The following is a 57,671-nucleotide window of genomic DNA, read 5'->3' on the forward strand; positions in this document are numbered from 1 at the left end:
TTCTTTGACCAATTGGTACCCTTGTACTTCAGCACTTTGGCTTAAAACAAAATCAAGTGAGTCATCCTCCAAAAGCTTCTCTGTTTCTGGAACTAAGTCATGGCAAATCAGCCGCGTATTATAAAGGCGATTAACAAGCGACAAAGCGTTAACGGCGCCATCGCAACCGCTACTGGTGAGATAAATTCCGTCAATTTCAGGATAGAGGTTACAGTATTCTAATGTCAATTTGAAAGCCTCGTCCCTTTTATCTTGGTTTTCCCTAATTTCCAAAATTTTAAAAGGATTTTTACACTGGGATATTCTTTGTGTAAAGCCTTCTAACCGATCTTGGTGGCAAGACAATTCACGAGAACTGGTAATAATACAGATGTTTCCACCGGCAGGTAATAATTTTTCCATCAACCCTGCAGCAATGCGTCCTCCTTTGACGTGATCTTGTCCAACGTAACGAAAGTCTTGTATGCCTTCTAATTTTGAATTCCAAGTTAAGATAGCAATGCCATTTTTCGCTAATTGGTTGGCTTTGAGGATTACTTGTTCGTCGTCAAGTGGAATGAAAGCGATTCCCTCTACGCCCAAAGTTTCCAATTCGCTTAGAATGCTTACGAGTTCGGCGGGTTCTAATGTGGTTAGCATCTTGACTATAATGGTGAAGCCGAATTGACTATACTCTTGTTCGGCTCTTCGTATACCGTGCAGAATTGTCTGGATAAATGGATTGTGATCGGGGGTTAATATGATTCCAATCTTCATTGGTTCCTTGCTTTGCACCAGTGCTTTGCCTAGAAGATTAGGTTGATAATTTAATTCCTCGATAATTGTTTCAATTCTATCACGAGTTTCCTTTTTTACACCGGGTCTATGGTTTATGACTTTATCTACGGTGGCACGAGAAACATTTGCTAACTGTGCAATTTCTTTAATTGTTACGGACATCGTGATTCTCCTTACTATCAAGTATTTTATATACGTATATGCTATCATAAATATCGAAATGTGTCTACTAATACGGCAAAAAAATATATACGAGCACATTGAATAAGCAATAAAAACTAACGATGAGTAAAAATGCACAAAAAAAGAAAGAAATTAGTGTGAATAATTACAGATTGCACAGTGAAATAGAGTGTGATAGTATATGAATTAAATTGAGCACGAGCACAATTTGTAAAAAGCGAGAAGGAGAAAGATTATGAAATTTGGTACGAGTTATTCTTACTGGGGAAATGTATGGAGTTGTAATTATTGTGAAGTAATAGAGAAAGTGGCAAAGATTGGCTTTGACATGTTAGAAGTTGGAGCTGATCATTTATATCATATGGATGATGATGAGTTAGAAAAGTTACGTAAATTAGCAATAGAATATGGTGTCGAGCTGGTTGCGAACAGTGGACCGGCAAAAGAATATGATTTGGCCAATAAAGATAAGAATATTCGGGAGAACGGTATTTCATTTTTTGAAAAAGTGATGGAACAGATGAAAAAGATAGATAGTCATAAATTGATTGGGGCAATTTATTCATTTTGGCCAAGTGATTTTATGGAAACGGATAAAGTTATTGCGTGGGAAAGAAGCATTGATTCCTTGAAAATACTTGCAAAGAAAGCAGAAGCCATGGATATACATATATCCCTGGAAGTTTTAAATCGCTATGAAACTTTTATACTAACAGATTGTAAAGAAGCGAAAAAGTACTGCGAGCAGGTGGGTAGCCCGAATATAGATATTCTATTGGATACCTTCCACATGAATATCGAAGAGGATAATATGGCAGAGGCAATTCGTGAGTGCGATGCTATGCTTGGTCATTTCCATGTAGGAGAAGGAAATAGAAAATTACCGGGCATGAACAATTCGATTGATTGGGATGCAGTTGCGCAAGCATTGAAGGACATTGCTTATAATAAAGGCGTGGTAATGGAGCCATTCATGATTTCGGGCGGTGAAGTTGGAAGAGATATAAAAGTATGGCGCGATTTAAGTGAAGGTGCATCTCAGGAACAACTTACTATGCACATAACCGAATCGTTACGGTTTCTAAAGAAAAAGTTTTTGTAAGGAGGTACAAAAGTGGCAGAAGTTTGGATTATGGGTGAAATGATTGTTGAGATTATGAGGGAGAAAGAAGATGTTTCGTTGGATGTTGAGGGAACATTTAGAGGACCTTACCCAAGCGGAGCACCAACAATTTTTATTGATACAGTAGCTAGATTGGGACATAGTGCCGGTATTATTGGCGGGGTTGGGAATGATGATTTTGGAAAAAACTTATTGGACAGAATGCAGAAGGATGGTGTGAATATTTCTCAAGTGATTAAAAGTGATGAAAAATCCACCGGGGTAGCATTTGTGACTTACTTTTCAGATGGATCGAGAAAATTTATTTTCCATATGGGAAATACTCCGGCAGTGGAAGCAAAAATGCCAGCGGAAGATATCTTTGATGGTATTAAATATTTTCATATTATGGGATGTTCGTTGATGGCAAGTAAAGCATTTGCAAAGGAGATTGTCAAAACAATGAAGTTGGCAATTCGCAGAGGTGCAAAAATATCTTTTGACCCCAATATACGAAAGGAGCTTTTACAAGATGATTCAGTGAATCAGGTGGTTGCAGAAGTCGTAAAACATACGAATATTTTCATGCCTGGAGTTGAGGAGTTACTTAGTATAACTGGCAAGAAGGATGTAAAAGAGGCGATTTTACAGTGTTTTGAAAATGAGAAGTTAGAAATACTGACTTTAAAAAATGGATCCCAAGGGTGTACGGTGTATACGCGTGGTGAAACGCTACAGGTGGGAGTATATCCGATTATCCAAAAAGATGCGACTGGGGCAGGAGATAGTTTTGATGGAGCCTTTATTAGTGGATTGTTAGAAGGAAAATCATTATTGGACACTACAAAAATGGCTGCTGCTGCTGGTGCCCTAAACGCAGCAGAATTTGGCCCGATGGAGGGGAAAATAAATCAAGAAACAATACAAAGAATCATAAATGAAAATGCCTGATAGAAAAGGTAGGGAGGTATTATGGAAAAGGATATCAAACTTGAACTGGTAGGAATATCAAAAAGTTTCCCCGGTGTAAAGGCATTGGATGGTGTAGATATTGTTCTGCGTAAAGGTTCAGTGCATGCAGTTGTTGGAGAAAATGGTGCTGGTAAATCAACTTTGATGAAAATAATTAATGGGTTGTACAAAAGAGATGCAGGTACGGTTCGTTTGGATGGAAAAGAGGTAATGTTTTCAGGACCGATGGAATCCTCGGAAGCAGGAATTGCAATGATATATCAAGAATTAAATTTTTTCCCGGAGCTTTCAATTGCAGAAAATATATTTATGAAAAGACAGCCAGGTAAAACCGGCATTGTAAACTGGAAGACAATGGTGGAAGAAACACAACGGATTCTTGATGCAAACGAGTTGTCTTATGATCCCAAAATGAAAATAAAAAATTTGCCGATTGCCAGTATTCAGATGCTTGAAATTGTAAAAGCAGTTGCTTTTAAAGCACAAGTCATTATTATGGATGAACCAACCTCGTCAATATCTGACAAAGAAGTGGCATTACTTTTTAAAACAATTGAACGATTGAAAAAGCAGGGAATTAGTTTTCTATATATCAGTCATAAAATGGAAGAGATATTTAAAATAGCAGATGATATCACGATTATTCGTGATGGTAAAACGATCATCTCGGGGGCAGTATCAGATTTTGATGAAGATTCTATTATTGCCCATATGGTTGGTCGATCTATCGACAACATTTATCCGAAAGAAAATATACCGATTGGAGAAGTTGCATTTGAAGCAAAACACTTATCAAGTAAGGGAATGTTTGAAAAAGTATCATTTGATGTTAAAAAGGGTGAAATAGTTGGACTGGCAGGCTTAGTAGGAGCAGGAAGAAGTGAGGTGTGCCGAGCAATATTTGGATTGGATTCGTTGGATTCAGGTGAGATTTTGTTGAATGGGAATGCCTATAAACCGAAAGATGTTACTCATGCTATAAAAAATAAGATTCTCATGATTACTGAAGATCGAAAAAAAGAAGGTATTGTAGGTGTTAGAAGTTGCCGTGAAAACATCACCCTTACAAGTCATCATATTCGTAAAGGGATATTAATGGATTTGAAAAAGGAAATTAAAGAGGCAACCGAAATGTCGAAGAAACTGAATGTAAGATTTGCAGGTATCGAAACTCCGATTGGGTCATTAAGCGGAGGGAATCAGCAGAAGATACTTTTGGCTAGATGGTTGATGCTGGAGAGTAACCTATTGATTTTGGATGAGCCAACAAGAGGAATTGATGTTGGAGCGAAATTAGAAATATATAATATAATAATTGATTTGGCAAAGAAGGGTTACTCAATATTGATGATTTCCTCAGAACTGCCGGAGTTACTGGGGATGTGTGACAGAATTTATGTAATGAGTCAAGGGCGTGTTACGGGCTGTTTGGAGCGTGAAGAGTTTGGTCAAGAAGAAATCATGCAGCTGGCAACTCGGTTGGTTAAATAGTGTTAAAGGAAGATTAGGAGGATAAAAACATGAAATTGAAAACGAAACCAAATCTGAGTAAATATTCGTTGATACTGATTTTAATCGGTATGATTGCAATTTGCTCGCTCTTGTCTGAGAATTTTCTGACCAGAGCAAATATTACCAATATTTTTAAGCAGGTTAGTATAGTAACAATATGTGCATTTGCACAAGGGATGATTATTATTTCGGGTGGAATTGATTTGTCAATTGGATTTTTGGCTGGGATGTCTGGAACTTTTGCCTGTATTATGTATGTTTCAACAGGGAATTTGCTAATTGCATTTCTGTTCGGTTTGTTATTAGGTGCAGCAGTGGGAGCAGTAAACGGGTTATTTGTGGCATATTTTGATTTACCACCATTTATTGTTACGCTGGCAATGCAGTCGGTATGTTTCGGAATAATTTGTTTATATACGGGTGGACAAAATGTTTACAAAATAGGAGGATTTAAAGTACTAGGTCAAAGCAGTGTGGCTGGAGTTATACCTATTACTGTTGTATTTATGCTGGTAATGCTTTTAATTACTCATTTCGTTTTAAAGTACACGAAATTTGGTCGCTATTTATATGCGATTGGTGGGAACCCAGAAGCATCAATCGCTGCGGGGATTCAGGTTTGCAAGGTGAAGTGGGCCGCGTTTATTGTATCCGGGTTATTTGCGGCCGTTGCGGGAATGGTTATGATGGGTCGCTTAAATGCAGGAATTCCAAGTGAAGGTGGTGGGTTTGAAACGGATGCAATTACGGCTACGGTCATTGGTGGAACTAGCTTTTCAGGAGGTGCAGGTACTGCATTTGGTACATTCCTGGGTTCAATTATTATTGGTGTGCTAAATAATATTATGAATCTGATGGGTGTGGATTCCTATCTACAGATGATTATAAAAGGATTCATTATTGTATTGGCGGTATTGGCAGATAGCTTGTCAAAGAAACAAAAGACGAGTGTCAAAATTATGGCATCAAGCTCTGATGCATAGGCAGAGAAAAATAAAGGAGGAAAATTTAATGAGAAAGAAAAGAGTTTTAAGCGTGCTAATGGTAATGGTGATGGCAATATCCATGCTTGTTGGATGTGGAAAATCAGCAGGAGGAAGTGAAGCAGGTGACAAGAAGGAGAGTAAGAAAGACGTTTTCAAAGTGGCATTTTTACCGACAGATATGTCTCTTACATTTGCATCGTGGTTAGCAAGTGAATTGCAAACTGCATTTGAAGGCTATGATGATATGGAATTGACAGTCATTGACTCAAAAAATCAATTGGAAACACAGCTTAGTTCTATGGAAACTTGTGTATCTCAAGGATATGACTACATTATCTTGCTTCCAATCGAGCCAGCGGCAGAAGATGACATTGTACAAGGATATGTTGAAGATGGAACTCCAGTTATGATGATTAATCTTGACGACTTTGGTGTTGAAGAAGCTTCTAGTGTAATTGCGAACCCTTACGATCTTGGAACTGTAGTTGCGACACATGCAATGACATTGCTTGAAGAAGATGCTAATGTGGTAGTTTTATTAGGACCATCAGGCAATACCGATTCTATAGAACGTCGTAAAGCATATGAAGATATCATGTTTCAAAAGTATCCTAATGTTACCATTTTAGATGAACAATTGGGGGATTGGGAGAAATCAAAAGGCATGGATTTGATGGAAAGCTGGATTCAGGTACATGGTGATAAAATTGATGCAGTTGTATCAATGAATGATGCAATGGCAATAGGTGCTTATGAGGCGGCAAAGGATGCTGGCCTAGCTGACAAAATGATGTTCTTTGGAGTAGATGGACTTGCTGATGCAGCAGTTTCGATAGAGGACGATGAGTTGACGGCAACTGCACTACAAGATGCTAAGGTAATGGCAGAAGAAGGCGCACGTGTATGTCATGAAGTATTAACAGGAAAAAACGAAAAGGGCTTTGAAAAAGTTCAGATTCCGGTTACACTAATTACAAAAGAAAATGTTGAGGAGTTCATTACGCGTTATAAAGAAAATGGAATGCTTACAGAGTAGATGTAGAAGAATGATGAACTGACAATTGGAGGAAATATTAATGAAACAAGCGATACTAACAGCACCAGAAACAATTGAATTTAGTGAAATCTCAAATCCAGATATTATGCCACATCAAATTCTGATAAAAGTTAAGAATATTGGGATATGTGGATCCGATATCCATGCATACTATGGGAAACACCCATTTATGTCATTTCCGATTCGACTAGGACATGAAATGGCTGGAGAAGTTATGGAGTTCGGGAGTCAGGTGACAGGATATGAAGTGGGTGATCTCGTGACAATTATGCCACAAGAATTTTGTCATGAATGTGAACCTTGCCAACAAGGAAGGTATAATATATGTAATACGTTAGATGTTATTGGTTGTCAGACACCAGGAGCTGCTTGTGAATATTTTTCAGTTGATGCTGCATTGGTGAAAAAAATCCCTCTAGGAATGTCCGCTGAGATGGCGGCGACAATTGAGCCAGCAGCAGTAGGTGTTCATGCAGTACGTCAGGGGACTTCTGTGAAAGGTAAAAATGTTGTGGTTATGGGAGCAGGAACAATAGGGAATGTGACTGCCCAGGCGGCAATGGCTGAGGGTGCAAAAAGTGTTTTGATTACAGATCTTTCAGAATATCGTTTGGAGCTAGCGAAAAAGTGTGGAATACCCTATGGTGCGAATACAGGGAAGAAGTCTATGAAAGAAGCCATTGCAGATTCCTTTGGTTCCGAAGGAGCAGATATATTTTTTGAATGTATCGGAATTGGATCCGCAGTAAACCAAGCAATTGAATGTTCCAAGAAGGGGCATGATATTATTATTGTTGGTGTTTATGGTACAACACCTGAAATCAATATGGCCTGGGTGCAGGATCGTGAATTTCGGTTGATTGGTTCCTTGATGTATGTGGAAAAAGACTTCCAAGATACAATTGATTATATGGCAGTGAAAAAAATCAATATGGAACCATTGATTTCTAAGGTGTTTTCTTTTGATGAATATGCAGAAGCATTTCACTATATTGAAGAGAACAAAGATACGAGCTTGAAGGTATTAATAGAAATGTAAGCAATACATAGCGTATTATTTATTATAGTTATCTGTGGGTGTACAGGTGACACAAAATTTGTCAACACTTTTTGTCCACTGATAGCTGAAACAAGCAACCGAAAGACTATGTTCATAGACAGCTGTGGTGCTGTGTTGGGTATTACAGATACTATACAGGTAAGAAATCTAGGGGGATTTAAAAAGAAGAGTTAGGGGGCATTGTCCAACAGTTACAGGTGGGATTGGTAAGGGAATGACGATGATTTTACATGTAACTGTTGGCAGTGCTGACACAAATTCTATTCTTATAGATATGAGGTAAGAGAAATCATTTCCAATAAGCCTTGAGCGGTTTCGCTTCCCTTATTTCCAGCTTTGGTACCGGCACGCTCAATTGCCTGCTCAATGGTTTCTGTCGTTAAGACACCGAACATAACGGGAATATCTGCTTCCAAGCAAATGTGGGAGATTCCCTTAGCAACTTCGTTTGAGACTAGCTCATAGTGGGTGGTAGAACCGCGAATAACGGCACCGAGGGTAAGAACACCATCATATTTCCCGCCATCCACAATTTTCTTTGTAACATAGGGAATCTCAAAGGCTCCCGGTACCCAGTAAACATCTATGTTTTCTTCTGGCACACCGTGACGGAGGAGATTATCCTTTGCTCCAGATAACAGACTTGAGGTGATAAAATCATTGAAGCGAGATATCACAATTCCTACTTTAATATTTTTTCCTTGAAATGTACCTTCAAATGTATTCATATGTTTTCCTTTCTTATAGAGACAAACGATGGTTGAATTTTTCTTGTTTTGTTTTCAAATAGTTGATGTTTTCTTTAAGGGGAGAAATCTGTAAAGGAATTTGCTCTACTACCTTAACACCAGATTTTTCAAGAGAGCTTACTTTTTCCGGATTATTCGTTAATAATCGAATGTTATAAATTCCCAGGGATTTTAATATTTCAGCAGAAAAGGTGTAATCCCGTTCATCTGGAGCAAATCCTAATGCAATGTTTGCATCATAGGTATCCATTCCTTTTTCCTGCAATTGATATGCCAACAATTTGTTCTTTAATCCAATGCCTCTTCCTTCCTGGCGGAGATACAGAATTGCACCCACTCCTTCTGCATGAATTAATTCCATGGATCGCTGTAACTGCGCGCCACAATCGCAGCGATGTGATTGGAAAATATCACCAGTTAAGCACTCTGAATGAATCCTTACCAGCAAGGGTTGTTGAGCATCCTGTATATTCCCCTTGGAAAGAAGCAAATGCTCCTTTTTGGCTGCATCCTCGAAGAGTGTCAGGTTAAAGTCACCGAACTCAGTTGGAAGCTGAACCTTTATGGCCTCATCCTTTAAGAGATAGGCTGTTAAATCCTCTACCGTAATAAGAGGCAGCTCCCACTTCTTTGCAAGTTTTTTTAATTCATCTAAGCGAGCCATTGTCCCGTCTTCCTTTAAAATCTCACAAATGTAGGCAGCTTCATATCCGTCGGAGAGCTTGGCTAAATCAACGGCTGCTTCCGTATGTCCCCGGCGTTCCAGAACCCCTCCTTCCTTTGCAATAAGAGGAAAGATATGTCCGGGACGCAGAAAGTCATCACAAGAGGTGTTGAAATTTGCCAGTTGTCGAATTGTTTCAGCACGGTCTCCGGCTGAAATGCCAGTGGATGTATTTTTATGATCAATACTAATGGTAAAAGCAGTCCGGTAAGGATCTGTATTATTCTCGATCATTTCCGTTAGATGAAAACGTGTTGCCAATGATTTTGAAATAGGAGCGCAGATTAAGCCTCGTCCAAATTTCGTCATGAAGTTAATGGTTTCGGGAGTTGCATATTCCGCAAGGCCGACCAAATCCCCTTCCGATTCCCGGTCTTCGTCGTCTGCGACGATAATAAGTCCCCCTTGCTGCAAGTGTTTGATTGCTTTATCTATTTTGTTCATGTGAAAGTCCTCCTTGTGCTTTGATGTATTTGCCGATGATATCGGTTTCGATATTTACGATTTCCCCAGGTGTTAGATCGTGAAGGGTTGTTTTTTGCTGAGAATGAGGAATCAAGCCGATTGAAAATGTCCCCGGAGTAACAGCTGTAACGGTTAAGCTAACCCCATTAATCCCAATGGAGCCTTGGGGTATAATTTCAGCCTGTAAGGCGGGAGGATAGTAAAAGGTTAATAGGGTTGCATTTTCATTTTTTGTTTTTTTAATGAGTTTTGAAGTGGTATCAATGTGACCGCTGACAAAGTGTCCTTCAAATCTTCCCTGGCTGGACATGGCTAACTCAAGATTTACCTTATCCCCAGACTTCAATTTTGAAAAGGAAGTTCGTTTAAAGGTCTCTGGCATAATATCAACGGTGAAGGTCGTCTCTTTTTTATCAATGGCGGTCAGGCAGGCTCCATTGATTGCCATGCTGTCTCCGATTTTGTAGTCCTGCAAAAATTCTTTCGAAGCCTCACAGGTTAGCTGAATGGTATGAGCACATACCTGAATTTTTTGGATCCTTCCAATTTCCTGAATTAATCCTGTAAACATAACGTATCCGTTCTCCTTCCGCTTATTCTAAAGTCTGTTCCTAACTGTTCAAAGGCAACGGAATGAAGGGGAGTGATGCCAGTTGCTTCACGGTGACTGGAAAATCCCGGTAAGCTGTTCCCCCCTATTATTTTTGGAGAAATATAAGTAACTATTTCATCCCAAAGGTTTTCTGCGAAAAAGGCATCGTGAATCCTACCGCCACCTTCAACATAAAGGGAATGAATGCTTCGTTCAGCCAATTCCGTTAGAACCCCATTGAGAGTAAGAGTTTCTTTTCGAATAACTGTTACGTGGGGCAGGTCTGGAATCACTTCCTCTGATTCTGTAAAAATCCACAGGGGTGCCAATTTGTTCTTGAAGAGATTCAGTTCTCTTGCTTTTAAAATCCGGCCTTGTCGATCTAAGACGATTCGAACGGGTGGGTAAAGAGAGCTTCCCAGAGATAGAAGAGTTGGGTTATCAGATAGAATCGTCTGACTTCCAACTAAAATCCCCTGATATTTACCTCGTTCTTTGTGGACTCTATCCCAAACTGCTTGTCCGGTAATAGAGGCAGGGCTGTTTCTGTTCATAGCAATTCGCCCATCTAAGGTGAGTGCCTGCTTTAACACGATATAGGGACGCTTGTTTCGATGGAGGAAGTTATAATATTCATTCAAGTGATAAACCTCCTCTTCATTTACACCCACAATTACCTGGATTCCATGGTCTTCTAAAAAGGCTTTTCCCTGTCCTTTTACCAAAGGGTTTGGGTCAAGCTGCCCGATGATAACCCTTTTAATTCCCTTCTCCACAATCAGGTGTGAGCAGGGGGGTTGTTTTCCAAAATGGTTGCAGGGCTCTAAGGTAACATAAAGGGTTGAATCAAATAACTCTTCGGGAGATTGGCAGTGATTGATTGCATTTCTTTCAGCGTGTTCGCATCCATATTTTAGGTGGGCACCTTTTGCGATGACACGGTTATCTTTCACAATTACTGCGCCAACCAAAGGATTGGTATAGGTATTTCCGATTCCTTTTTTGGCTTCTTCAATTGCTAAGTTCATATATTGTTTATGCATTGTTTCCTCCTTTCCAACTCCGAAGTATGTTTTTGGACAATAAAAAAACCTCGCAAAAACGAGGCATACGAAAATAAAACAAACAGAAATCCAATTTTGAAAAAAGCTTCAAATATCGAAAACTGCCGTTTTTTCTTCTCCCATCCAGACTTTAACTGTCGGTACCAGAATCCCACTGGTTCAGCCGCAATATGCGGGTCACGGACTTTAGACATTCACAATGCCTATCACCGTCGGTCGGGAATTACACCCTGCCCCGAAGAATTATATTCAATTCATGACTTATTCTAAACGCAATTCTTACTTTAGTCAACTAAAATATGAAAAAGTCTATTGACAAATATAAAAAATAGGTTTATCTTAATAAACATATTTAGGAGACAATGGAGTTTCGAAAACTTCCCTGTCTCCTTTTTTTTATGCAAAGAGATGAGACAACAACACATTGTTGAAGAGAGAAGGAGGGAATTATGCTAAATGTTATGAATGACGTAATAACCAAAATCAATTCAGTTGTATGGGGATGGCCAATGATTATTTTACTATTGGGAACACATCTTTTTATGACCATTCGTTTGAGGTTTATTCAAAGAAAGACCATCACAAAAGGCATTAAGTTATCGGTTACGGCAGATCCAAATGCAGAAGGGGAGGTATCCCAGTTTGGAGCGCTGACAACTGCACTGGCAGCAACAATTGGTACCGGGAATATTATCGGTGTTGGTACAGCGATAGCAATGGGTGGACCAGGAGCCGTGCTATGGTGCTGGTTAACCGGGGTATTTGGAATTGCAACGAAATATGCGGAAGCGTTGATTGCGGTTAAATACCGGGTAAAAACAAGGGATGGACGTATGCAAGGTGGTGCGATGTACGCACTTGAGCGTGGGCTGAATATGAAATGGCTTGGTATGCTATTTGCAATCTTCGGCGGTTTGGCTTCTTTTGGGATTGGCTGTGCAACACAGGTAAATGCCATTGCCACCGTGCTTAACGAGAATCTAAGTATACCGGGATGGACAGTTGGTATCGTGATTGCTGTTTTGACGGCAGTGGTAATCTTTGGTGGAATTAAGTCAATTGCAAAGGTCTGTGAAAAACTTGTCCCCTTTATGGCACTTTTTTATGTATTGGGATGCATCATTATTCTGATTATGAATTATGATTTTATTGGACCGGCAATTGCGACAATCTGTAAGCTGGCATTTACACCTGGTGCTGCAGCTGGTGGTCTTGTTGGGGGAGGATTAATGGCAGCAATGCGTTATGGAGTTGCCCGTGGACTCTTCTCTAATGAGTCTGGAATGGGTTCAGCACCGATTGCTGCGGCGGCAGCACAGACGAGAAACCCGGTGCGTCAGGCATTAGTATCTTCAACAGGTACATTTTGGGATACAGTAGTTGTTTGTTTGATGACAGGTCTTGTACTGGTATCAACAATTATGAAAAACCCAGCAATTAATGCGAATGAAGTTTCCAATGGTGGAGTTTTAACCTCTATGGCATTTAGCCAGATTCCTTACTTAGGGCCGATTATTTTAACACTGGGAATTATTTCTTTTGCGTATTCAACCATCCTTGGCTGGGCATACTATGGTGAAAGATGTGTGGAATATTTTGCAGGCAGCAGAGTACTGTTAGGCTATCGTATTCTTTACATATTGGTAGCAGCGATTGCACCAGTTGTTGCATTGGATTTAATATGGCTGATTGCGGATACGCTGAATGCGTTTATGGCAATTCCAAACCTGGTGGCCATTTTACTCTTGTCCAATGACATTGTAAAAACCACCAAAGAATACATCAATGATTTGGGCAAGATAGACTCAACTCCAGTGCCAATTATTGATGATTCAAAAGAGAAAGCGGCTTAAAGTTAAAAGAATATTGAGAAAAAGGTACAGACAAAGGGGTCTAAATACGCCATGTCTGTACCTTTTTTTATTTGAAAATCAGGAGGATGTTAAGATGAAAACTTTAGGATATTACAACGGTAAGTACGGTGAGTTAGAGGATATGGCAATTCCTTTTAACGACAGAGTACATTTTTTTGGTGACGGAGTCTATGATGCCGGACCGTCGAGAAACTATGTGATTTTTGCTATAGATGAACACATTGATCGTTTTTTTAATAGTGCAAAGCTTTTGGAAATTCAGATGCCTGTCACAAAGGCAGAATTAAAGCAAATATTACAGGAAATGGTAAACAAAATGGATACGGGTAATCTTTTCGTGTATTACCAAGTGACCAGAGGAACCGGCATTCGTAACCACGTATATACAGAAGGGCCGGGAAACTTGTGGATTATGCTAAAGCCAGCAGAAATTTCAGACGGTATAGAGCCAATCAAGCTCATTACTCTTGAGGATACCAGGTTCCTGCACTGTAATATTAAGACGTTGAATCTGATTCCTTCCTGTGTAGCTAACCAGAGAGCGAAAGAGGCAGGAGTTCAAGAAAGTGTATTCTATCGTGAAGGTGGAAGGATAACAGAGTGTGCACACAGTAATGTACATATCATTAAAAACGGAGAGCTGTATACAGCCCCTACAGATAATTTGATTTTACCGGGAATTGCCAGAAGACATCTGATTGATAAATGCAAAGAGTTGGGAATTAAGGTAAATGAAGTACCTTACTACCTGGACGACTTATTTACAGCAGAAGAGGTTCTTGTTACAAGCTCCTCCAACTTGTGCCTTCATGCAAATGAAATTGATGGAATGGCAGTGGGAGGGAAACAATCTGAGTTATTAGAAAAAATACGAAAGGCAGTTTTAGGCGAGTTTGTTGAGGCAACTCAATTGATACAAAAAAAGGCAGTGTGATAAAGATGAAATATTATCCAGTAGGAGATAGAGCGTTGCTTGTGGAGCTAAGTAAAAGTATCCATGAAGAAGTGAACAATCAAATTCATGAATTAACAAAAAGAATCAAGAACAGTAGAATCACCGGTGTAGTAGAGCTGATTCCGGCGTACTGTTCGGTTTTGATTAACTACAATCCCCTTCTGATTGGTTATGAAGAATTAGTTGGTAAGGTAGAGAGTCTATCCTTTGAATTGGAGGGAACTCAAGGGAAAAAGAAACGGATTCATAAAATTCCATGCTGCTATGGTGCACGGTTTGGGCAAGATTTAGCAGATATGGAAAAGTACACGGGACTTGATCGTGATGAAATCATTAAAATCCATAGCAGCGTAGATTACAAAATATTTATGTTGGGATTTTTACCGGGTTTTGTCTATCTTGGTGGTTTGGATAAGCGTTTGGAGATGCCGCGGTTAGAGAATCCACGAGTAAAAATATATTCTGGAGCTGTAGGGATTGGTGGAAGCCAGACGGGGGTATATCCTTTGGCTTCTCCAGGAGGCTGGAGATTAATTGGAGGTACTCCGGTAGAATTTTACAATCCGGAGAGAGAACGGCCAATTCTTTGTAATGCAGGAGAGTATATTCGTTTTGTTCCAATTTGCCTTGATGAGTATTATGATTTGCGCCGCCAGGTAACAAAGGGTCAATACGAAGTAGAATTGTGTGAGGAGGTAGAGGAATAATGAGTGTGGTTATTGAGCTGCCGGGAGTATTGACGACTGTGCAGGATCGGGGCCGGTTTGGTTATCAGGAATCGGGGATTACCTCTTCAGGGGCGATGGATCAGGAAGCGTATGAAAGAGCCAACTACTTGGTAGGAAATAGTGATGGAGAGGCTGTCCTGGAACTGACACTATTTGGTGGTGAAATGCTGATTACCCAGGATGCAGTTATTGCGATTACCGGGGCAGATATGAAGCCATGCCTGGAAGGAAAAGAAATACCCATGTATCAACCTGTTATGGTGACTGCCCAAAGTCACCTTACTTTTGGGTTTGCGGAAAAAGGTTGTCGTACGTATTTGGCCTTTGCAGGAGGAGTGGATGTACCAATCAGACTTGGAAGCCGTTCGACAAATCTTAAATGTGGCTTGGGTGGTTATGAAGGAAGAGCCCTTGTGAAAGGCGATTGTTTTGAAATCGGAGAGACGAAAATATACTATGAGGAACTCAAAAATAGAAAAATGTCCCCGTCTAATTATGGAAATGAATGGGAAGTGCATGTGGTTATGGGTCCTCAGGAAGAGGTTTTTACAGAAGAGGTGAAGACTTGTTTTTTAAAAAGCGTGTACACAATTGGAGGAGAAAGTGACAGGATGGGCTATCGCCTGGAAGGTCCGAAAATCACAAGTGATAGAGGTGTGGACATTGTGTCTGAAGGAATTGCTTTTGGAAGTATTCAAATACCGGCAAATGGAAAACCAATTATTTTGATGGCAGATCATCAAACGGTAGGAGGTTATGCAAAGATAGCAAGTGTCTGCTTTTTTGATTTACCGAAGCTTGCACAGGCAAGACCAGGGGATAAGCTGCGGTTTAACGCAATTGATATAAAACAGGCGCAACAAATGGGGCGGAAGGAGATAAAGAAATGGACTACAGCATGATGGCACCAGAGAAGGTGAGAAAATTAATACGGGAAGGGGATATTACGGGACCAACTGCTGGTATGAGCAATGGGTTTGCCCAGGCTAATCTGGTTATTTTACCAGAAAAGCTTGCGTATGACTTCCTTTTGTTCTGCCAGCGAAATCCCCGATCTTGTCCTTTGCTGGAAGTAGGAAATCGGGGGGATAAGACATTACCTTTTTTGGGGAAGGACATTGACATTACCAGAGATATTCCTCGTTATTGTGTATATGAAAAAGGAAATTTAGTAGAAACCCGCCAAGATATTTCGGATTTGTGGAAAGAGGATTTTGTCAGTTTTCTAATAGGGTGCAGCTTTTCCTTTGAAACGGCATTATTGGATGCAGGGGTTCCGATTCGTCACATTGAAGAGAAATGCAACGTGCCAATGTACAAAACGAATATCCCGTGTGCCGAGGCAGGGGTGTTTAAAGGAAATATGGTTGTCAGCATGCGTCCGCTGAAAATGCCGGATTTAATAAAGGCGACTCGGATAACAGGAGAAATGCCCAGAGTGCATGGGGCACCGATTCATTTTGGTGACCCTTTAGCAATAGGCATTGAGGAAATAGAACAACCCGATTTTGGTGATAAGGTGACCATAAAGGATGGGGAGATTCCAGTCTTTTGGCCTTGTGGGGTAACCCCTCAAAACGTGGTTATGAAGGTAAAACCTGAAATGGTTATTACTCATGCACCGGGGCATATGTTGGTAACAGATATTAAAAATTCAGCATTAAAATATTAGGGGGAAATAGAATGGCGGTTGTAGATTTAAATAGTGATTTAGGAGAAAGCTTTGGAAATTATACTTGTGGTCAAGACAGTGAATTGATTTCCTTGATTTCTTCAGCGAACATAGCGTGCGGATTTCACGCCTCAGATCCCCTTGTAATGATGAATACAGTTCGGGAAGCAAGAGAGAAGGGAATCGGTATTGGAGCACATCCGGGATTTCCAGATTTGGTAGGCTTTGGGCGTCGAAATATGGAGGTTTCACAAAGGGAATTAAAGGCTATGGTGCTTTATCAGATAGGAGCGCTGCAGGCTTTTTGTCATGAGAACAAAGTGAAGCTGGCTCATGTGAAGCCTCATGGGGCAATGTACAATATGGCAGGAAAAAATCCTGAAATGGCACGTACGATATGTGAGGCGATTGGAGAATTGGATAAGAGTCTGATTTTATTGGCTCCTTCTGGCAGTGAAATGGAAAAAGCAGCGAAAGAAATAGGGATGCCTTTTGCCAAAGAAGTTTTTGCTGATCGTGCTTATGAGGATGATGGATCACTCGTTCCTCGTGGCAGAACGGGAGCAATGATTGAGGATGAAGATGAAATGATTCGCAGGGTTATTACGATGATTAAAAGTGGAAAGGTTGAAACAATCAGTGGGAAAGAAATTTCGATACAAGCCGACTCTGTATGTGTACACGGTGATGGGAAGGCAGCACTGAAGTTCACAGCAAGAATCCGAAAGGAATTAGTAGCGGCTGGGATTGAGATAAAATCTTTAAAGGACATAATATGAAAAAAGAAAGCATAACAATAGAAGATATCGTTTTAAGACATTCCCAGAGGGGAATGAATGTATTGCGGAAGTATATGAAAGAGGATTACTGTAAAATATGCGCAGGAGAAATATTGAACCTTAAAAAAGGAACGATTTTTCTTACAACGGGCTTTTACGTTGCCGGTTATGCGGAAACGGACGGGCCTTTGGGAACGATGGTGATGGCGGAGGCTCTTGAAAAACTGGGATTTCATCCAGTGATTGTAACAGATGAATATTGTAAAGGTTTTTTTGAATGTCGAAGCATTAAGACTCTTTATGTTGATATTGAAGCGGGGGAAAAAGAGTATTGGGAATTACTGGAAAAATATCAGCCTGTTGGAGTTATTTCTATTGAACGTTGTGGAAGCAACATTCATCAAGACTACACAAATATGCGTGGAATTAGTATTAAGGAAGCAACTGCTAAAATTGATATATTAGTAGAGCTGGCGAATATTTTAAAAATTCCTACTTTTGGCATTGGTGACGGAGGAAATGAAATTGGAATGGGAAATCTTCAAGATGCCATTGCCAGGGAGCTGTCAATATGTCCCTGCAAAGTGAAGGTAGAGCATTTAGTGCTGGCTACGGTTTCAAACTGGGGCGCGTATGCAGTGGTTGCATACTTTCAAAAAATTACAGGTGAAAAATTGCTGCCTCAATTTGAAGAAATTGCAGAATATCTTAAAAAAATTGTTTCGATTGGCTGTGTAGATGGGGTTACGAAAGAAAGAACAGCCAGTGTGGATGGCTTTTCTTTGCACACGGAAAAGCAGGTTATTGAAGCGCTGCATCATCAAATTATAGGTTGTTCATGACGAAAAAACGACCGTTTGCTACATATCTATTGCATTATTCGAATGAAAAAGGCATAATTCAAGAGAGTTTACTTGCGGGTGTCCAAGTAAATGAAGAAGTAAATCTAAATGCCCATAAGATTACATCGAAAAACGCTCTATATTATTCCTGAAACGTAAAGAATTATATATTACATCACATATGAATGCATATATGTATTTGGATACGACCATCCTTAGCATTATAAGAGCTCAGGATGCCAAACAGTCTATATGCATAAAAGGCACCCACCCCCGTAATATATGACTTTGCAATTTATTGTTTAAAGTCATATCCTGTAAATCGAGTAGAAGTTAATCAACGAATGGTTAGCTCCTGCTCGATTTTTTGTAGACACAGAAAAATCACAATACTAAAGAATTGATAAACTTCTTGTTTCGTGTTGACAAGAAGTTCGTTTTTGGATAGGATAATAAAAAAATGGTTAAGTGCTTAACTATTCTATGCTTAACTTTTAACAAATACAAAAATACAGTGAGAAGGTGAATGATATAGAAACAACTTTATCCAAAATAATTACAATAAATCAACCAGAACTTCTGCACATTAAGGATGGCGAGGAGATATCATATGGAGCCCATCAAATCTGGTATTCCTCCTGGCTGCAGAGAATGAGTGGTTGTGGTCCAACGGCAGCAGCCAACCTATTGTGGTACTTAGCGGAAACGAGGTCTTTAGGGAAAAATCTTTTTAAGGGAGATGGAACCAATCGTCAGGAAATGACACAGCTTATGGAAGCAGTATGGCGTTATGTGACACCAGGCTGGCGTGGAGTGGACAAGGCATCTACATTTGCCAAGGGTGTTACACGTTATGGAAAGGATCATGGAGTCAGGATTAAGACACATGTCTTGGAGATATCAGGAGAGTATTTTACCCGGACTGACCCAGATACTGTGTGGAAGTTCCTTCGCAAATCCTTTGAAGGAGACTGTCCTGTTGCTTTTTTAAATTTATCAAATGGAGCAGTTGAAAATCTTGATAATTGGCACTGGGTTACATTAGTGGGAGCAAATGCGTCATTGATTGGAGAAATGTATGATCAAGGGCGGCATCAACAAGTGGATATAAAGCGGTGGTTGGACACCACTACAGGTGGTGGCGCTTTTGTATCCCTGGAAATGACTGACCGAAAAAGGAGGGACTAATTATGAGTAATATTCCCAATGAGTCAAAGCATGAAAAGAGGCGTAAGCCTAGATTTCTTAGTTGGTTTACCTTAGGAGTGGTTTTGTTTGCTGCAATGAGCTTCCTGTTTGATGGAGTGATTTCCTCGGGTAATGAGGTAAGCTACAGCAATTTTCTAAAACTGGTGGAAAGTGGAAATGTTGCTTCGGCTGAGATTGACGATACCGAAATCCAGTTTAAGCTTCGTTCTGATGGGGACGCTGCAAAGGTTGAGGAAATATTAGCGTCTGAAAATAATGGAGCAGTATTGGGAAACAGAGTTGGTGGGAAATACGTAACAGGTCCTATGGAGGATCCGAAACTCGTGGAAACCTTAACTGCAAATAATGTTGATTTTACACGTACAATTCTACGGAGTAACCCGTTACTTTCAATTATCATATCACTTCTGCCATTTCTCATTATTATGGGAATTTATTTCTTGATGATTCGCAGTACAATGAGAAAATCTGGTGGTGACAGTGGTGTAGGCGGCATGATGGGTGGTATTGGGAATGTAGGAAAGTCTAAGGCTAAGATGTATAGCGTTGAAGAGCAGACAGGTGTTACGTTCAAAGATGTGGCTGGCCAGGATGAGGCGAAAGAAAGCTTGATGGAAATGGTAGACTATCTTCACGATCCTGAGAAGTATGCGCGAATTGGAGCAAAGCAACCCAAAGGAGCGCTGCTGGTAGGACCTCCGGGAACCGGAAAAACTCTTCTTGCCAAGGCGGTAGCTGGGGAGGCAAAGGTACCCTTCTTCCACTTGTCAGGTTCAGAGTTTGTTGAGATGTTTGTTGGCGTTGGTGCGAGCCGAGTTCGTGATTTGTTTCAGAATGCAACGAAGAATGCACCGTGTATTATTTTTATTGATGAAATTGATGCGATTGGAAAACGCCGCGATAGCGGTCTTGGTGGAAACGACGAAAGAGAACAAACATTGAACCAGCTTTTGTCAGAAATGGACGGCTTTGAATCGGGAAAAGGGATATTAGTATTGGCAGCAACCAATCGGCCGGAGATTTTAGACCAGGCCTTACTTCGTCCAGGACGCTTTGACAGGCGTGTTATTGTTGACAGGCCGGATTTACCAGGCCGGAAGAGCATTTTAAAGGTGCATGCTGCAAAGGTGCTGGTCAGCTCAGATGTGGATTTTGATGCAATAGCATTGGCTACCAGCGGGGCTACAGGAGCGGATCTGGCCAACATGATTAATGAGGCAGCGTTGCATGCCGTGAAAGAAGGGCATCCGGCAATTACCCATAGTGATTTAATGGAAGCAGTAGAAGTGGTGATTGCAGGAAAAGAGAAAAAAGGAAGAATCCTTAATCCAAGAGAGAAACGGATGGTGGCATTTCATGAGGTGGGTCACGCAATGGCTTCGGCACTGCAAACCCATGCACAGCCAGTACAGAAAATTACGATTGTTCCAAGAACAATGGGGGCCCTGGGATATACTATGAATGCACCGGAAGAAGAGCGCTATCTGCTGACCCGCAGTGAATTACAAGGGCAGATTGTGACATTGCTAGGCGGACGTGCAGCTGAAATAGTTGAATTTGGAGACATTTCAACGGGAGCATCAAACGATATTGAACGGGCTACATCATTGGCTCGTAAGATGATAACCCAGTATGGAATGAGTGAGAAGTTTGGATCAATGGGACTTGAAAGTACAGAAAGCCAATACCTTGATGGAAGAAATGTATCCACTTGCTCTGAGCAAACAGGCGCCATGGTGGACGAAGAAGTTCGTCAGTTGATTGATAAATGCCAGAAGGAGGCTGTAAAATTATTAGAAGATAACAGAGAGGCATTGACGAGAATATCGGAATATTTAATTGAAAAAGAAAATCTTACAGGAGAGCAGTTTATGGAGCTGTTGGAGCAGGATGGTAATGCGGCTTAACTGTAAAATATTGAAAAGTCATTAAAATTGAAGAGATATATTATTGAAAAGTCAGTATATTCATGATGAAATATGATTGAAAAGTCATGGAGGTGTGTGCAATGCTCTATCGGGAAGGGATTACACTGTTCATAGTGCGTTAAGCACATTTGCAAAAAATGAGGGTTATCATATAAAAAGGAGCTTTGTCTTATCCAACGAAAAAGATTAAGAATCTGTTTATTACAGTTCTTAATCTTTTTTATTACAGAGCCTATCTTGATCAAAATCAGCGCAGATATCATTGAGACGGTTTAGGAGTTCAATTAAACACAACATATCTTCTTCTCCAAAACGTTCTAATAAAGTATCCCAGGTTTGATTAAATGTTTTATCGGATTCTGCAGCAGCAGTCTGACCCTTTGGAGTTGCATAAATAGAGAGCTTGCGACGATCCTTTGCATCGATTTCCCGTTTGATATAATTCTTTTTTTCCAAGGAATTTAAGATGTAAGAAACAGCAGGCTTTGTAATCTGCAGCTTATTTTGAACATCTTGAACATCAAGGTTGGCACCGGTGCATTTGCTGCCACAGTTATCAATAATTGTTTTTAAAATAGCCAGTTCGCTCATATGTATTTCACATTCTGATGAAAAAATCGCCATTGCTTTTTTGAATCCCATCAGAGAATAAATAAATTCATCCCTCGTACTGTTCACAATAACACCCCTTACTTATAATGGTATATCTTAATACAATTATACGGTATATTGAAATGCTTTTCAAATCGTTTTAAATTTTGTTAACAATTGTTCTGAATCCTTACTGTTATGATATCATCATCCTAAAAGATGCGCTTTATAGTGGAGGGATGATATGAGAAAAAGTATTGTGTTTATTATAATTATGACTTGCCTATTAGTTGGATGCCACTCTACAAAGCAAGATAAAGGAGAGGTGAAAGAAGAAGGTGACAGAAAAGTAGAGGTAGAGGAACAGATTCAAACAAGCTTGCCTGAATGGACAGAAAAGCACAAGGTATACAAAGAAACCTACGAAGCGATTCAAGACATAGGGAGCCGTGCAGGAGGGAGAGGAAAACTGCTTGAATACGATGAAATTGCAGAATATCCAAGGTTTAATTTTTCGATGGATGACGCCGTCCTTGACCAAGTGTTTGAAGCAATAACGCCCGTGTGGAAGGATAAAGATATTCCGATGTTTGGTTTTATAAATGTGGGATCTGGAGGAGGAGAATCTCTCTTTCAGCACTTGTCTCAGCTTGAGTGTACTTCGTTGAGGCTGGAACTTGATACAAACAATCCAGGTGGAAAATCGATAGCAGACATTAGAAACTTAGTGGAATATAAGCATTCTGTACCATTATCATCTATAAGCAACACCTTTCCTACGGTACTAAGCCTAAAAGAACTTACGCTATCTACGAGATATTCAAGCATTGTTCCAGACATTGCAACGGCCTTTCCAAAGCTTGAGGTGTTGACAATTCTGATAAGTGAGGAACATCCTTTTAAAGGCGCTGAGGAATTAGAGACAATTGAAACGCTGCATCACGTTAATTTGCTGGGAGAGGATTACAAAGTGCTAAAGCCCTCTATTGATGTGATCAATACCTATAATGCAATCAAGAAAATACCATCATTAGAGAAAATCAATGGTGTGGCAAAAGATGAGGTTGAAATACCTATGGATGAAAAGCTGCAGGCAGAACTTGATAAAACAGCTGCGGTAGCCAAAGTAAATGAATATGGAACGAATAAAGTGAAGGAGTTAAGAGACAATCAAGTGAATGCAACTAATGGAGAGTTATTTGTGGGAGAAAAAATCATTGTTTATTTTGATAACAAATCTTCTGTAGAGAATGGGATTGATGAAACGGACTACAGAGGGTTTCCACAGGAAAGGCTAGCCAAGAATTTTGAAGAGGCAGATACCTTTATTATTATTTATGGATATTTTGAAACGGTAGGCAGATATGGTGCAGTATGGGATGCAAATAAGACATATACCATGGTTGCAACAATCAATCTAAAAGGAGATGGCGGGTACAGTTCTTACCTGGTAGGCACAGAGGATCCACCAAGAGAAGCACAAACAGTGAATGGTGTACCGATAGGAACCAGTGGAAAGCTAAAAGAGCAGGAGGCATTTGATTATGTGCTGGGATTGTTGTAGGAGATGGCCTGAAAAATCTTTTCTGCAATCATCTTGTTGCCCTCTCGATTTGGATGGACGCCATCCATAAACCACTCTGGATGAGTCTCTGTCAGGGCGTACAAATCAATTAGATGAACCTCTAATGCTCTGGCAGTATCCGCTACCAGCTGGTGAATAGAACTTGAGACAAGTTCATTTTGGATGTCATAGGGAACCTTGCCATTGTTGAGAGGAAAACATTTCGGAGGCTGCATTAAAAAGATGTTAGGATGATTTTCAAGGTCTTTGAAGGAGCGCACAAAGCCAGGAAGCTCATCCTTCATTTTTTGATAATCCCAATTATAAGGTTTGGAATCATTCGTACCAAGCATCAAAATATAGACATCAGCTTTCTTTTCCAGTGCTTGTCGATAAGAACGCTCTTCAATGTAGGGCTGATCACCAGTTGAAATAAGAGTGCGTCCTCTTAAACCGTAGTTATATACTTTTGCTTTGGAACCAAGTAATCGATTCAAAATAGCGGGATAGGCATCGCGAGAACGAGTAGCAGCAACTCCGGAACCGTAGGTAATACTGTCGCCTACGCAGGCAACAGTCAGTTCCTTTTTTTTATGAAATAGAGAAAACATAGGAAGTCCTTTCGTATTAATGGCGGGTTGCAATATCTTGAAAACAGAAGAAATCAGGATGGTGACGAGATTGAGTATATTCAAACATGATACCATCAGAATTAAAGGTCTGTCCGGTTACGACGGCCAGGGAATTATAATCTCCTAGTTGTAGATATTTCTCATCCATCGGAGTTGCATGTTCCACAGTCATACGACGCTTGCTGGTGACAATCTGCATACCGAGAGAGTGCTCCAGATACTCGTAAATTGAATTTTGGGCAATCTCAGAGGATAGGCCAGGAACCGTAGATTTTAAGAAGATATTGATATCAAAAATCAAAGGGGTATCGTCTAAGAACCGTACTCTTTGAATGTAGTAGAGGTCGCTCCCCAGTGGAAAACCTGTATTCTGTGCAATTCGCTCATCTGCAGTGATTTCAGAAAACTGAAGGACATCTGTATGAGCCTTTTTTTTATTCCTCTTAGCAGATTCTTTAAAGGACTCAATACCGCCAATGGTAAAAGCCGTTTGTTCAATTGGCTGGTAGATAACCTTGACACCTTTTCCCTGAAGAGATTGAACGTACCCTTGCTCAGCCAAAAGTGCAATTCCACGGCGAATGGTATTTCTTGAACAACTATAAATTTTGACCATTGTATTTTCTGAAGGCAGTAATTCTTGAAAAGGATATTCTCTGGCTTCTATTTTTTGTTTTAAATCCCGGTATATTATTTCGAATTTCGATTTTGGCATAGTGTACTTCCTTACTTTTTTACAATATACTTACATTATAAAAGAAATAAGATAGAAGTCAAAGAAAATAAACGGATTGACTTGTTTAAACAAGTGTGATATATTCGAAAAAACATGTTTAAACAAGTAAGGAGGAAAGAAATGGGAAAGTACATTGAAAGTTCCAAAGAGCTATTAGAAGCAATAGGTGGAAAAGAAAACATTGATGCAGTTTCACACTGTGTTACCCGTCTAAGATTTGTACTAAATAATCCGAAAAAGGCAGATATTTCAAGAATTGAAGAGATAAAAGAGGTGAAGGGGACATTTACACAGTCTGGACAGTTTCAGGTAATTATCGGAAATAGTGTTGCCGATTTTTATAATGATTTCGTGGCAGTGGCAGGGGTAGAAGGTGTATCGAAAGAGCGGGTAAAGTCTGCAGCTAAACAGAATCAAAATCTGATTCAGAGAATGATGTCAGCACTTGCAGAAATCTTTGCGCCACTGATTCCTGCAATTATTGTAGGAGGTTTGATTCTGGGCTTTCGGAACTGTATTGACAGTTTATATCTTTTAGAAAATGGAACAAAGACTTTAGTAGAGGTTAGCCAGTTTTGGGCAGGAATCGATAGCTTTCTCTGGCTGATTGGGGAAGCAGTCTTTCACATGCTGCCGGTAGGAATATGTTGGTCGGTTACGAAGAAAATGGGAACCACCCAGATTTTGGGAATTATTCTAGGACTTACACTCGTTTCAGGACAACTCTTGAATGCATACGGTGTGGCTGGAGCAACGGAGATTCCATTCTGGGATTTTGGATTCTTTAAAATTGATATGATTGGATATCAGGCACAAGTTATCCCGGCCATTTTAGCGGCATTTACATTGGTGTATTTAGAAAAGTTTTTCCGGAAAATCACACCTCAGATGGTGTCGATGATTGTAGTCCCTTTCTTTAGTTTACTTCTTTCTGTTATAATTGCACATTTTGCATTAGGACCAATTGGATGGAAAATAGGCTCGGCAATATCCAGCGTTGTATATATGGGAATTACAGGCTCTGCAAAGGCAATATTTGGTGGAATATTTGGTTTCGTATATGCGCCCTTTGTTATTACAGGACTTCACCATATGACCAATGCAATCGATATGCAGTTGATTGCCGACTATCAGGGAACCATGCTATGGCCAATGATAGCCCTGTCTAATATTGCACAAGGCTCCGCTGTATTGGGGATGATTATCCTTCAAAGAAAAAATGCAAAAGCTCAAGAAGTCAACGTGCCGGCTTGTATATCCTGTTACTTAGGAGTAACAGAGCCTGCAATGTTTGGTGTAAACTTAAAATATGGATTTCCTTTTGTGTGCGGTATGATTGGTTCGGCGATTGCAGGAGTTATTAGTGTGGTGACAGGTACCGCCGCAAACGCGATAGGTGTAGGAGGAATCCCTGGAATTCTATCCATTCAGCCCGTACACATGCTGACCTTTGGAATGGCAATGATTGTGGCAATACTGGTACCTCTTAGCCTTACCCTTATCTTAGGAAAGAAAAAGGGAGTTGGGGAAGAAAAGGAAGAGGAATTAAAAGCTTTTTTGGATGGTACGGTTATTCCGCTGAAGGATGTAAAGGACGGGGTGTTTTCCGAAGGTGTACTGGGAGAAGGACTTGCTATCATACCGGAAAATAATATTTTATATGCTCCGGCAGGAGGTGTGGCAACTCTTTTAATGGAGGAGACGAAACATGCCATTGGATTACTTTTAGATAATGGAGCAGAGATTCTATTACATGTGGGAATTGACACCATCAATCTAAAGGGTGAGGGCTTTGAATATTTGGTGGAAGAAGGAGCAAGAATAAAGAGTGGAACGCCTCTTATCCGATTCGATCTGGATAAGATAAAGGAAAAAGGATATTCCACTGCCACAGTTTGTGTTCTGACAGGAGGAAAAGCCTTTGAAAAGCCAGAATTTATAACTGGGAAAAAAGGGAAAGCGAAGAGTACAACAATCATAAGACTGAAATAGGTGAATAAATGAATAACTTTCAAGATAAAGTAGTTTATCAAATTTATATTAAATCTTTTAAAGACTCCAATGGTGATGGAATTGGGGATCTAAAGGGAGTAACAGAAAAATTGGATTACCTAAAAGAGCTGGGGGTAGATTACATATGGATTACACCTTTCTATGCATCCCCGCTGAATGATAATGGATATGACATAATGGATTATTACCAAGTGGATCCCTTATTTGGGACAATGGAGGACTTGGAAAATCTCATTGCACAAGGGAAGAAACGCGGCATATCCTTGATGACAGATTTGGTATTTAATCATACTTCCACGAAACATGAGTGGTTTCAAAAAGCACTTGCAGGAGATGAAGAATATCAGAAATATTACATTTTCAAAGAGGGAGAGTTTGGTGAGCCGCCAACCAACTGGGTCTCAAAGTTTGGAGGAAGCACGTGGGAATATGTGCCCCATCTGAAAAAGTGGTATCTACACCTTTTTGATAAAACTCAGGCGGATTTAAACTGGGAAAATCCTAAGGTACGTGAAGAACTAAAAGAAGTAGTGAAATTTTGGCGGGGAAAAGGGGTGGAGGGATTCCGTTTTGACGTAATCAACCTTATCTCAAAGCCAGAGAACTTTCAAAATGATACAATCGGTGACGGACGGAGATTTTATACCGATGGACCGAAAATCCATGAGTATCTGAAAGAGCTTGTAAAAGACACAGGCATCCGGGAGTTGATGACAGTCGGCGAGATGTCTTCTACCTCTATCGAAGATTGCATTCGGTATTCTAATCCGAAAGAGGAAGAGTTGACTATGTGCTTTAGCTTTCACCATTTAAAGGTTGACTATAAGAATCAGGACAAATGGGAAATTATGGAGCCGGATCTTATAGAGCTTCAAAAAATCTTCCGGAACTGGCAGCTTGGGATGCAGAAGGGAGGAGGATGGAACGCTCTCTTTTGGTGCAACCATGATCAGCCAAGAAGCGTCTCCAGATTTGGAGATGACAAAGCGTATTGGCTGGAGTCGTCGAAAATGCTTGCGACTTTTCTCCATCTTTTAAGAGGAACCCCCTACATTTATCAAGGGGAGGAAATTGGAATGACAAATGGGTACTTCATCTCCATTGAGGAATATAAGGATGTGGAAAGTATTAATTATTATCAAATCATGATAGAGGAAGGAAAAACAAAGGAAGAGGCTTTGAAAATTTTAAGAGAAAGATCCAGGGATAATGGGAGAACACCAATGCAGTGGAATCAAGAGAAGTTTTATGGATTTTCTCAAGTCAAACCTTGGATACCTTTTGGGAAATATGAATATCCAATAACGGCAGAGGAACAGGTAGGAAAAGAGGGAAGTATATTCTCTTATTACCAAGAGCTGATTCGATTGCGAAAAGAGAGGAGTGCTATTTCAAGAGGTGAAATCACATTTTTCGATGAGACTCCTGGAATTATTGGTTATAAGAGAAGAAATAATCAGGAAGAAATATTGGTATTCTGCAATTTCACGAATCAAGATCTGAGCTTAAAAACACAGTGGAAGAAAGATGATTTTTTTGTCTTATTACAGAACTATGTAAAGCTGGAAGAAAATGGCAAGAGAAATTCACTTAGACCGTATGAGACCCTTGTGCTTTTAGCTGAATCATAAAAATGCCATTAATTAATATGGTATCTAATTCACTGGCACTGGTATCAAGTACAGTTCGAAAACTGTTTTTTGTTGTGCCAATTTTTCGGTTCCCTTCATCACTAAGGTCTTAAACAGTTTGTCTGCATCCTGACCAATTGCTGTGGCTGCCTCATTCCCTCTAACGGCTCCTGAATCAACATATGAATGAAATTTATAGTTGATAGATTCAAAGAGCAAGATACTTCCGTGTAAATTGTGCACGGAAGTAGTAAATAGACGGTCTACGAAGGGAGTTTTGTTATGATAAAAATATTGTGTGCCACGGCAATAGCCGCTATTTCTCCAGCAGCACTGCTCGACAGATCGCAATGCGCGGCATTTCTCGCACCCGAAAGCCATGCTGTTCAAATATCCTCAGACTTTTTCGGTAAGCAGATTTTCCCACATGACCAATGGGTTCAGCAAACAAAAGCAGCCCTCCATCGCGCAAAGCCGCGTAAACTTCTCGAGCCAGGCGATCTTGGTCGGGTACCTCATGTGCCATCATGAATGCCAGTGCAAAGTCTATACAGCCGGTGTAGTCCTCCAGACTCAGAGCGCTTTGCTCGCATTGATGAGGTATTATTAACTGATCCACACCAGATTTTTGAGCATTTTGCTGTATGCCAGCAAGCATTTTCTGCTGGAGATCTACGGCGATCACCTTGCCGTTATCCCCGACCATTTTGGCCATGGGGATGGTGAAATAGCCCATTCCGCAGCCGATGTCCAGTGCGGTCATACCCGCTTTCAAATATGGTCCCAGAATAGCCTTGGGGGAGTGCAGGATTTTGCGGGCTCTCCAGTTGAGGGAGTGTCCTGCCCACCAGGGACAAACAAAGGTCTCTGCCATGTCGTAACCTCCTTTATTTCATAAAATTCTCCAGCGCGGCAAGTTTGGAAAAGCGCTGGAGAATTTTGTTACAGTCACTGGCGTAACCGGTGTCGATGGGAATCCACCCAAGCTCGGTCTCCAGCAAATAATTGCGGAGGACATAGCTACCGATTTTAGGAAGCTTGATTTTCACAAAGTTTCACTCCCTCACTCGCCACATTTCTTGTTATCCACTATATGGGATGTAAAGATCATTGTCAATGGAAATACCATATTGTGTTTGCACCAAAATCCGAAGCAGATACCGGAGTGGATGAGAATACTATATTTATGGCAATGTGAAGTTTGATTTGGGGTCATAATGGTTTTGTGATAAACTAAAACGATAAAAATATAAACTTGACAAATTTAATGTAATATATCTCAAAGTCAAATGTTACAATTTATTGATAAAACACATGTCAAATGTACCCCAAAATATCAATAAAGATAATATTGGACTTGTTCAGATGTTATACTGCAATCATGGAAAAGCGTTTAGAGGGTATATAGATTGTTCTATTAATTGTGATGAAAGGATAGAGTAACGTGAAGACAGATATGAAAAAAATAATTGCGGTTTTTCTGGTAATATTATTTTGTAGTTCTCCATTGCAAACATTGGCAAATGAATTAGAGGAAGAAGATGTAGAGGTTATTCATGAAGAAAAAGAAGTAATAAAAGAAGATATTGCAGACGAAAACAAAAATCAAAAACAGGATGAGATAATATCTAAAGATGACAGTATACCAATTATAGTTGATGAAATTCCCTATGAAAAATCGTCAGTTAGTACAAGGGCAGTTATAGGACAATGATCGGCAGTTAAATAATTGGCTTCATAAATACATATACAAGCGTAATTTTGATAGCCTAGTTGGCTGCACATTGCGAAAAGAATATGAAAGTGGTAAAATTAGAACAGAAGAAGAGTTTAAGGAGGTGTTAGACCGTGTGTTATTTGATAGCAAAAAGGATTGATGATGTTGGCAGTTTGGCAATGCAGACGGAGCATGGTCAGCATCTTGTGGCATTCAAAAAGAAATTGATTTCGGAAATAGGTATGAAAGATATCCAGTTAATAACAATTAGCCGTCCATCAGCGTATGGAGAGTATGAGCCATATCGATTCGTTGATTCTGAGCAGGAGTTTGAACAAGCTGTACTGAAAATGTAAAATAAAAATGCTGACAAGCACTTTTCACATAGTTGAAAGGTGCTTTTTTTGTCCATTTGTTGGAAATGAAGTAACATAATATCTAAGTAGCTTAATATATTTGGACACAAGCCGAGAATATGATATATTATTTTATAGAAAGAAAACTGACAAAATCAAAGAACAAGATACTTCCGTGTAAAATATGCACGGAAGTAGTAAATAGACGTCTTACAAAGGGGGTTTTAGCTATGATAAAAATATTAATGGTGTGCCACGGCAGGAGATTAACTGAACGCCGATGATACGCGTGGTTGTGCGGTTTTAAGGATCTGCCTATTTGAGTTTACTAACGATTTACTAATGATTTTTTTAAAAGTGAGTTTGCCTTAGTGCGATGGCAAAATACAATGAATTAGTGTAAAGCGAAGTGAAGTGAAGTTTATATGAATGAGATAGTACTCTTTAGTGACGGAGATATCGAATTAGAAGTATCGGTTTCGCCAGAGAGCGATACAGTTTGGTTAACTCAAGATCAAATGGCAGCTCTATTTGAAAAGAATCGAACTGTAATAAGTCGCCATATAACAAATATTTTTTCAGAGGGTGAATTAGAGCAAGATACTTCCGTGCAAATTATGCACGGAAGTAGTAATAATGGGCATCGGCCGCCTCAAATTAATTAATCTATTAAATGCAGATTGGAAACAACGACAGCCCTATTTGGGGCTATTGATGTAACTGAGGATGTGATGGAGAAGATTATTTTCTGAAACCACAGATAAAATACAGGATAAGAGATATTTAACATGAATAATTAAAAGGCACTTTTCATTAAGTTGAAAGGTGCTTTTTTTGTGCCTATTTGGCAGAAAGGAGAGATATGGATAACTGTAAAATTATTGCAATTGCCAATCAAAAAGGTGGTGTTGGAAAAACCACAACAACGATAAGCTTAGGCGTTGGATTGGCTCAAAGAGGAAGAAGAGTTTTGTTGGTGGATGCGGATCCTCAAGGCGATCTCACAACAAGTTTAGGTTGTAATGATAGCGATTTAATAGATATTACGCTAGCAACCTATATGGAAGCTACCATCCGAGATATGCCAATACCGAAGGGTGGCATAGTTCATCATTATGAGGGGGTAGACGTGATTCCAGCAAATCTAGAGTTAGCAACGACAGAAATGTCACTAGTAAATGCTATGAGTCGAGAGTTCACATTGAAAAACTGCTTGGAGCCGTTAAAAGATGAATACGACTATATTTTAATTGATTGTATGCCTAGCTTGGGGATGATTACCATTAATGCTTTAGCAGCTGCAGATAGCGTGATTATTCCGGTGCAAGCTCACTATTTGCCAGCTAAGGGAATGACACAGCTCATAAGTACAATAAACAAGGTAAAGAGACAGATTAATCCGGTATTACAGATAGATGGAGCGCTTCTAACGTTGGCTGACATGCGAACAAATCTATCAAGAGAAACGGAAACAACTCTTCGAGAGAGCTATGGGGAGCATATTCGCATTTATGACACAGTTATACCTGTGGGGATAAGTGCTGCAGAAACATCGGCGCTTGGGAAGAGTATATTTCTGCATGAACCAAATAGTAAAGTGGCAAAGGCATATGAAATATTTGTTGAGGAGGTGATGAGAGGTGGCAAAAAAAGAAATCAAACTCGAACTCCCTTCTGTCGATGATTTGTTCACGACTCAAGAGGAACGAGACCAAAAGACGGCGGAACAGATTCTAGAAATACCAGTAAAGGAAATCAGCGACTTTCCTAATCATCCTTTTAAGGTACGTCTAGACAAGGAAATGCAGGACATGATAGAAAGCATAAATCAGTATGGCATACTCGTTCCTGCCATTGTTAGGGAAAAGGAGGGCGGCTCCATTGAAATGATTTCAGGACATCGGCGTAAATTCGCAGCCATAGAAGCAGGACTTTCGGTAATTCCCTGTATTAAGAAAAGTCTAACCGATGATGAAGCAATCATTATCATGGTGGATGCGAATATTCAGAGAGAGAATATTCTCCCTTCGGAAAAGGCGTTTGCGTTTAAATTGAAATTGGAGGCAATGAAGCGACAAGGCAAACGAACGGACTTAACTTCGTCTCCACTGGAGACGAAGTTAAAAAGCTCTAGATCGGATGTAGAACTGGGACGTCAAGTGGGTGAGAGTAAGGAGCAGATTCATCGCTATATACGTTTAACAAATCTAACCCCGGATATTCTGGATTTAGTGGATGAGGGTAGGATTGCTTTCCGCCCAGCGGTAGAGGTGTCATACTTGACAGAACAGGAGCAGTCAATCTTATATGACAACATCGTTCTTGAAGAGAAGACCCCATCTCTTTCACAAGCCGTAAAGATGAAAAACTTATCGAAAAAAGGTGAGCTGGATGATGAAGGAATCTTTAAAATTATGATTGAAGAGAAGGGGAATCAAAAGGAACAATTTAAGATGCCCAAAGAAAAAATAGGTCGCTATTTTCCTGAAGGGACAACTAAGGAGGTTATGCAAGATACCATCATCAAAGCCTTGGAATATTATCAAAAACGAACGAAAGAGAAAACGAGGTGATGGGAGATGGCAAATAAGATTCGTGATGCCCCGTTAGCATTTGATTATTTTTATGGGATGGAGGCCGATCAGTTCAGTTTTTTTCGAATACCCAAGTGCTTATTTACAGAGCCAGAAATGGAGAGGGTTTCAACGGAAGCAAAATTGGTTTATGGTGTGTTATTGGACCGGATGCAGTTATCCGTGCAGAATAGGTGGCTCGATAAGAACAACCGTGTTTATATAATCTACCCTGTAGATGAATTGATGGCGATGTTAAAATTTTCTAGACAAAAGATAACGAAGTATATGGCTGAACTGGATGAAAAAACGGGAGTGGGTCTAATTGAGAAAAAGCGCCTAGGCCAAGGAAAGGCGAATATCATTTACGTAAAAAACTTCATTCCTTACGAACGTCGAAGGCAACAAGATGATGTCATGAAAAAACAGAATCTTCAGAAATTCCAATATGGAATTTCTAAAGATTCCGATACGGAACTTCTAGAAGTTCCTATATGGAACGGTAATAATACTGAATATAGTGATACTGAAAAGAATAATAATCCATCTATCAGAAATGAGCTAGCTGATGAAGAATTGATTGATCGGATGAGAAGAGTAATTCAGGAGAATATTGAATATAATAATTTGATTGAACGCTCAGACCAGGCAAGTGTGGATGAGATTGTGGAGTTGATGCTAGAGGTTCTGTGTGATCAGGGGTCTAGAATTAAGATTGGGCAAAGAGAGTATTCTCTGGCATTGGTACAAGGGCAGATTATGAAGCTTAAATTTTCTCATGTTTTGTATGTTCTTGATTGCTTGAGGACTACAACAGCTAAAATCCATAATATAAAAAGTTATCTGCTAACCACGCTCTTTAATGCTTCGAAGACAATGAGTCATTACTATCAGCAACAAGTGAATCATGAGCTTTATGGAGAACCTTAGCAGGAGCCAATTTTACACCTTTTACAAAAAGTAATGGGTTATGGTATACCTAAAGAAAAGGATAAAGGGGGACAGGAATATGTTGTTTGAAAAAAGGTGTTGGCGACCAGGCTTGATTTTAAAAGTGTTATTTATACTTCTGTTTTTGCTTATCTTGGGGATTCAGGCATTTTCTAAAGAGGAGATTGTGTATACGGATGTGAAGCCGCAAATTGTTGGTGCTACAAGTGAGAAGCCGCAAGAGGGAGGTGAGCAACCAGAAGCAAAGGAAAAGAAGGCGATCACCTTCAAAGAGGTGAGTAAACAGGAGCAAAATAAAAAAGCTGATAAACAGGCCAATGTAGTAGATGCAAGTACAAAGGCGAAAGTGTCAAAGACAGCTGTGGAAGCTACAGTTCTAGCAGCAACTCATTCAAGTGAGAAAGGGATATCAAGTGAAGCTAATCAACCAAGAAGACGATGGATTGAAGGCCAGACAAAGACTAGAGAGATTCCAACGATTATACAAGAAGCTAGAACCGAAGTTATTCCAGCCGAGTATCGGACAGAATATTATATGGCATGTAGTGTTTGCCAGATAGAGCTTACCAACGATACTGTTAATTCTCACACAGAAGGACATATGCTAGCAGGTGAAGGTGGTGGCAGTTATCAAACTTCGAGAAATGTACTTGTGAGAGAAGAACAAGTTGTACAACATGAAGCAGCCTGGGGAACCAAGACGGAAGAGTATGTGGTACCAGGTTATTGGGAATATTATTAGAATTGACAGGATAGTACTATAGAGAGTGGCAAAAGGTGGTTACTACTTTTTTTAACTTAGGAATGTTATAATTAACTAACTTTGAATTTGTAAATCAGTTTAAGAAAGAAATCGTAAAAATGATAAGGGGGGAACAACCTTGAAAATGCCAGATAAAATTGAAGATATTATGCTTGCCCCCTGCGGCATGAATTGTGCCGTCTGCTATAAACATGTAGGTGTACGAAAATATGGGAAACCTTGCGAGGGGTGTTTGAAAGGTGATTTAGGAAAACCTGAACATTGCCGTAAGTGTAATATCAAAAGTTGTGCACAGGATATGGGATATGTACATTGCTTTGAGTGTGCCGACTTTTCCTGTAAACTGATTAAAAACCTTGAAAAGAGCTACAAAAAAAGATATAAAACAAGTCTTGTTGAAAATAGTATCGTAGCACATGAAAAGGGGATTGTCGGCTTTTTAGAACAAGACCGTCAAAAATGGACTTGTTTAAAATGTGGCGGTGCTTTCTCCCTCCATGATGGGGCTTGTAGTGAGTGTGGAAATACAGAACGCTAATCAATATTAAAAGCATATGACTGGCAAATTCCAGTTTGTCAGACGTATAATCGTTTAAAGATGATGAATGTATAAGGACTATCGCGCAATAGCAACCCAAAAGGCAGGTAAAAATACCTGTCTTTTTTCATGCAAAAGAAAGGAAAAAAATATGAATAAAGGAAAGTTATACCAAATTATTGCAAGTATCGTTGCAGTGATTTTTTTATGTTCGCCGATAATGATTCAAGCAAAAATGAAGAGCACTCCGATATCCAATCAGCAAAAAACAGAGATTATGAATGAGCTAGCGGAGCGTATTGGTGAAGATAAGCATAAGGCAGAAGGTCCTAGCGAGGAAAGCCTGGAAATAAAAGATGTTCCGCGCGCCAAACGCCTATTGCGAACGGGAACAGTAAACCATGTGGTAGGCCGCACAATCTTTTATGAGAGCTGGTTTACCAATTATTTTACCGCAGGTGACCGAGTTGCCTATTGTCTGCAGCCAGCCGTAGAGACGCCGCCAACTGGTAATTATGGAATCAGTCGCTACGTTCCCAATAACAGTCGCTATGCAAAAGGACTCTATTACTTATACGGTGGTCCGGGCTATCAGACTTGGTATCAAAACTTTGGCGCAATCGGTGCCAGTGGCGCTGGTTACAATGAGGACTCAGAATACACCATGACCCATGTAATGATTTCCTACATTTATGATCCCGGCGGTTCCGCATTTGTAGGCTTGAGTCAAGATATTATTCAAGCGTTAGTCCATCAAGTGAGTCTACTAGACCAATTGCCAGACGCACCATGGACCTTTCAAGCATTTGTGTATAACGAAGACGGTGCCGGTCAAGTGATGGGTGGTTCCTCTTATACCCCGAACGGAAAAGTAAAGATTAAAAAGGTGTCTGCGAACCCAGAGATTACCGAAGGCAATGGCTGCTATTCTTTTGAGGGAGCAGAGTTTACGGTCTTTAAAGCGGGCACCAATGACGTGGTGGGAACACTGGTTGCAGATGCAGAAGGGAATACAGGAGAGCTTGAAGCACTAGAGGGCGAGTATCAAATTCAAGAGACGAAAAGCCCGAAAGGATATCTCTCAAAAGTCGACCGCGTATCGGTAACTGTTACTCGGGAGAAGACCGCAACAGTAGAAATCAAAAATGTTCCGGGCAATGACCCTATAGGGATGCTGCTAGGAAAGATAGATGCAGAAACCAATAAGGATAAGCCTCAAGGAACAGCGAAACTAATAGATGGTGAGTTTACCGTTAAATACTATGATGTACTCCTAAGCGATGCAGAAAAAGATGTAGACCCAGGAACAAAAGGATATGAGCCTAAACGCACATGGATATTTAAGACGAATGAGAACGGGTTTGCCAATCTACACGGCGCCTATCAGATTGGTGGCGATGCTCTTTACTTGAGTAACGGTATGCCAACGGTTCCTTTTGGTACATTAACAGTACAAGAAACAAAGGCGCCGTCAGGGTATCTATTAACGGATAAAGAGGGAAAGACTCCCGGTGTTCATGTAAGAAGGATTATTCCAGATGAACACGGACAACCGGTCTATGAATATAATGTGCCTCTGCAAGAGGACCAGGTAATCCGAGGAGATCTAAAAGGAGTAAAGGTTTCTGATGGTGACCAAAAGCGAATGGCTTACGTTCCGTTTCGAATCACATCGGTAACCACAAAAGAAAGCCATGTAGTAGTTACCGATAAGAACGGACAATTCAGTACATCGTCCCAGTGGAATCTGCACTCAAATAATACCAATCGAGGAGAGGAGCCAACAGATGGTATCTGGTTTGGTGAACTTACCACATTAGACGATAAAAGAGGAGCGTTAATCTACGATACCTATCTAGTAGAAGAATTACCTTGTGAGGTAAATGAAGACCGTGTATTACTTGAACCGATTGAAGTCACCATTAGTAGAGAGATGACCACCATCGATTTAGGTACCATCACCAATGATTACAAATCTGTTCCAGCCATTGGTACGAAAGCAAAGGATAAAAAGACAGGAACTCAGGAAGCACTCGCCGAGAAAGAAATGATCTTTGAAGATGAAGTTCGCTATGAGAATCTAACGAAGGAACTTGAGTATGAGCTACGAGGCATCTTGATGGATAAAGAAACGAAGAAGCCACTTCTTATAAACGACAAAGAAGTGACGGCGACAAAGACCTTTCAGACAAAGGAAATGAATGACACGGAAATCATGACTTTTACCTTTGACGGAAGCGCACTTGGTGGAAAAGATATTGTCGTGTTTGAAGAACTGTACCTAGACGGAAAACTAGTGGCTAGTCATGCGGACATCGAAGATAAAGATCAAACGATTCGGATTAAGGAGCCAGAAAAGCCGGCAGAACCAGTGAACCCACCGAAGGAAGTAGTAAATACCGGAGATGGTGCCAATATTATCATTCTCTTGGCCTTTGCTCTAGTGAGTGCAATCGTAGCTATCGTTATCTTAAAAAAGAGAAGGAAATAGTAGGGGAGGGGCCTTGTGCCCCTTCCAATCAGGTCACCAAGAAGGTGGCTTTTTAATTGGAGGAAACGAAAAATGAAGAGAAATAAATATAAAAGATATGGAGCGAAGACAAAAGGAGTATTAGCGGTAGTGGAAGCACTAACGCTTTCCCTTATTCTAACCATACCTAGTTTTGCTGCTATAGATGTCGGGGCAATCACAAAGCCTATTGATGTGATAAAAACCGTACTGATTGCGGTGGTTGTAGGTATTGGTACGATTGTGCTAATCCTAGGAGTTGTCGATCTGGTGACAAGTTGGGGAGATCATAATACAGGAGGATTAAAGACCGCAGCGTTTAAGATTGCTGCTGGCGGACTGTTGGTTGGCATTTCTACTTTACTCGCACTTATGGGGTATTAAGGAGGTTGTGAATGAGCTTTATTCAAAACTTAATCAATGGCCATATGCTATACCAATTAGGATGTGATGTTTGGAATGCCTTTGTGGATATCTCGTTAGCCTTTCTGGTGAAAACACCAGAGGAAATCGATGCCAATTTATGGGCGGTTGTAATGGATAACATCTATCCTCTTTTTCTTGCAGTGGGTTCAGCACTAGTAGTAACCTTCTTCTTTCTGGGACTATACCGGGATGTTAGTGATTACCGGCAAATCATCCAGCTAGAAAGTCTTATTTTCATTTTGATTCGCTTAGGCATATGCCAAGCGGTCATCGTAGGGTTAAAGCCGTTTATTATGGCAATGTTTCAGTCGGGCCAGGCGTTATCGAGGATGATTATTAGTCGCATGGGATTCGCCACTGGTAGCGCATATGGTCACTTAGCACCATCCTCAGAGTATTTAAAAAGTGGCAGTCTTATGTTTGCCGGTACTATTATTGGAATTCTATTTTTTATCGCAGCACTGACCTGTGGAGGTTCTATCTGCTTATCGGTATTTCAGAGAATCATAAAGATTATCTTTGCTGCACCAACAGGTGCACTGGCCATTGCGACCATTGCGGGTGGTCGGGAGCTATCAAGAACTGCTAGCAGCTGGTTTCAAGAGTTTCTAGCAGTTATCTTAGAGGCTTCATTTATGATCCTAGCGATCGGGATTTGTGTACCGATTATGGCAATCCCGCTATTTCCAGGTTCAGGGGTGGTGGATACGCTGATGTCTATTATCGAACCAGCATTTAAGATGGTGCTTATGAGTAGTGCAGTCAGAGGGTCAGGTGCTATATTTAGAAAATTCTTAGGGATGCATTAGGAGGAAAGTTAGGATGAAAATTGAAATAAATCGAGACTTTGAGCAATACAAAGATGATTTCTTTCGTGGGTTAAATAAGCGAGAAACCATTAGCTTAGGGCTGCTACTGTTTTTAAACTTAGGCGGTGTCCTCAGCTGTCTATTTCTATTTGATATTCACGTTCTCTTAGGGATTTATATCATCTTGCCTCTAGATATCTTAGTGGGTCTGATTGGCTTCTTCCCGGCTAGTCGTATGGGAGTAGGGTTTATTGAGCTAGCGAAACGAAGTTGGCGCCTAAAGTTTACGCCAACGATTCACTATGCTTCAAAGGAGTTTACGAGAGAAAAGGATATTCGCTATGAAGGGCTTATCAAGCGGAAGAGAACGAAAAGATGGTCAAGAAAAGGAAGGAATCAAGGTGATAAACGAGATGGGAAAACGAACGTTTAAAAGTTATAAAAAGTGTAGTGTGCCAGTGTATCAGATTCGGAAGAATGCTTACCCTACAGACACAGGCTCCTACATACCGATAGAAAAGATATCTGAAAATGGTGTGTTTCAGATAGAACCAGATAATAAAGAGGGGATGGTTTTTGATAAGATGTATCGCTTTACAGACATCAACTTTGACTTAGAAGATGATGAAGGGAAGCGGAAAGTACTGCAGGTCTGGATGGAGATCCTTCGAGGGATGAAGGTGGCTTTTAAAGTGATGGTATCAGGGATTGAACGCCCACAGGAAACAGTAGAGCAGGAAAGCCGGCGAGAACCGCTTCACGAGGGTCCGATTTACGTACTAACAAATGAGGCCTTAAACGAAGTGATTGGGAAAAAGAGGAAGCTAGGAAATAACCGCATCGATTACCAGTACTACCTAATTCTTTCTTGTGTAAAACAAAACATGGAAGAGGCAGTTCTCTTCTTCAATAACCTAGAGACCAGTATTGTTCCCTATTTCTATCAACTAGAAAGTGAGCTGATACCAGTTGATGGGATTAACCGCTTGCAAATCTTAAAGAGTATTTATCGGCCATTGGAAGAGGAGCGTTTTTCGCTTACATGGGAAAAATTACGAGAGGAACGAGATTACTTTAGACATATACTAGCGCCACTCACAATGGAGATTGAGAAAAAGCAGTTACGTCTAGATGCGCGTTATGGTTGTGTACTACTTGCGAGAGAATACCCAGAATCTCTTCCCGATGGTTTCCTTACGAAGTTTGTAAAAGGGCTTAACTTTCCAGTTATCGCTACAATGGATTTTTCACCTCTTAGTAAATCCGATACAAAGGAAATGCTAAGTCGAAAGCTTATGAACATTGAAGGCAGCATCGATCGCCAACAACAGCAGAATAATCAGCGAGGAGCATTTCTAACAGATCCTAGTTGGGATAAGCGCCAGCAAAAACAAGAGATATCGGAAGAACTGGAGAACGCCCATCTAAATGATGAGGTGTATTTTTATACCTCTCTGCTCATATATGTAGAAGGAAAGTGCCAGGAAGAGTTAGATAGCCGAGTAGAGCGAGTTAAGCAACAAGCAGCGATGGAAGATGTGGAACTAGAGTTTTTAAGAGGACAGCAAGTAGAAGCCTTTCAGACGATGCTTCCAACGGCGACAAGGCTAGTACCGGTGCTTCGCCCCATGAAGGTAAGTAGTATTACCGCCTTTTGTCCATATCACGTGGCGGAGTTAAATGATAGAAGTAGTAGTTCAGCCTTTTATGGCATAAACCAAGGGTCCAAAACGCTAATCTTCGCCAATAAGAAGAATCTTAAGAATGGGAACGGCTTTATCTATGCGCCGCCGGGGAGTGGAAAGTCTTTTTTTGTAAAATTGGAAATCGTCCAGGTACTAAATTATACCTATGATGATGTACTAATACTCGATCCGGCCAATGAGTATTTTGATATCTGCGAGTTTTACGGAGGCCAAGTAATTAACTTTAGCAATCGCACAGAAACCCATATCAATCCCTTGTGGATACCTGAAGACGTATACCTTGATGAGTCCCTACGAGAAGGTTTCATTTCAGATAAGGGAGTGTTCATGCAGCGCTTATTCCCTTATATCAAAAAGAAAACCTTAGAGGGAAACGAAGCCACCTATATCGACCGCTCGGTACGTCGCTTGTATGAGGAAGTCTTTCGTATCTTTGATGAACAGGGAATTATGGAAGAGCCAACGTTCCTAGAATACCAACGCTTTTTAGCGGAAGAGCCAAGAGAAAAGGCTGGGGATATCTTGGACGCCTTTGAGCTATATGTAAGTGGTTCATCCAATGTCTTTGCCCATAAAAGCAACGTAGATATCAATAGTCGAATGGTAGTCTTTGGTATTCGGGACTTAGGAGAAACGCTAAAGAAACCTTCCATGATGATTATTACCGAGTTGATGACTACAAGGCTTACTTACAATAAACGCAACCATAAGGCGACGAGGGTCTACGGGGATGAGCTACACGTAGTCTTTGATGACCCAGAGTTCGCGCTTGCCTGGGAGAAGTTATGGAAGGTAGCGAGAAAAGATGGCGGTATTACTACTGGTATTACCCAGAACATCAGCGACTCTATTATGAGTAAGCAGGCCAAAACCATGGTTGCCAATTCGGATGTAATCGGAATCCTCTCCTTATCGAAAACAGACCGGCAGGACTTACCGGAGATTATTGACTTAACAGATACCGAAATGCAGTATGTGGATGCTAAGCATAAAGGGATGGGTCTTATGAAATTTGGGAATACGAAAGTCATTTTTGATGCTCGAATCGACCAAGATAATATCCTTTACTGGCTCTTTACTACAGATCCGAAGGAAAGTAGGCAAAAGCAAAAGCGCATGAAGGAACTAAAAGAGTTGATTGCTAAGAAAAAGGAAGAGGCTTGCATGCGTGATGCTAAGGAGAGGGATCAAATAGATAGAAACGGAGAAGCCAGTATCGCAAAACTACGAGAGGTGCTGTGATGAAGTTGTTTGAAGAAGAGAAATTCAATAGCAAATCCGCTCAAAAGTTACTATTTATCAGAAAGGGCTATCAACCTCAGAAGTATCTAAATAAGAAGGAGAGACGTCAGTGGAATAGACTTAACACCAGAAAAAAACAGCAGTATCTAGAAAAGGCTACGGAGAACTATTTAAGAAAGAATCAAAAGCCATCAAGTAAGGGTTTTCCAACTGGTGAAGAGGTTACGAATCAGACAGCTACGGTCAATAAAATAGCGGACTACCCAAGACCTGATGACATAAGTCACGTAGAAGCGACGATTGCTAAGTCGGCTACTAAGTTAGTTGCTATGGATAACATTAAGAAAGAGCGCCAAGTAGAACTCGGACGCGAAGAAGTCATTGAGAAAATGATGGCAGATGACTTTAAAAAGGCAGCAAGTGCTACTGGCGGAGTGGGAGAAGGTATTGCCATGGTGGCAGGACCGAAAGCAAAGTTCGCCATGGCGGCAGTGGTTCCAGTATTCTTGGCGGTATTAGTAGTGGTTATGCTATCAGCGAGTCTCTTGCTGCTGGTAATTGCAAGTGCAAGGCAAAGCGATGGGGGAAAAAGATTTGTAGAGGTAGCTTTAGCCGAAGAAAAAGAAGGGGATCAGAAAGGCGGCGATAAGTACTGGTCTTGGTTTGGGTTTAAGAAGCGAGAAGAATGGTGCGCTTGTTTTGTCAGCTGGTGTGCTGACCAGTGCGACTACATAGAAAAGGAGATATTCCCAAAGAGCGCTTCTGTTGCTCAGTATAGAAGCTGGTATGATAAGCGAAATCTCTACATGAAAAAAGATGGATACACACCAAAGGCAGGAGATTTAATCATCTTTGAAAACGGCATGAGTCATATCGGTATCGTTCAGTACGTAAAAGGCAATCAAGTAATAACCATTGAGGGGAATACGGGTGACATTGTGGCAACGCGAACATATCCCTTATCTTACGGTGGTATTTCTGGTTATTGTGTTCCTAACTATCCGGAAGAGTTTAGCGACTTTGAAGGAGAAACGAACGAGGAAATCACTTGGAACTTTTTAATAAGCAAAGGGTTTAGTCCAGAGAGTGCTGCTGGGATTATGGGAAATCTAAAGCAAGAGTCTGGTCTAGACCCGAAGTGTTATCAACAGGGCGGGGGACCTGGAAGAGGAATTGCGCAGTGGACAGTAGGGTCCAATCGTTTCAAGAACTTAGAAAGCCGAGCTACAAGTATGGGGACCACCTGGGATACCATCGAACCTCAGCTAGAACATTTATACTTTGAATTAAATGGCGGTGATGCGACAACAACTTTTATTCTAAACCGAGACTATGGCGGTTTAGCTGGTTTTAAATCAATGACTGATGTAAACAAAGCAACACTAGCTTTTGAGAAAGCCTTTGAAAGAGCCGGCATACCGGCAATGGAGAAACGATATAAATATGCGATGGAGTTTTATCAGAAATATAAAGGGGGTGGACCTATGGGAAAGCTATTATTTCCCTACGTTGTCTACGAGGTTCAAACATATGATATGGATATAGGAGTTGCAGAGAATCCAAGGTATCGGTTAATCGCTGGATTTTTAGAGAAGCGAAATGCCGACCGCTTTATGCGACAAGTAGTGAATAAGGATAAGATTCAGGTGAAACTTATGGATTATAGTGGAAAGAAAGCAGGTGAGGAAGAATGTTAGAAAAGAGCTTGCGATATCTCATGAGGAAAGGAGAATGATGCCGATGAAGGAATGGGAGATTCGTAGAAAGAAGAAATGCTTTATTCTAAAGATCTTAGTAGGGCTTATTGTAGTCATGGTAGCATTTGCTCTTATTATTGGAGCTATGATAAATCGTATCAACAGTAATCGAACAAAGAATTTAGAAAAGCAACGGGAGCGGCAATCGAAGATTGAGGCGTTACAAGAAACACCCGTAATAGTGTCAGATCCAGAAGTAGAGGAAATCCATTATTCAGGCTTAGTGCTTTTATCATTTTTAAAAGATGAACCAAGCCTGAATGAGTTTAAAAGTGAGTTAGAGCAGTATATTCGAGGCGCAGACTATTACGGTGAGTATACAGAAGTGATGATTGAGGGTAAAGATGCTTACGACGAGGTTATTAAAGTACGCCGGTTCTATCTAACCCTTGATAATGAAGAGCAGTCAAGAATAGAAGGACTGTATGATGTGCAAGCGAAAGAGTACGTCTTTGGTTACTATGCAGGAGAGCGCTAGGCCATTTATTTGGCTAGCATGGGGGTATTAGGGGGCATCCCCCTAGCAAGATGCCTTTGTATTACATAATGCGTATCTTGTTTAAATCATAAAAACGTTCTCTCATATTGAGCGGGCATCCTCTTGGGCAAAGCGCGTAAATTATCTGCAAGTATAAAAGGAGGCGATGTATGGAGGCAAAAGTTAACCGAAAAAATAAAAGCATTACAATTAGGTTAGATGAGAGATCCTATAATCAGCTGCTTGAGAAAGCGCTTAGCTATGGTGGTCTTAGCGCATATATTCGTTTGTTGATTAGGAGGACAAATGAAGAAGTGATGAATGATTATCAGATACAATTTCGAGATTTGCGATATCAATTTTGCAAATTGAGAGTTATTTGTGAAGAGTATATGAGAACGCTGGACGTTGACAATCAGAAACATTTTAAGGTAGTATTGGTTAAGATTGAAACGTTAGAAAAAGAGTTAAAAAATATATCTAGGGGTTGCAGAGAGAAAGTTAATTTGTAAAGATGGATTAACTTAGAAATCAATGTGGCCTCTATTTGATTTAAAGGTGGGAGAAAATGCTTAGCAAGATTACTTTACAAACAGATAGATTCAATGATACTGAGATTTCTAATTTAAAAGCAAAAAATTTTTTTTATGGCAAGAACGGAACAGGAAAAAGCAGTATTACAGAAGCGATTAGCACTCAGTGTGAAGATAATTATGATCTTCACATATTTCAGGGATTTAATCGAATTATTGAAGAAAACAACGGGTTGAATACAATAGCGCTTGGTATACAAAATGTTAAGCTTCAACCACTTATTAGTGAAAAGAAGAAGGATATAGAGAAGTTGGATGATGATCTTAAAGAGCGTAATGATAGTATAGAAAATACATTTACTATATATTCGAAAGAGCAGTTAAATTATAATCATTTGATTGGTGTAATTGATCGCTTTTTTTCGGCATCAGCGAGTGAGATTAAACGGGAGTATGTTGAACTTACTGGACCTAACTACAATAAAAATAACTTTAAAGAGGATGTGAAGAGTGCTGAAGAATTATCAAAGGAAGAATTATTTAAATACAAAACTCAATTTGAGCAGACATCCATAGAGGCTTCAGAAAAAATGAAGTTTGAGGCTCTAGAGGTTGACAGTCTTGTAGATGAGGTAAATGAGATTTTGACTACTGAGGTGGTAAAATCGGCTATTCTAAAGTTTGAAAGTACTGAGAAAATGAATTGGGTTCGTGAAGGTTTGAATTTTTACGGTAATGAAAATGAAGAAATATGTTTATTTTGTGGTAATAAGATTGAAGCGACGCGCCTAGATGATTTGAATAGTTTTTTTAGTGAAGAAGTGAAAACGATAGAAAGCAAAATTCGTAATCTGTTAGAAAATATTTCCATTATGAAGAACGCGTTAAGTCAACAGAAGCGGGTTGAAAAGTCGAGTTTTTACCCCGATTTTCATGGTGAGATTCCCACAATAAATGATCAAATTGATAGTGTGACGAAAGAGCATACACGTTTCTTGGAAGAGATAGAAAGTGCGCTTAAAGAACGTCAGAAAGATATTTTCATTTCTCAAAAAGCTCTTGTGTTATCGAAACCTTCAACTTACTCAGAAGTTGAGAAAATCTATTTAAGTCTGTATAAGAAAAACTTAAAATATGGAGAAACCTTAGACTCAAAAATAAAAGAGGCGAAGGACATGCTCCGTCAACATGAAGTGTCAAAAAGGCTTAAAGAATTTGATTATCAACAGAAGGTGAATGAGCTAAAGAAAACTGAGTCACTTCTTAATGAGGCAAAAAGTAAGTATGAGATGCAGAGTGGGAAGAGAGAAGAGGCAAAAAAGGAACTCCTAGCACTTTTGTCACAAACTATCGACGAAACAGTGGCAGAAAAAAGAATTAATGAAGCTATAAAATCACTAGGAAATCAGTCGTTTACCTTGGAAGGAATAGAGTCTGAGCAACGAGGGCAGTATCAAGTAAAAAGTTATGATGGTACTGTTCGAAATATCGGAACATTAAGTACTGGAGAAAAAAATATAGTCGCTTTTCTTTGGTTTCTGAATAATCTAGAAAAGGCGAGGCAAACAGATTCAAAACCAAAGATAATCGTGTTTGATGATCCAATGAATAGTAATGATGATACAGTACAGTATTTAATCATTACAGAAATACAAAAATTAATAAAGGATATAAGAGATGATCAGATATTTATATTGACCCATTGTACTCATTTTTATCTTAATGCAAGATATAACTGGTGGCGAAATTCTAAAAAGGATACATATAATAAAACCACGTTTCATTTGAAAAGAGTTGGAAACAAATCATCTATAGAGTTAATCACGTCTGAGAGGGATGATATTAAGACCAATTATGATGCTCTTTGGAGGGAGGTTAAATTTTTATATGAAGAGCATAAACCCGATTTTATGATAAATCCTATAAGGCGAATATTTGAAACTTATCAAAAATTCAATGGAATAGATGATTTATATAAAAATGACGCAGAGTCTCAGAAGTTATTCAATGTTAACTCTCACTCTATTGTTGATTTGGAGGCAGATCTAAATGGTAAAGACGAAGATGCGATAATAAGCAAAGTACGGCAAATATTTGAAGCAAATAATGCAGGGGAGCACTTTAGAACTTACTGGGGAGAAGTCTAATATGGGCAATTTAAAACAAGAGATAGAGAATTTAATCGCACTAGAACAAGAGGGTGATTATTGGGACTTTAAAAGAGAATGGTATGATAAACAACATCTACCCAATTTATTACATGATATCATTAGCATGGCCAACAACTTAGCTAATAGAGATTGCTATATTATAATCGGCGTAGATGAAGAAAATGATTTTGATTTTAAGGATGTATTAGGAGACCCAAATAGAAAAAATACCCAAAAATTAGTTGATTTCCTAAAGAACAAAAAGTTTGCCGGTGATATGAGACCGATTGTCCATGTAGAAACGATAGAATACGCAAGGTCATGTATTGACATAATTGTTATAAAGAATAGTAATAAAACGCCGTTTTATTTGAAAGAAGCATACAAGGGAGTATTTGCAAATCAAATCTACACAAGGATTCAAGACACAAATACACCACTTAATTCTTCAGCAGATATTGATAAAATAGAGTGGCTTTGGAAAAAAAGATTTGGCTTAATTCAAACTCCAATTGAGCGAATTGAGTCATTTTTAGAGGAACCAAATGCTTGGGTAAATGGTCCGAACGGAGAAATGCAAAAGTATTATAAGCGTTTTCCGGAATATACATTAGTGTATGATGACGCTGCCGATGGGCGCGATGGATATACCTATTATCTTTTTTCTCAATATAAAAGCAGACCATATTGGAAAGACATTAAAGTTTATTATCATCAAACTCTTTTAATTGAAGTTGATGGTGTAGCGCTAAATGGTGGTGTATACATGACCCCTTGCCCAGATATAGATGGGATTTGTTTTAATGAATATTATAGTTGGGATATTCCATACAGGTATATGGTTAAAGGGTCGTTCAAATATAAATTAAGTGAATTTCTTTATCATAATGAGTGGTCTTATGAAGCAAAAATAGCGCGCGATAATTTCTTTTCAGTTATTCTAATATTTGAAACTGAATTGGAAAAGGACTCATTTATAGATTATGTCATTTGTAATTGGGAAGAAAGAGATAAATACAAGGATTCGATACATATTGCATCTATACCAGAGATGAAAGGTTATAATGTAAATGTTTTTAAAAAAGAGTATGAAAATGCACTAATACTAAAGTTAATGTTACATGATTTTAGAAGAGAAAGGGGACTCTCCTAATGGCAATCATCAAACTAGACCACCTTAAAGAAGGTAGCGGTCGAAACCCATCCGCCGGTCTCTATGGTGCCATTCTCTATATTCTAGATATGCAACAGGGGCATAATGGGGAAAAGACCAAAGGCGGATTACTCATTGGCGGCAATGCTGGAATCACTGCAGATGAGATTTATGAATTAATGATAGAAACGAAAGAGTTTTTTGGAAAGAACTGGGGCAGAGTGGCTTATCACTTTGTCCTTTCTTTTCCCCCAGGGGAAGTAACGGCAGAAGTAGCCCATGAGCTAACGGGCCAGTTTGTAGACCGCTACCTAGGGGACCGCTACGATATCGTATTTGCCACTCATGACGATCAGGAACACAAGCATAGTCACATCCTATTTAACAGCCTTTCCAGGAATGGTTATAAATACCATTACAAAGCCGGTGACTGGGAAAAGGACATGCTGCCGATTCTTAATGGCATCTGTATCGCGAACGGTTTAAGTTATATTACTCTTCAGGATAAAGAGGGGCGATTAAATAGGCGCACTACAGGAAAAGAGAAGTGGCAAAAGAAGCAAGGTCACAAGAGCTGGGACAACCTTATCCGCCAAAACCTTCAAGAGGCGATGCAGGCAGCAGGGGACTATAATGAATTTTTAAAGATATTAAGGGATAATGGTTATCAGATTCGAGAAGGAAATAGTAGCCAGTATGGTCCCTACTTTTCTATCCAGTGTGAAGGGATGGGAAAAGCTAGGCGAAACTACCGATTAGGCGCAGGCTACAGTGTGGAGGATATAAAGAAGCAAATTGATAACAAGGAATTATTAAAGGACATTGAGGAGATGCTCTCGGACGTTAGTACGTACCGGGAGCTTTTGCATTCCCGGTATTATGGAAAACGCCTGCTTAGACTACCTGCCTATTATTACCGAAAGTGTATCTTCCTCTGTAGCTGGAATAATCGTTTGTTTGCTACCTATCCAAAGATAAAGCCTTGGAAGTACCGGAAGGACGTAAAGGAGCTAGATAAGCACATGGACAGTCTGCAATTAACCGATAAATATAAAATCCAAACACGAGAGCAGCTTATACAGCTAAAAGAAAGCTTTGAATTAAAAAAGAAAATGCTGAATGCAGACTACCGGCAGCTTAAGAAGGAAGGAGGTGAGGAGCAAAAGAAAGAGTGCTTGCAAAAGCTAAAGGAAGTGAGGAAGGAGCTTCGGACCATCCGGTTTATTAGTGACACTTATTCGGTAAGCGAGGAAAGTCTGTTTAAGGAGTGGAAGGTGGAAAAGGAACGTGTTAGGTGAAAGGAGAAGTTATGGCGACAACGAAAGAATTAGAAGATTTAATCAGAAGGATTCAAGACAGAATTGTATCTATGGAGAAGTTTATTGAGGAACGAGGGCTCACGTCAGAGTACATAAAATACGTAGAAGAGCTCTCAGCAAAGAAAGAAGCAATTAAGGATCAGGTAAAAGAAGTAGAAAGGGCAACGAAAAGAGAAAAGGATATTGAGCTACCGAACCGCAACCTCCGTCAGGGAATAAGCCTATGGTTGAAGTAAAAACGGAAGCCGGTCGGTTTCTTAAAACCAAAGGCAACCTGTTTAAAGGAAAGTCAGAGGAAGAGCGAGAAGCCATTAAGCGAGAAATCCGTACCGGTTTTGAGCATGGGCTAAGCGAAGAGCAGATACTGCTTTATGCAACCAGTGATTATAGTTCCTTGCAGATGCAGGCGATTCGTGTAGCCATCGAAGAAGGGATTCCTAAGTCCTATATCTTAGAAAAGATTGCCTTAAAAAGCAAAAGCCCGGAAGCCATGCTCGAATCTAAGATTCAGTATTTTAACAGTAAGGCAGGTGTTAAAAATCCAGAGGTTGTTAATGGTGCTTATATCCAGAAGATTCATGCCCAATTATCTCTTTTGGAAACCAGAATCGATACTCAGCAGAGCTTCTTTGACCAGATCACCCAGCGGTTGGAGTTAGAGAATACTCAGTTAAAAGAAGAGCTGCAAGTAACCGCTGCTGAGAATAAAGTCTTGAAAGAGCAGCTATTACTTAGCGACCGGCAAAAGGGAGAGGAGAGCCTAAGAGTTCAGGACTACGAAAGAAAATGTAATCATTTAAAAGAACAGCTAAGTGCTTTAGAGTCTAGAAACCAAGTCCTTGAAAGGGCGAGAACAGAAAGGGAAGAAACGCCCAGAAGAAAACGACAGAGCCTTTTCTTTTGTAGGAAGCGGGAGTCTCTACCTGATTGGTTTTTAGAGGTCCTTGTGACCCCAGGGTTTTCCCTTGAACAGATGAGCCTCTTAACAGAAGCCTATCATGCAGGAATTAAAAGAAACATCTTACTAAAGCTAGCCAGTCCAGAGATAGAGGCGAGCCACATGAAACAAGTTATAGGCATGTTTGTGAAAGGAGGTGAGAAAGAAGGGAGTGAGATAAATGCCACCAAGTAAACGGCAAAAGGTCAGTTGGGGGATTAGCTGGATCATCATCCTTATATTCTTTTTGTATGTAGCGTATTGCTTATCCGGACTATTTATGGTACCAGGAGTGAATCTTGAAACCTACGATAAGATAGCGCTACAACTCTTAACCCATCCGTTAGAAAAGTCCTGCTGGAATGACAAAAGTATGCATTGTCTGGGTGTTGCTCTCTTTGTCTGGTTCTTAGCAGCTCTTTGGCATTACTCTACACTTCATGACTTACGCATCGGAGAAGAGCATGGTACTAGTAAGTGGGGCAGCATAAAGAAAATAAATCGTCGTTTGGCAAGTCTGGTGACTTGTCATTTTTTGTGTTTTTCTTACAAACGCCCCGGGTCAGAAAACCGTGTTCTGTCAGAAAGCTTGCGGGTTTCTTACGATACGAAACACACCAAGCTTAATAATAACCTACTGGTCATTGGGGGCTCTGGCTCAGGGAAAACAGCCTATGTAGTCATTCCGAATCTTCTAGCCAACTACGGCAGTAACGTATATACGGATCCGAAAGGAACGTTAGCTGAGGAGTGTGGCAATTATCTTATGTCTATGGGAAGGCGCGTGCTATCGCTAAATCTTGTAGACATGAACCAGTCTTGCCGGTATAACCCTTTCCGGTATCTAAGGAAAGCCAGTGACGTGAATAAGCTTGTCACCAACTTAATGGCAAACACCACCCAAGAGAATGCCAATCACTCAGACCCCTTTTGGGAAAAAGCGGAAAAGATGTATTTATCCAGTATCTTCTTTTACGTCTGGACAGAGTGCCCCCGAAAGGAACATCGCCGGCTAGAAAATGGGGTAATTGAAAACGTGTATTTAGACCGTACCTTTCGCAGTGTGCTTCATCTACTAAACGAAGCAAAGGTAAATCATGACCCTGAGGTTAAATCGCCTCTCGATGTCAGAATGAATAAGCTGGCAAGAGAAAAAGGAGAAAACCATCCGGCCGTTCGTAGCTATAGGCGCTGCGTAAGAGGAGCAGGCGACACCGTTCGTAGTATTATCGTATCCGCTAATGCAAGGTTTGATCCCTTTGATAATGAGGAGCTACTGCGGATTCTTGATGGGGATGATATTGATTTACCATCCCTAGCAGCGGGATTTCATGGAAATACAGATATCAAAACCAGTCTCTTTTGTTGTATCCCCGATGACGACGATACCTATAACTTTATTCCAGGGTTACTCTATACCCAGCTCTTTCAGGAGCTCTACCGACAAGCCAGGCTAAACGGTGGTAAGTGCCCCATACCGGTGGGCCTGTGGTTAGACGAATTCGCCAATATCAAGATGCCCGCCGCCTTTGAAAAGATCCTAGCCACTTGTCGTAGTCGGGATATCTATTGTGCCATTCTTCTACAATCCTTAGCCCAGCTGAAGGTTGCTTACCGAGAAGATAAGTGGGAAGGGGTCTATGGGAACTGCGATACCGTAGTGTTCTTAGGTGGTAATGAACCCTCGTCTCATAAGCACATGAGCGAGCAGGCAGGAGAAAAGACCATTGAAAAACGAAGCCAGGGAGAAAGCAAAGGTAGTCATGGATCGAGTAATGCCAACTACGATGTAATGGGGCGACGGCTAATCTTGCCAGAAGAAGTTTCTATGCTTAAGGATGAATGCCTAGTCCGGATAAAAGGAGAGTATTCTGTAAAGGATAAGAAGTGGGACTACTACGGTAAGCATAAGAAGATCCGGAGCCAGATTGTAGCCTTTGGCACCTTTTCTCAAGAGATTCAGATTGAAAGAGAAGAGGACCGACTGGTAACCAAGGAACTGACAGAAGGGTTTACCCCTCTAGGAGAAAAAAGTAGAACCTATTATGAGCGTTGTCAAAAGAGCGGCGAGTCAGTGGAGTTATACGAAATAAGTAGGGAGTCTTTTCTGACCTATGATTTTTCAAAAAGCAAAAGTAAGACGGAAGCCCAGATGCTACTTTTCTTAAAAGGGGCTTACGACGAGAAATATGAGAAAAAGGAGAAATGGCTAGCTAAGGAAGAGCCTACCAAAGAACAGGTGATAAAGACTCCAGAGGATTTATTGGATTACGTGATTAGTGGCGCCTTTTCTAAAGAACAAATGGAGGTTCTAGGAAGAGTTTCTTTAAAAAAGATTCCCTTCCAGAAACTAAAGCAGATTGCAAAGCCAGAGCTACCAGCAGAAAATATGGCTTTTGCTTTAAACCTATTAACCGAAATGGAGGATACATATGATTTTAATTGAAATCAAGAAGGAAAACACCAGTGAAAAGAGAAAGTCAAATCTAGAGGCTTATTATCAAAACCTAAGAAAAAAGAACCGCAAAGGGGGAAAGAAGCATGTTTAATCAGTTTGCAAAAGAGGTAGAAGAAAGGTTACAGGCGCATTTTGAAACCAATGGGCTAGATGTTCAGGTTCAACTAAATAGCGTTCTAAAAGTAAATGATGTTAATCGCCAAGGTATCATTATTAAACCAGAAGATAGTAAGGTGGCGCCGATTATCTACTTAGAAGAATTTTATGAAGACGTTCAAGACGGTAGCAAAGATATGGACAGGGTTATTGATGAACTTGTGGGCATCTATGAAGAGAACCGTGCTATGCGCGGACAGATCCACCTCGAGAATATCTTCTCCTTTAATCAGATCAAGAATGAACTTACTCTTTGCGTAGTCAACACGGCCAAGAATCAGGAGATGTTAAATGAAATCCCTTATGTGGAAATGGATGATTTATCAGCCTTTTGTAGAATCCCTATGATAAATAGTGAAGAGCAGCGGGGATTTATGAAGGTTACCTATGAACTACTAGATGCTTGGAACGTGGACTTTAACGAAGTCTATGACATGGCTATTTCCAATACCCATAACTTTAATGACTTTCGACTATATAGCATGGAAGACATTATTGGTGAAATGATGGGAAACGGAGCACCCCAAAACCTGCTTAATAAAGAGATGCACGAGAATGAGGGCATGTTTGTCTTAACCAATGAACCGAAAGTAAATGGCGCCACAGCGCTATTACGTCCAGACATTATGGAACAGGTTTCGGCAGTACTAGGCGGGGATTATTACATTTTACCTTCGTCCTTGCATGAAACGATTTGTATCCGTAAAGAAGGAGCACCACCAGCGGCCGAGCTAGGTGAAATGGTGCGGGAAATTAATGCGACTCAAGTAGACGTGGAGGATCGCTTAAGCGATCATATCTATGCCTACGATAGTAGGGAAAAGAAGCTTCATTCAGTAAGAGAATCCTTCTTACCACTAAAAGAACACAGCTTATAAAGAGAGGCCCGGGAGCTTGGATGCTTCCGGGCTTATTTAGTGATGAAAAAGAAAGGAGCAAAGAGCAATGAGTGATGTAAGCGATACCATGCAGATTGTAAGTCTTGCAGGGCATGGAGCCTTCATTTTAGGAAAAGTAAGTGTAGAAGTCATTCAGTTTTTCATGCGGCTGGCACTGACCAAGCGCCAACAAAACATGCGCTTAAAGTATGGGGAAATGACTTTAGATAAGCTAATGGAAAAGCAAGCCCTAATGGGAGACCAAGCGGTAGTGTTTCAGGTAAAGGTAACAAATGAAAAAGAACTAAGTAGCGTAAAAGAAGAACTGACCAAGAGAGGAATTACCTTTTCCCAGCTATTTGACTTTAATTTAGAGGATAATTTCACTCAGTTTTACAGCAGTGCCTCCGATAGCCCGAAGCTAAACGCCTACTTTAAAGCCCATGAAGAGTTAATGGCCGGGGCCATCAAGATGGAAGACTACTTTAAGTCGGCACCGGAGAAGGATAAGCAGGCAATTAAGGAAGAGGTAGCAAAACATTTAAATACTAAAAAAAAGTCCAATGTGCCGACAGCCCTTAAGTACCTTGTTAAGCAGGAAGAGTATGTGAAAAACCAGGAGCTAGAAGAACGTTTTGCCCATCTCTTGTTTAAGCATCCGAAAGAAGAAGGACATCTGATTGCGATTCCCAGTGATGAGGTTATAAATCAGGGAGAGGACTTTTTGCTTTTACTAGAGCCTACCGACGAATATCCGATTTTATCTAAAGAGGGACAGATACTTGAACGTAGACTAGGGAAGGATATTTATCTGGCATTTGAGCGAGAAGAATTCTTGCAGCTAGAAAAGCTATCACCAGAAGAACGAAGAGACCTTGCGGAAGCCAAACGACTAAAAGTGGCAGAGCTTTATCAAGCAGAGCGGAAGAAAGAAGGCGCCTTTGAAGTTTCTTTTCCTGTCCGTGACCGAGTAAGCGAGACCGCTTATAGCCTCGAGTTTCTAGTACCAGGAAGAGGGGAGCGCACAACCATGGAGCTACCAAAGGACCGGCTAAAGAAAAGTAAAGACGGGAAATTCTATCAGGCGGTTTTAAATCGCGAGGAATTATTAGACGTACGTGTCTTAGGGTACCCAGTTGAAGCATACGGAAAAGATATGGAAGAACATTTTGAACTATTAGGAACGGAAACAGGAATAGGAGAGAAAATAACTGTCAAAGAAAGGAGAAGTCATGAAAGAACTAGAAGTAGTAAATGAAAAGGAACTGAGAGAACGCATTGAAAAACTGGTAGATAATCAGGTATTAATCGTGGAACTAGAAAGGAGTGATGATGACGATGAACAATGAATTAGATTTAGTAGCGGTCCGCCTAATAAAAGAAAAGACCTATTATAGCGATGCGCCTGTTAACAGCCCACAAGCGGTGGTAGATTTTTTGAAACAGGAGTTATCTACTTATGACCGGGAAGTGATGTGTGTAGTGAATCTTTCAACTAAGTGTGACGTTATCAATTTGAACTTTGTAAGCATGGGCACAATAAATTCCGCTGTGATTGAGATGCGAGAGCTCTTTAAAGCCAGCATCTTAAGCAACGCAGCTAGTATTGTCTGTTGCCATAACCACCCCTCAGGAGATCCTACCCCCAGTAAAGAGGATATAAAACTCACAGAACGGATAGGCCTATCAGGAAAGCTACTTGGCATAGAACTATTGGACCACATTATTATTGGTAGGGGAAATATGCCTTACTACAGTATGTTAGAGGAAGACGTATTGCCCGTAGGGAATATGGAGGTGTTTAAAAGAGAGGTCTCCAAAATAAAGGGGAGTAATCGTGAGCAAATGTTATAAAGAAACGATTTATATAATATGTAAGTCAGAGAAGAGAGTTATTTGTAAATATCATGATTTTATATTAGCCATGGTCAGATATAGTCTTACTGGCCATGGCTTTAAAAAGTTTCACACTCTCAAAAAATAGCCAAGCACAGAAGTTTTCTGATCTTGGCTATTTCTAGTTTATTTGAAAATAAAAAGCTATCATATAACGAATTTCCATATAGTATGGAATATGGCAAACAAGACTTTAACTATCTTACCTAGCAAATAGTGTTTCTAAAATGTCTAGAGGAAATTTAAAATCAGATTCAGATACATTACTAGAATCTAATCTACGTTTAATGGAATTCATATAGTGATCAGCAATAACTTCACAAATAGCAGTTGTATCGTTGCTGCGATATACATCATATAATTTGCTATGAACTTTATATTGCCATCCTGCAAGAGTTTTACTATCTTGTGTCTCTACTGAACAACTTAGAATAGTTGCATAATCTAAATCGTTCCACGCCTTAATTAAGCGAGGCATACCGGTCTCTTTAATCATTGCTCCATGAAACAAATTGTCATAAGTGATAATATCGTTAAAACTGTCCTCATTCATAGTTTCCATTAAACGTAATATGCGTTTCATTTCTTTAAGAGCACTGTCAGGAATAATTCCATTAAATGATTTAACGGCAATTAATTCGTATGTCCCACGTAGAAGATATGCTTCAAACACATCTTCTAAGGTGATTTCTTTGACTGAACAACCCATATTACGGGTGTATTCAACTAGCCCTTCTTGTTCAAGTTGTCGAAAGGCTTCACGAATCGGCCCCCTACTAACGCCAAATTCTTCGGAAATTTCTTGCTCAATAATTCGCATACCAGGCTCTAGTTCGTGACTAATTATTTTTTCGCGGATCGCATCAACAACGCTTTCACGGAGAGTGCGATATTTTATTTCCCCCATATCATCGTCCCTTTACTGTGTATTTGGAAATATCAACAAATTTATTTTAGCACAGTAAAATTGAATGGTAAACACTCCTAGTAAAAACAATATTAATTAATGAAAAATCACTATAAAGCATTGACATACGATATAGTTTAATGTAAATTGTTAACAATCAACAATAAAAGAAAAGGAGATAAGATATGTTGGAAGTTGCGGATCGCATTCGGAAACTGCGAGAGCTTATGAAAGAAGCAGAAATTGATTTCTACATTGTTCCTACTGCTGATTTTCATCAAAGTGAGTATGTAGGTGAGTATTTCAAAGCTAGGAAGTTTATGACAGGATTTACAGGCTCTGCTGGAACGATAGTTGTTTCTCGTGAAGAGGTAGGACTTTGGGTGGATGGCAGATATTTTATTCAAGCTGCTAACCAAATCAAGGGAGCGCCGATAACACTTTTTAAAATGGGAGAACCTGGAGTACCTACAATTAATGAATATCTGGAGACTAAGCTTAAAGAAGGCGAAAAATTAGGCTTTGATGGCCGAGTAGTATCTATGAGTGAAGGCCTTGAATATGAAAAAATAGTTCAAAACAAGAAAGGCCATATTGTAAGTGGCCAAGATTTGGTGGATAAAGTATGGGAAAATCGCCCACCAATCAGTGAAGAAGTAGCATTTGCGTTAGATGAGAAATACACTGGTGAATCTGTTTCGTCTAAGCTAAAACGTATTCGTAAGAAAATGTCAGAGAACAAGGCAGATGCTCATATTTTAAACACAATAGATGATATTTGTTGGACATTAAATATTAGAGGAAACGATATTGAATTTTTCCCGCTTGTACTATCATATGGAATTATTTATATGGGACATATGGATTTGTATATTGATGAAAAGAAGCTAGATTCACGAATGAAAGAGAAGTTAAAAAAAGAAAACATTTTCTTGCACCCTTATAACTCTTTTTATGAAGCTGTAAAAAATATTGCGGAAGGCAAAAGTGTAATGCTTGACCCTGCAAAAATTAATTACGCGACTTTCAATAATATTCCTAGAGGGGTTGAGAAAGTTGAAG

At 40.0% G+C, this 57,671-nt stretch carries 56 protein-coding genes and 1 riboswitch (2 of these 57 cut by a window edge); of the genes, 44 read left to right on the forward strand and 12 right to left on the reverse strand.

Annotated elements, in window-relative coordinates:
- Positions 1-939 carry the 5' portion of a LacI family DNA-binding transcriptional regulator gene (locus NHH15_RS00845; protein ID WP_262064741.1) on the reverse strand. The gene continues 87 nt to the left of window position 1, outside the view, so 939 of the gene's 1,026 nt are visible here — the first part of the coding sequence; the start codon lies at positions 937-939; its stop codon lies off the left edge, out of view.
- A 256-nt stretch (positions 940-1,195) separates the two neighbouring features.
- On the opposite strand from NHH15_RS00845, the gene NHH15_RS00850 reads away from it, so the two are divergent.
- The 6 genes from NHH15_RS00850 to NHH15_RS00875 are packed head-to-tail and all read left to right on the forward strand — an operon-like array spanning position 1,196 to position 7,628.
- Entirely contained in the window at positions 1,196-2,062 is an 867-nt protein-coding gene (locus NHH15_RS00850; RefSeq protein ID WP_262064742.1) for a D-psicose 3-epimerase, read from the forward strand.
- A gap of 12 nt (positions 2,063-2,074) precedes the next feature.
- Positions 2,075-3,013, forward strand: coding sequence for a sugar kinase (locus NHH15_RS00855; RefSeq protein WP_262064743.1), 939 nt, complete (start codon positions 2,075-2,077; stop codon positions 3,011-3,013).
- 21 nt (positions 3,014-3,034) lie between these two features.
- Positions 3,035-4,525: a sugar ABC transporter ATP-binding protein gene (locus NHH15_RS00860; RefSeq protein ID WP_262064744.1), complete on the forward strand. Its 1,491-nt coding sequence runs from the start codon at positions 3,035-3,037 to the stop codon at positions 4,523-4,525.
- 29 nt (positions 4,526-4,554) lie between these two features.
- Complete coding sequence (locus NHH15_RS00865) at positions 4,555-5,529, forward strand: ABC transporter permease (protein ID WP_262064745.1); 975 nt, start codon at positions 4,555-4,557, stop codon at positions 5,527-5,529.
- A gap of 28 nt (positions 5,530-5,557) precedes the next feature.
- Positions 5,558-6,568, forward strand: a complete 1,011-nt coding sequence (locus NHH15_RS00870) for a sugar ABC transporter substrate-binding protein (RefSeq protein WP_262064746.1) — start codon at positions 5,558-5,560, stop codon at positions 6,566-6,568.
- A 40-nt stretch (positions 6,569-6,608) separates the two neighbouring features.
- Positions 6,609-7,628: a zinc-dependent alcohol dehydrogenase gene (locus NHH15_RS00875; RefSeq protein ID WP_262064747.1), complete on the forward strand. Its 1,020-nt coding sequence runs from the start codon at positions 6,609-6,611 to the stop codon at positions 7,626-7,628.
- A gap of 287 nt (positions 7,629-7,915) precedes the next feature.
- On the opposite strand, the gene ribH is transcribed toward NHH15_RS00875, so the two are convergent.
- The 4 genes from ribH to ribD are packed head-to-tail and all read right to left on the reverse strand — an operon-like array spanning position 7,916 to position 11,222.
- Positions 7,916-8,377 carry a 6,7-dimethyl-8-ribityllumazine synthase gene (gene ribH / locus NHH15_RS00880; protein ID WP_262064748.1) on the reverse strand — a complete coding sequence of 154 codons (462 nt, stop codon included), beginning with the start codon at positions 8,375-8,377 and terminating at the stop codon, positions 7,916-7,918.
- Between the two features lie 13 nt (positions 8,378-8,390).
- Positions 8,391-9,566 carry a GTP cyclohydrolase II gene (gene ribA, locus NHH15_RS00885; protein WP_262064749.1) on the reverse strand — a complete coding sequence of 392 codons (1,176 nt, stop codon included), beginning with the start codon at positions 9,564-9,566 and terminating at the stop codon, positions 8,391-8,393.
- Positions 9,550-10,158 (reverse strand): riboflavin synthase, encoded by a 609-nt coding sequence (locus NHH15_RS00890; RefSeq protein ID WP_262064750.1) that lies wholly within the window; start codon positions 10,156-10,158, stop codon positions 9,550-9,552. The genes ribA and NHH15_RS00890 overlap by 17 nt, the downstream gene beginning before the upstream one ends.
- On the reverse strand, positions 10,143-11,222 hold the full coding sequence (gene ribD, locus NHH15_RS00895) for a bifunctional diaminohydroxyphosphoribosylaminopyrimidine deaminase/5-amino-6-(5-phosphoribosylamino)uracil reductase RibD (protein WP_262064751.1): 1,080 nt from the start codon (positions 11,220-11,222) through the stop codon (positions 10,143-10,145). Before ribD ends, NHH15_RS00890 begins: the two co-directional genes overlap by 16 nt.
- A gap of 128 nt (positions 11,223-11,350) precedes the next feature.
- Positions 11,351-11,490: riboswitch (FMN riboswitch) on the reverse strand.
- A 202-nt stretch (positions 11,491-11,692) separates the two neighbouring features.
- Between ribD and NHH15_RS00900 the strand changes: the two genes are divergently transcribed.
- The 9 genes from NHH15_RS00900 to ftsH all read left to right on the forward strand — a co-directional run bounded on the left by NHH15_RS00900 (position 11,693) and on the right by ftsH (position 21,209).
- Positions 11,693-13,096 carry an alanine/glycine:cation symporter family protein gene (locus NHH15_RS00900; protein ID WP_262064752.1) on the forward strand — a complete coding sequence of 468 codons (1,404 nt, stop codon included), beginning with the start codon at positions 11,693-11,695 and terminating at the stop codon, positions 13,094-13,096.
- 94 nt (positions 13,097-13,190) lie between these two features.
- Positions 13,191-14,051 (forward strand): aminotransferase class IV, encoded by an 861-nt coding sequence (locus tag NHH15_RS00905; protein ID WP_262064753.1) that lies wholly within the window; start codon positions 13,191-13,193, stop codon positions 14,049-14,051.
- 5 nt (positions 14,052-14,056) lie between these two features.
- Positions 14,057-14,779 carry a 5-oxoprolinase subunit PxpB gene (gene pxpB / locus NHH15_RS00910; protein ID WP_262064754.1) on the forward strand — a complete coding sequence of 241 codons (723 nt, stop codon included), beginning with the start codon at positions 14,057-14,059 and terminating at the stop codon, positions 14,777-14,779.
- Positions 14,779-15,702 carry a 5-oxoprolinase subunit C family protein gene (locus NHH15_RS00915; RefSeq protein WP_262064755.1) on the forward strand — a complete coding sequence of 308 codons (924 nt, stop codon included), beginning with the start codon at positions 14,779-14,781 and terminating at the stop codon, positions 15,700-15,702. Before pxpB ends, NHH15_RS00915 begins: the two co-directional genes overlap by 1 nt.
- Positions 15,687-16,472, forward strand: a complete 786-nt coding sequence (locus NHH15_RS00920) for a putative hydro-lyase (RefSeq protein ID WP_262064756.1) — start codon at positions 15,687-15,689, stop codon at positions 16,470-16,472. The genes NHH15_RS00915 and NHH15_RS00920 overlap by 16 nt, the downstream gene beginning before the upstream one ends.
- Before the next feature lie 11 nt (positions 16,473-16,483).
- Positions 16,484-17,251 (forward strand): LamB/YcsF family protein, encoded by a 768-nt coding sequence (locus tag NHH15_RS00925; RefSeq protein WP_262064757.1) that lies wholly within the window; start codon positions 16,484-16,486, stop codon positions 17,249-17,251.
- Complete coding sequence (locus NHH15_RS00930) at positions 17,248-18,093, forward strand: DUF4392 domain-containing protein (RefSeq protein WP_262064758.1); 846 nt, start codon at positions 17,248-17,250, stop codon at positions 18,091-18,093. Before NHH15_RS00925 ends, NHH15_RS00930 begins: the two co-directional genes overlap by 4 nt.
- Positions 18,094-18,615: 522 nt before the next feature.
- On the forward strand, positions 18,616-19,281 hold the full coding sequence (locus NHH15_RS00935; protein ID WP_262064759.1) for a hypothetical protein: 666 nt from the start codon (positions 18,616-18,618) through the stop codon (positions 19,279-19,281).
- A gap of 2 nt (positions 19,282-19,283) precedes the next feature.
- Positions 19,284-21,209: an ATP-dependent zinc metalloprotease FtsH gene (gene ftsH / locus NHH15_RS00940; protein WP_262064760.1), complete on the forward strand. Its 1,926-nt coding sequence runs from the start codon at positions 19,284-19,286 to the stop codon at positions 21,207-21,209.
- Between the two features lie 231 nt (positions 21,210-21,440).
- On the opposite strand, the gene NHH15_RS00945 is transcribed toward ftsH, so the two are convergent.
- Positions 21,441-21,908 carry a MarR family winged helix-turn-helix transcriptional regulator gene (locus NHH15_RS00945; RefSeq protein ID WP_262064761.1) on the reverse strand — a complete coding sequence of 156 codons (468 nt, stop codon included), beginning with the start codon at positions 21,906-21,908 and terminating at the stop codon, positions 21,441-21,443.
- A 157-nt stretch (positions 21,909-22,065) separates the two neighbouring features.
- Here NHH15_RS00945 and NHH15_RS00950 point away from each other — a divergent pair, with 157 nt between their 5' ends.
- Positions 22,066-23,385, forward strand: coding sequence for a hypothetical protein (locus tag NHH15_RS00950; protein ID WP_262064762.1), 1,320 nt, complete (start codon positions 22,066-22,068; stop codon positions 23,383-23,385).
- On the opposite strand, the gene NHH15_RS00955 is transcribed toward NHH15_RS00950, so the two are convergent.
- Together NHH15_RS00955 and treR are read right to left on the reverse strand one after the other, a co-directional pair.
- Positions 23,364-24,080 carry a GDSL-type esterase/lipase family protein gene (locus tag NHH15_RS00955; RefSeq protein ID WP_262064763.1) on the reverse strand — a complete coding sequence of 239 codons (717 nt, stop codon included), beginning with the start codon at positions 24,078-24,080 and terminating at the stop codon, positions 23,364-23,366. The two genes, NHH15_RS00950 and NHH15_RS00955, sit on opposite strands and share 22 nt — an antisense overlap.
- Complete coding sequence (treR, locus tag NHH15_RS00960) at positions 24,013-24,732, reverse strand: trehalose operon repressor (RefSeq protein WP_262064764.1); 720 nt, start codon at positions 24,730-24,732, stop codon at positions 24,013-24,015. Before treR ends, NHH15_RS00955 begins: the two co-directional genes overlap by 68 nt.
- Before the next feature lie 141 nt (positions 24,733-24,873).
- Here treR and treP point away from each other — a divergent pair, with 141 nt between their 5' ends.
- On the forward strand, positions 24,874-26,745 hold the full coding sequence (gene treP / locus NHH15_RS00965; RefSeq protein ID WP_262064765.1) for a PTS system trehalose-specific EIIBC component: 1,872 nt from the start codon (positions 24,874-24,876) through the stop codon (positions 26,743-26,745).
- A gap of 8 nt (positions 26,746-26,753) precedes the next feature.
- Positions 26,754-28,397: an alpha,alpha-phosphotrehalase gene (gene treC / locus NHH15_RS00970; RefSeq protein WP_262064766.1), complete on the forward strand. Its 1,644-nt coding sequence runs from the start codon at positions 26,754-26,756 to the stop codon at positions 28,395-28,397.
- 24 nt (positions 28,398-28,421) lie between these two features.
- Here treC and NHH15_RS00975 read toward each other — a convergent pair whose 3' ends face one another.
- The 3 genes from NHH15_RS00975 to NHH15_RS00985 all read right to left on the reverse strand — a co-directional run bounded on the left by NHH15_RS00975 (position 28,422) and on the right by NHH15_RS00985 (position 29,446).
- A complete protein-coding gene (locus tag NHH15_RS00975; protein WP_262064767.1) occupies positions 28,422-28,616 on the reverse strand; it encodes a YbaK/EbsC family protein in 195 nt (64 codons plus the stop codon).
- A 97-nt stretch (positions 28,617-28,713) separates the two neighbouring features.
- The gene (locus tag NHH15_RS00980) at positions 28,714-29,271 is read right to left on the reverse strand and encodes a class I SAM-dependent methyltransferase (protein ID WP_262064768.1); all 558 of its coding nucleotides are present in this window, start codon (positions 29,269-29,271) and stop codon (positions 28,714-28,716) included.
- Positions 29,272-29,284: 13 nt separating this feature from the next.
- The gene (locus NHH15_RS00985) at positions 29,285-29,446 is read right to left on the reverse strand and encodes a hypothetical protein (RefSeq protein ID WP_262064769.1); all 162 of its coding nucleotides are present in this window, start codon (positions 29,444-29,446) and stop codon (positions 29,285-29,287) included.
- Between the two features lie 407 nt (positions 29,447-29,853).
- Here NHH15_RS00985 and NHH15_RS00990 point away from each other — a divergent pair, with 407 nt between their 5' ends.
- The 25 genes from NHH15_RS00990 to NHH15_RS01110 all read left to right on the forward strand — a co-directional run bounded on the left by NHH15_RS00990 (position 29,854) and on the right by NHH15_RS01110 (position 55,660).
- A complete protein-coding gene (locus NHH15_RS00990) occupies positions 29,854-30,111 on the forward strand; it encodes a hypothetical protein (RefSeq protein ID WP_262064770.1) in 258 nt (85 codons plus the stop codon).
- Positions 30,112-30,245: 134 nt separating this feature from the next.
- Positions 30,246-30,470, forward strand: a complete 225-nt coding sequence (locus tag NHH15_RS00995) for a DUF6718 family protein (protein WP_262064771.1) — start codon at positions 30,246-30,248, stop codon at positions 30,468-30,470.
- 425 nt (positions 30,471-30,895) lie between these two features.
- A complete protein-coding gene (locus NHH15_RS01000) occupies positions 30,896-31,135 on the forward strand; it encodes a death-on-curing protein (RefSeq protein ID WP_262064772.1) in 240 nt (79 codons plus the stop codon).
- A gap of 197 nt (positions 31,136-31,332) precedes the next feature.
- Complete coding sequence (locus NHH15_RS01005; protein WP_262064773.1) at positions 31,333-32,154, forward strand: ParA family protein; 822 nt, start codon at positions 31,333-31,335, stop codon at positions 32,152-32,154.
- Positions 32,111-33,043 carry a ParB/RepB/Spo0J family partition protein gene (locus tag NHH15_RS01010; RefSeq protein WP_262064774.1) on the forward strand — a complete coding sequence of 311 codons (933 nt, stop codon included), beginning with the start codon at positions 32,111-32,113 and terminating at the stop codon, positions 33,041-33,043. The genes NHH15_RS01005 and NHH15_RS01010 overlap by 44 nt, the downstream gene beginning before the upstream one ends.
- 6 nt (positions 33,044-33,049) lie before the next feature.
- Positions 33,050-33,973 (forward strand): replication initiator protein A, encoded by a 924-nt coding sequence (locus tag NHH15_RS01015; protein ID WP_262064775.1) that lies wholly within the window; start codon positions 33,050-33,052, stop codon positions 33,971-33,973.
- Positions 33,974-34,052: 79 nt separating this feature from the next.
- On the forward strand, positions 34,053-34,736 hold the full coding sequence (locus NHH15_RS01020) for a hypothetical protein (protein ID WP_262064776.1): 684 nt from the start codon (positions 34,053-34,055) through the stop codon (positions 34,734-34,736).
- 139 nt (positions 34,737-34,875) lie between these two features.
- A complete protein-coding gene (locus NHH15_RS01025; protein ID WP_262064777.1) occupies positions 34,876-35,295 on the forward strand; it encodes a DUF3795 domain-containing protein in 420 nt (139 codons plus the stop codon).
- 151 nt (positions 35,296-35,446) lie between these two features.
- Positions 35,447-37,786, forward strand: coding sequence for a VaFE repeat-containing surface-anchored protein (locus tag NHH15_RS01030; protein ID WP_262064778.1), 2,340 nt, complete (start codon positions 35,447-35,449; stop codon positions 37,784-37,786).
- 72 nt (positions 37,787-37,858) lie between these two features.
- A complete protein-coding gene (locus NHH15_RS01035) occupies positions 37,859-38,188 on the forward strand; it encodes a hypothetical protein (RefSeq protein WP_262064779.1) in 330 nt (109 codons plus the stop codon).
- A gap of 11 nt (positions 38,189-38,199) precedes the next feature.
- On the forward strand, positions 38,200-39,039 hold the full coding sequence (locus NHH15_RS01040; protein ID WP_262064780.1) for a hypothetical protein: 840 nt from the start codon (positions 38,200-38,202) through the stop codon (positions 39,037-39,039).
- A 13-nt stretch (positions 39,040-39,052) separates the two neighbouring features.
- Entirely contained in the window at positions 39,053-39,472 is a 420-nt protein-coding gene (locus tag NHH15_RS01045) for a PrgI family mobile element protein (RefSeq protein WP_262064781.1), read from the forward strand.
- Positions 39,381-41,987 (forward strand): VirB4-like conjugal transfer ATPase, CD1110 family, encoded by a 2,607-nt coding sequence (locus tag NHH15_RS01050; RefSeq protein WP_262064782.1) that lies wholly within the window; start codon positions 39,381-39,383, stop codon positions 41,985-41,987. Before NHH15_RS01045 ends, NHH15_RS01050 begins: the two co-directional genes overlap by 92 nt.
- A complete protein-coding gene (locus NHH15_RS01055; RefSeq protein WP_262064783.1) occupies positions 41,987-43,684 on the forward strand; it encodes a phage tail tip lysozyme in 1,698 nt (565 codons plus the stop codon). Before NHH15_RS01050 ends, NHH15_RS01055 begins: the two co-directional genes overlap by 1 nt.
- A 34-nt stretch (positions 43,685-43,718) precedes the next feature.
- Positions 43,719-44,222: a hypothetical protein gene (locus NHH15_RS01060; RefSeq protein WP_262064784.1), complete on the forward strand. Its 504-nt coding sequence runs from the start codon at positions 43,719-43,721 to the stop codon at positions 44,220-44,222.
- Between the two features lie 170 nt (positions 44,223-44,392).
- Positions 44,393-44,734: a hypothetical protein gene (locus NHH15_RS01065; RefSeq protein ID WP_262064785.1), complete on the forward strand. Its 342-nt coding sequence runs from the start codon at positions 44,393-44,395 to the stop codon at positions 44,732-44,734.
- A 56-nt stretch (positions 44,735-44,790) separates the two neighbouring features.
- Complete coding sequence (locus NHH15_RS01070; protein WP_262064786.1) at positions 44,791-46,902, forward strand: AAA family ATPase; 2,112 nt, start codon at positions 44,791-44,793, stop codon at positions 46,900-46,902.
- 1 nt (position 46,903) lies between these two features.
- A complete protein-coding gene (locus tag NHH15_RS01075) occupies positions 46,904-48,058 on the forward strand; it encodes an ATP-binding protein (protein WP_262064787.1) in 1,155 nt (384 codons plus the stop codon).
- On the forward strand, positions 48,058-49,356 hold the full coding sequence (locus tag NHH15_RS01080; protein WP_262064788.1) for a relaxase/mobilization nuclease domain-containing protein: 1,299 nt from the start codon (positions 48,058-48,060) through the stop codon (positions 49,354-49,356). Before NHH15_RS01075 ends, NHH15_RS01080 begins: the two co-directional genes overlap by 1 nt.
- An 11-nt stretch (positions 49,357-49,367) precedes the next feature.
- On the forward strand, positions 49,368-49,613 hold the full coding sequence (locus NHH15_RS01085) for a hypothetical protein (protein ID WP_262064789.1): 246 nt from the start codon (positions 49,368-49,370) through the stop codon (positions 49,611-49,613).
- Positions 49,601-50,509 (forward strand): hypothetical protein, encoded by a 909-nt coding sequence (locus tag NHH15_RS01090; protein WP_262064790.1) that lies wholly within the window; start codon positions 49,601-49,603, stop codon positions 50,507-50,509. Before NHH15_RS01085 ends, NHH15_RS01090 begins: the two co-directional genes overlap by 13 nt.
- Complete coding sequence (locus NHH15_RS01095; protein ID WP_262064791.1) at positions 50,496-52,760, forward strand: VirD4-like conjugal transfer protein, CD1115 family; 2,265 nt, start codon at positions 50,496-50,498, stop codon at positions 52,758-52,760. The genes NHH15_RS01090 and NHH15_RS01095 overlap by 14 nt, the downstream gene beginning before the upstream one ends.
- Positions 52,761-52,855: 95 nt before the next feature.
- The gene (locus NHH15_RS01100; RefSeq protein WP_262064792.1) at positions 52,856-53,806 is read left to right on the forward strand and encodes a DUF5688 family protein; all 951 of its coding nucleotides are present in this window, start codon (positions 52,856-52,858) and stop codon (positions 53,804-53,806) included.
- 67 nt (positions 53,807-53,873) lie between these two features.
- Complete coding sequence (locus NHH15_RS01105) at positions 53,874-55,064, forward strand: hypothetical protein (protein ID WP_262064793.1); 1,191 nt, start codon at positions 53,874-53,876, stop codon at positions 55,062-55,064.
- 80 nt (positions 55,065-55,144) lie between these two features.
- Complete coding sequence (locus NHH15_RS01110) at positions 55,145-55,660, forward strand: JAB domain-containing protein (protein ID WP_262064794.1); 516 nt, start codon at positions 55,145-55,147, stop codon at positions 55,658-55,660.
- A 244-nt stretch (positions 55,661-55,904) separates the two neighbouring features.
- Here NHH15_RS01110 and NHH15_RS01115 read toward each other — a convergent pair whose 3' ends face one another.
- Positions 55,905-56,609: a GntR family transcriptional regulator gene (locus tag NHH15_RS01115; RefSeq protein ID WP_262064795.1), complete on the reverse strand. Its 705-nt coding sequence runs from the start codon at positions 56,607-56,609 to the stop codon at positions 55,905-55,907.
- 188 nt (positions 56,610-56,797) lie between these two features.
- Here NHH15_RS01115 and NHH15_RS01120 point away from each other — a divergent pair, with 188 nt between their 5' ends.
- A protein-coding gene (locus NHH15_RS01120; protein WP_262064850.1) for an aminopeptidase P family N-terminal domain-containing protein crosses the window boundary here: on the forward strand, positions 56,798-57,671 show its beginning. 917 nt of this gene lie beyond the right edge of the window; the window shows 874 of its 1,791 coding nt (coding positions 1-874); it begins with the start codon at positions 56,798-56,800; the stop codon falls past the right edge of the window.

The sequence above is a fragment of the Aequitasia blattaphilus genome (assembly GCF_024721305.1).
Lineage (GTDB): Bacteria > Bacillota > Clostridia > Lachnospirales > Lachnospiraceae > Aequitasia > Aequitasia blattaphila.

What these genes read in the sequence shown, in the direction of transcription:
- NHH15_RS00850 (WP_262064742.1), top strand. Translation starts at nt 1,196, where the DNA reads ATGAAATTTGGTACGAGTTATTCTTACTGGGGAAATGTATGGAGTTGT.
- NHH15_RS00860 (WP_262064744.1), top strand. Translation starts at nt 3,035, where the DNA reads ATGGAAAAGGATATCAAACTTGAACTGGTAGGAATATCAAAAAGTTTC.
- NHH15_RS00865 (WP_262064745.1), top strand. Translation starts at nt 4,555, where the DNA reads ATGAAATTGAAAACGAAACCAAATCTGAGTAAATATTCGTTGATACTG.
- NHH15_RS00870 (WP_262064746.1), top strand. Translation starts at nt 5,558, where the DNA reads ATGAGAAAGAAAAGAGTTTTAAGCGTGCTAATGGTAATGGTGATGGCA.
- NHH15_RS00875 (WP_262064747.1), top strand. Translation starts at nt 6,609, where the DNA reads ATGAAACAAGCGATACTAACAGCACCAGAAACAATTGAATTTAGTGAA.
- ribH (WP_262064748.1), bottom strand. Translation starts at nt 8,377, where the DNA reads ATGAATACATTTGAAGGTACATTTCAAGGAAAAAATATTAAAGTAGGA.
- ribA (WP_262064749.1), bottom strand. Translation starts at nt 9,566, where the DNA reads ATGAACAAAATAGATAAAGCAATCAAACACTTGCAGCAAGGGGGACTT.
- NHH15_RS00890 (WP_262064750.1), bottom strand. Translation starts at nt 10,158, where the DNA reads ATGTTTACAGGATTAATTCAGGAAATTGGAAGGATCCAAAAAATTCAG.
- ribD (WP_262064751.1), bottom strand. Translation starts at nt 11,222, where the DNA reads ATGCATAAACAATATATGAACTTAGCAATTGAAGAAGCCAAAAAAGGA.
- NHH15_RS00900 (WP_262064752.1), top strand. Translation starts at nt 11,693, where the DNA reads ATGCTAAATGTTATGAATGACGTAATAACCAAAATCAATTCAGTTGTA.
- NHH15_RS00905 (WP_262064753.1), top strand. Translation starts at nt 13,191, where the DNA reads ATGAAAACTTTAGGATATTACAACGGTAAGTACGGTGAGTTAGAGGAT.
- pxpB (WP_262064754.1), top strand. Translation starts at nt 14,057, where the DNA reads ATGAAATATTATCCAGTAGGAGATAGAGCGTTGCTTGTGGAGCTAAGT.
- NHH15_RS00915 (WP_262064755.1), top strand. Translation starts at nt 14,779, where the DNA reads ATGAGTGTGGTTATTGAGCTGCCGGGAGTATTGACGACTGTGCAGGAT.
- NHH15_RS00920 (WP_262064756.1), top strand. Translation starts at nt 15,687, where the DNA reads ATGGACTACAGCATGATGGCACCAGAGAAGGTGAGAAAATTAATACGG.
- NHH15_RS00925 (WP_262064757.1), top strand. Translation starts at nt 16,484, where the DNA reads ATGGCGGTTGTAGATTTAAATAGTGATTTAGGAGAAAGCTTTGGAAAT.
- NHH15_RS00930 (WP_262064758.1), top strand. Translation starts at nt 17,248, where the DNA reads ATGAAAAAAGAAAGCATAACAATAGAAGATATCGTTTTAAGACATTCC.
- ftsH (WP_262064760.1), top strand. Translation starts at nt 19,284, where the DNA reads ATGAGTAATATTCCCAATGAGTCAAAGCATGAAAAGAGGCGTAAGCCT.
- NHH15_RS00950 (WP_262064762.1), top strand. Translation starts at nt 22,066, where the DNA reads ATGAGAAAAAGTATTGTGTTTATTATAATTATGACTTGCCTATTAGTT.
- treR (WP_262064764.1), bottom strand. Translation starts at nt 24,732, where the DNA reads ATGCCAAAATCGAAATTCGAAATAATATACCGGGATTTAAAACAAAAA.
- treP (WP_262064765.1), top strand. Translation starts at nt 24,874, where the DNA reads ATGGGAAAGTACATTGAAAGTTCCAAAGAGCTATTAGAAGCAATAGGT.
- treC (WP_262064766.1), top strand. Translation starts at nt 26,754, where the DNA reads ATGAATAACTTTCAAGATAAAGTAGTTTATCAAATTTATATTAAATCT.
- NHH15_RS00980 (WP_262064768.1), bottom strand. Translation starts at nt 29,271, where the DNA reads ATGGCAGAGACCTTTGTTTGTCCCTGGTGGGCAGGACACTCCCTCAAC.
- NHH15_RS00990 (WP_262064770.1), top strand. Translation starts at nt 29,854, where the DNA reads ATGAAAAAAATAATTGCGGTTTTTCTGGTAATATTATTTTGTAGTTCT.
- NHH15_RS01000 (WP_262064772.1), top strand. Translation starts at nt 30,896, where the DNA reads ATGAATGAGATAGTACTCTTTAGTGACGGAGATATCGAATTAGAAGTA.
- NHH15_RS01005 (WP_262064773.1), top strand. Translation starts at nt 31,333, where the DNA reads ATGGATAACTGTAAAATTATTGCAATTGCCAATCAAAAAGGTGGTGTT.
- NHH15_RS01015 (WP_262064775.1), top strand. Translation starts at nt 33,050, where the DNA reads ATGGCAAATAAGATTCGTGATGCCCCGTTAGCATTTGATTATTTTTAT.
- NHH15_RS01020 (WP_262064776.1), top strand. Translation starts at nt 34,053, where the DNA reads ATGTTGTTTGAAAAAAGGTGTTGGCGACCAGGCTTGATTTTAAAAGTG.
- NHH15_RS01030 (WP_262064778.1), top strand. Translation starts at nt 35,447, where the DNA reads ATGAATAAAGGAAAGTTATACCAAATTATTGCAAGTATCGTTGCAGTG.
- NHH15_RS01035 (WP_262064779.1), top strand. Translation starts at nt 37,859, where the DNA reads ATGAAGAGAAATAAATATAAAAGATATGGAGCGAAGACAAAAGGAGTA.
- NHH15_RS01040 (WP_262064780.1), top strand. Translation starts at nt 38,200, where the DNA reads ATGAGCTTTATTCAAAACTTAATCAATGGCCATATGCTATACCAATTA.
- NHH15_RS01045 (WP_262064781.1), top strand. Translation starts at nt 39,053, where the DNA reads ATGAAAATTGAAATAAATCGAGACTTTGAGCAATACAAAGATGATTTC.
- NHH15_RS01050 (WP_262064782.1), top strand. Translation starts at nt 39,381, where the DNA reads ATGAAGGGCTTATCAAGCGGAAGAGAACGAAAAGATGGTCAAGAAAAG.
- NHH15_RS01055 (WP_262064783.1), top strand. Translation starts at nt 41,987, where the DNA reads ATGAAGTTGTTTGAAGAAGAGAAATTCAATAGCAAATCCGCTCAAAAG.
- NHH15_RS01060 (WP_262064784.1), top strand. Translation starts at nt 43,719, where the DNA reads ATGATGCCGATGAAGGAATGGGAGATTCGTAGAAAGAAGAAATGCTTT.
- NHH15_RS01065 (WP_262064785.1), top strand. Translation starts at nt 44,393, where the DNA reads ATGGAGGCAAAAGTTAACCGAAAAAATAAAAGCATTACAATTAGGTTA.
- NHH15_RS01070 (WP_262064786.1), top strand. Translation starts at nt 44,791, where the DNA reads ATGCTTAGCAAGATTACTTTACAAACAGATAGATTCAATGATACTGAG.
- NHH15_RS01075 (WP_262064787.1), top strand. Translation starts at nt 46,904, where the DNA reads ATGGGCAATTTAAAACAAGAGATAGAGAATTTAATCGCACTAGAACAA.
- NHH15_RS01080 (WP_262064788.1), top strand. Translation starts at nt 48,058, where the DNA reads ATGGCAATCATCAAACTAGACCACCTTAAAGAAGGTAGCGGTCGAAAC.
- NHH15_RS01085 (WP_262064789.1), top strand. Translation starts at nt 49,368, where the DNA reads ATGGCGACAACGAAAGAATTAGAAGATTTAATCAGAAGGATTCAAGAC.
- NHH15_RS01090 (WP_262064790.1), top strand. Translation starts at nt 49,601, where the DNA reads ATGGTTGAAGTAAAAACGGAAGCCGGTCGGTTTCTTAAAACCAAAGGC.
- NHH15_RS01095 (WP_262064791.1), top strand. Translation starts at nt 50,496, where the DNA reads ATGCCACCAAGTAAACGGCAAAAGGTCAGTTGGGGGATTAGCTGGATC.
- NHH15_RS01100 (WP_262064792.1), top strand. Translation starts at nt 52,856, where the DNA reads ATGTTTAATCAGTTTGCAAAAGAGGTAGAAGAAAGGTTACAGGCGCAT.
- NHH15_RS01105 (WP_262064793.1), top strand. Translation starts at nt 53,874, where the DNA reads ATGAGTGATGTAAGCGATACCATGCAGATTGTAAGTCTTGCAGGGCAT.
- NHH15_RS01110 (WP_262064794.1), top strand. Translation starts at nt 55,145, where the DNA reads ATGAACAATGAATTAGATTTAGTAGCGGTCCGCCTAATAAAAGAAAAG.
- NHH15_RS01115 (WP_262064795.1), bottom strand. Translation starts at nt 56,609, where the DNA reads ATGGGGGAAATAAAATATCGCACTCTCCGTGAAAGCGTTGTTGATGCG.